General features: G+C 71.8%; 50 protein-coding genes, 1 tRNA gene and 3 pseudogenes (2 of these 54 running past the window's edge). 24 read left to right on the top strand and 30 right to left on the bottom strand.

Annotated features, from left to right (window positions below):
- Together ACFPP6_RS11580 and ACFPP6_RS11575 are read right to left on the bottom strand one after the other, a co-directional pair.
- Window positions 1–1,179, bottom strand: partial view of an SDR family oxidoreductase gene (locus ACFPP6_RS11580; RefSeq protein ID WP_382039921.1) — the 5' portion only. 603 nt of this gene lie to the left of the window's left edge; the window shows 1,179 of its 1,782 coding nt (coding positions 1–1,179); it begins with the start codon at window positions 1,177–1,179; its stop codon lies off the left edge, out of view.
- Window positions 1,176–2,024, bottom strand: coding sequence for a M24 family metallopeptidase (locus ACFPP6_RS11575; protein ID WP_382039918.1), 849 nt, complete (start codon window positions 2,022–2,024; stop codon window positions 1,176–1,178). Before ACFPP6_RS11575 ends, ACFPP6_RS11580 begins: the two co-directional genes overlap by 4 nt.
- A gap of 249 nt (window positions 2,025–2,273) precedes the next feature.
- Between ACFPP6_RS11575 and ACFPP6_RS11570 the strand changes: the two genes are divergently transcribed.
- The 4 genes from ACFPP6_RS11570 to ACFPP6_RS11555 are packed head-to-tail and all read left to right on the top strand — an operon-like array spanning window position 2,274 to window position 5,807.
- Window positions 2,274–3,275, top strand: a complete 1,002-nt coding sequence (locus ACFPP6_RS11570; RefSeq protein ID WP_382039916.1) for an ABC transporter ATP-binding protein — start codon at window positions 2,274–2,276, stop codon at window positions 3,273–3,275.
- Complete coding sequence (locus ACFPP6_RS11565; protein ID WP_382039913.1) at window positions 3,265–4,164, top strand: ABC transporter permease subunit; 900 nt, start codon at window positions 3,265–3,267, stop codon at window positions 4,162–4,164. The genes ACFPP6_RS11570 and ACFPP6_RS11565 overlap by 11 nt, the downstream gene beginning before the upstream one ends.
- Complete coding sequence (locus ACFPP6_RS11560) at window positions 4,161–5,072, top strand: ABC transporter ATP-binding protein (protein ID WP_382039911.1); 912 nt, start codon at window positions 4,161–4,163, stop codon at window positions 5,070–5,072. Before ACFPP6_RS11565 ends, ACFPP6_RS11560 begins: the two co-directional genes overlap by 4 nt.
- 15 nt (window positions 5,073–5,087) lie before the next feature.
- The gene (locus ACFPP6_RS11555; RefSeq protein ID WP_382039908.1) at window positions 5,088–5,807 is read left to right on the top strand and encodes an ABC transporter permease; all 720 of its coding nucleotides are present in this window, start codon (window positions 5,088–5,090) and stop codon (window positions 5,805–5,807) included.
- Between the two features lie 40 nt (window positions 5,808–5,847).
- Here ACFPP6_RS11555 and ACFPP6_RS11550 read toward each other — a convergent pair whose 3' ends face one another.
- The 3 genes from ACFPP6_RS11550 to ACFPP6_RS11540 all read right to left on the bottom strand — a co-directional run bounded on the left by ACFPP6_RS11550 (window position 5,848) and on the right by ACFPP6_RS11540 (window position 8,894).
- Window positions 5,848–6,795, bottom strand: a complete 948-nt coding sequence (locus ACFPP6_RS11550) for an aminoglycoside phosphotransferase family protein (protein ID WP_382039905.1) — start codon at window positions 6,793–6,795, stop codon at window positions 5,848–5,850.
- 62 nt (window positions 6,796–6,857) lie between these two features.
- Window positions 6,858–8,132: a CynX/NimT family MFS transporter gene (locus ACFPP6_RS11545; protein ID WP_382039903.1), complete on the bottom strand. Its 1,275-nt coding sequence runs from the start codon at window positions 8,130–8,132 to the stop codon at window positions 6,858–6,860.
- 51 nt (window positions 8,133–8,183) lie between these two features.
- Complete coding sequence (locus ACFPP6_RS11540; protein ID WP_382039901.1) at window positions 8,184–8,894, bottom strand: FadR/GntR family transcriptional regulator; 711 nt, start codon at window positions 8,892–8,894, stop codon at window positions 8,184–8,186.
- A 107-nt stretch (window positions 8,895–9,001) separates the two neighbouring features.
- Here ACFPP6_RS11540 and ACFPP6_RS11535 point away from each other — a divergent pair, with 107 nt between their 5' ends.
- Entirely contained in the window at window positions 9,002–9,772 is a 771-nt protein-coding gene (locus ACFPP6_RS11535; RefSeq protein WP_382039898.1) for a rhomboid-like protein, read from the top strand.
- Here the strand turns inward: ACFPP6_RS11535 and ACFPP6_RS11530 are convergent.
- From ACFPP6_RS11530 to ACFPP6_RS11490, 9 genes are all read right to left on the bottom strand, one after another.
- Complete coding sequence (locus ACFPP6_RS11530) at window positions 9,744–10,562, bottom strand: HAD family hydrolase (RefSeq protein WP_382039895.1); 819 nt, start codon at window positions 10,560–10,562, stop codon at window positions 9,744–9,746. The genes ACFPP6_RS11535 and ACFPP6_RS11530 overlap by 29 nt on opposite strands.
- Before the next feature lie 88 nt (window positions 10,563–10,650).
- A complete protein-coding gene (serS, locus tag ACFPP6_RS11525; protein WP_382039892.1) occupies window positions 10,651–11,928 on the bottom strand; it encodes a serine--tRNA ligase in 1,278 nt (425 codons plus the stop codon).
- Window positions 11,929–12,597: 669 nt separating this feature from the next.
- Window positions 12,598–13,533, bottom strand: a complete 936-nt coding sequence (pheA, locus tag ACFPP6_RS11520; protein ID WP_382039889.1) for a prephenate dehydratase — start codon at window positions 13,531–13,533, stop codon at window positions 12,598–12,600.
- Between the two features lie 159 nt (window positions 13,534–13,692).
- The gene (efeB, locus tag ACFPP6_RS11515; protein WP_382039886.1) at window positions 13,693–15,183 is read right to left on the bottom strand and encodes an iron uptake transporter deferrochelatase/peroxidase subunit; all 1,491 of its coding nucleotides are present in this window, start codon (window positions 15,181–15,183) and stop codon (window positions 13,693–13,695) included.
- On the bottom strand, window positions 15,183–17,111 hold the full coding sequence (locus tag ACFPP6_RS11510) for a copper resistance CopC/CopD family protein (RefSeq protein ID WP_382039884.1): 1,929 nt from the start codon (window positions 17,109–17,111) through the stop codon (window positions 15,183–15,185). Before ACFPP6_RS11510 ends, efeB begins: the two co-directional genes overlap by 1 nt.
- A 6-nt stretch (window positions 17,112–17,117) precedes the next feature.
- Entirely contained in the window at window positions 17,118–17,594 is a 477-nt protein-coding gene (locus ACFPP6_RS11505; protein WP_058045389.1) for a copper chaperone PCu(A)C, read from the bottom strand.
- Window positions 17,594–18,247, bottom strand: coding sequence for an SCO family protein (locus tag ACFPP6_RS11500; RefSeq protein WP_382039882.1), 654 nt, complete (start codon window positions 18,245–18,247; stop codon window positions 17,594–17,596). The genes ACFPP6_RS11505 and ACFPP6_RS11500 overlap by 1 nt, the downstream gene beginning before the upstream one ends.
- A gap of 85 nt (window positions 18,248–18,332) precedes the next feature.
- Window positions 18,333–19,082 (bottom strand): YcnI family copper-binding membrane protein, encoded by a 750-nt coding sequence (locus ACFPP6_RS11495; RefSeq protein ID WP_382039880.1) that lies wholly within the window; start codon window positions 19,080–19,082, stop codon window positions 18,333–18,335.
- Window positions 19,083–19,280: 198 nt separating this feature from the next.
- A complete protein-coding gene (locus ACFPP6_RS11490) occupies window positions 19,281–20,114 on the bottom strand; it encodes a hypothetical protein (protein WP_382039877.1) in 834 nt (277 codons plus the stop codon).
- 222 nt (window positions 20,115–20,336) lie between these two features.
- On the opposite strand from ACFPP6_RS11490, the gene ACFPP6_RS11485 reads away from it, so the two are divergent.
- Window positions 20,337–20,807 (top strand): ATP-binding protein, encoded by a 471-nt coding sequence (locus ACFPP6_RS11485; protein ID WP_382039874.1) that lies wholly within the window; start codon window positions 20,337–20,339, stop codon window positions 20,805–20,807.
- Window positions 20,808–20,912: 105 nt separating this feature from the next.
- On the opposite strand, the gene ACFPP6_RS11480 is transcribed toward ACFPP6_RS11485, so the two are convergent.
- The 3 genes from ACFPP6_RS11480 to ACFPP6_RS11470 form a co-directional block, all read right to left on the bottom strand.
- Window positions 20,913–21,164 (bottom strand): SCO4226 family nickel-binding protein, encoded by a 252-nt coding sequence (locus tag ACFPP6_RS11480; RefSeq protein WP_382039871.1) that lies wholly within the window; start codon window positions 21,162–21,164, stop codon window positions 20,913–20,915.
- 95 nt (window positions 21,165–21,259) lie between these two features.
- Window positions 21,260–22,720, bottom strand: coding sequence for an aminopeptidase P family protein (locus ACFPP6_RS11475; RefSeq protein WP_382039868.1), 1,461 nt, complete (start codon window positions 22,718–22,720; stop codon window positions 21,260–21,262).
- Window positions 22,721–22,851: 131 nt separating this feature from the next.
- Window positions 22,852–24,588, bottom strand: a complete 1,737-nt coding sequence (locus ACFPP6_RS11470; RefSeq protein WP_382039866.1) for a PP2C family protein-serine/threonine phosphatase — start codon at window positions 24,586–24,588, stop codon at window positions 22,852–22,854.
- Window positions 24,589–25,647: 1,059 nt separating this feature from the next.
- Between ACFPP6_RS11470 and ACFPP6_RS11465 the strand changes: the two genes are divergently transcribed.
- A complete protein-coding gene (locus ACFPP6_RS11465) occupies window positions 25,648–26,430 on the top strand; it encodes a bifunctional DNA primase/polymerase (RefSeq protein WP_382039863.1) in 783 nt (260 codons plus the stop codon).
- A 497-nt stretch (window positions 26,431–26,927) separates the two neighbouring features.
- Window positions 26,928–27,737, top strand: coding sequence for a hypothetical protein (locus tag ACFPP6_RS11460; protein ID WP_382039860.1), 810 nt, complete (start codon window positions 26,928–26,930; stop codon window positions 27,735–27,737).
- Between the two features lie 480 nt (window positions 27,738–28,217).
- Here the strand turns inward: ACFPP6_RS11460 and ACFPP6_RS11455 are convergent, their stop codons facing one another.
- From ACFPP6_RS11455 to ACFPP6_RS11445, 3 genes are all read right to left on the bottom strand, one after another.
- On the bottom strand, window positions 28,218–29,201 hold the full coding sequence (locus ACFPP6_RS11455) for a DUF5926 family protein (protein WP_382039858.1): 984 nt from the start codon (window positions 29,199–29,201) through the stop codon (window positions 28,218–28,220).
- Window positions 29,202–29,643: 442 nt separating this feature from the next.
- On the bottom strand, window positions 29,644–30,129 hold the full coding sequence (locus ACFPP6_RS11450) for an ATP-binding protein (RefSeq protein ID WP_382040142.1): 486 nt from the start codon (window positions 30,127–30,129) through the stop codon (window positions 29,644–29,646).
- Window positions 30,130–30,386: 257 nt separating this feature from the next.
- Window positions 30,387–31,214, bottom strand: coding sequence for a glycerophosphodiester phosphodiesterase (locus tag ACFPP6_RS11445; protein WP_382039855.1), 828 nt, complete (start codon window positions 31,212–31,214; stop codon window positions 30,387–30,389).
- A gap of 262 nt (window positions 31,215–31,476) precedes the next feature.
- Here ACFPP6_RS11445 and ACFPP6_RS11440 point away from each other — a divergent pair, with 262 nt between their 5' ends.
- Both ACFPP6_RS11440 and ACFPP6_RS11435 read left to right on the top strand, forming a co-directional pair.
- The gene (locus ACFPP6_RS11440) at window positions 31,477–33,177 is read left to right on the top strand and encodes a S1C family serine protease (RefSeq protein WP_382039853.1); all 1,701 of its coding nucleotides are present in this window, start codon (window positions 31,477–31,479) and stop codon (window positions 33,175–33,177) included.
- Between the two features lie 41 nt (window positions 33,178–33,218).
- Window positions 33,219–33,308: transfer RNA gene (locus ACFPP6_RS11435), tRNA-Ser, on the top strand.
- A gap of 198 nt (window positions 33,309–33,506) precedes the next feature.
- On the opposite strand, the gene ACFPP6_RS11430 is transcribed toward ACFPP6_RS11435, so the two are convergent.
- A complete protein-coding gene (locus ACFPP6_RS11430) occupies window positions 33,507–35,039 on the bottom strand; it encodes an MFS transporter (RefSeq protein ID WP_382039850.1) in 1,533 nt (510 codons plus the stop codon).
- A gap of 148 nt (window positions 35,040–35,187) precedes the next feature.
- On the opposite strand from ACFPP6_RS11430, the gene ACFPP6_RS11425 reads away from it, so the two are divergent.
- A complete protein-coding gene (locus ACFPP6_RS11425; protein WP_382039847.1) occupies window positions 35,188–35,937 on the top strand; it encodes a TetR/AcrR family transcriptional regulator C-terminal domain-containing protein in 750 nt (249 codons plus the stop codon).
- Between the two features lie 135 nt (window positions 35,938–36,072).
- On the opposite strand, the gene ACFPP6_RS11420 is transcribed toward ACFPP6_RS11425, so the two are convergent.
- The 4 genes from ACFPP6_RS11420 to ACFPP6_RS11405 form a co-directional block, all read right to left on the bottom strand.
- Window positions 36,073–37,314, bottom strand: coding sequence for a glycosyltransferase (locus ACFPP6_RS11420; protein WP_382039844.1), 1,242 nt, complete (start codon window positions 37,312–37,314; stop codon window positions 36,073–36,075).
- A gap of 182 nt (window positions 37,315–37,496) precedes the next feature.
- The gene (locus ACFPP6_RS11415) at window positions 37,497–38,003 is read right to left on the bottom strand and encodes a carboxymuconolactone decarboxylase family protein (RefSeq protein WP_382039841.1); all 507 of its coding nucleotides are present in this window, start codon (window positions 38,001–38,003) and stop codon (window positions 37,497–37,499) included.
- An 84-nt stretch (window positions 38,004–38,087) separates the two neighbouring features.
- Complete coding sequence (locus tag ACFPP6_RS11410; RefSeq protein ID WP_382039840.1) at window positions 38,088–38,255, bottom strand: hypothetical protein; 168 nt, start codon at window positions 38,253–38,255, stop codon at window positions 38,088–38,090.
- A gap of 172 nt (window positions 38,256–38,427) precedes the next feature.
- Complete coding sequence (locus ACFPP6_RS11405) at window positions 38,428–39,738, bottom strand: LmeA family phospholipid-binding protein (RefSeq protein WP_382039837.1); 1,311 nt, start codon at window positions 39,736–39,738, stop codon at window positions 38,428–38,430.
- 289 nt (window positions 39,739–40,027) lie between these two features.
- Between ACFPP6_RS11405 and ACFPP6_RS11400 the strand changes: the two are divergent.
- Window positions 40,028–40,843: pseudogene (locus ACFPP6_RS11400) on the top strand (putative protein N(5)-glutamine methyltransferase); the annotation flags it as partial.
- Between the two features lie 284 nt (window positions 40,844–41,127).
- Here ACFPP6_RS11400 and ACFPP6_RS11395 read toward each other — a convergent pair.
- Window positions 41,128–41,997 carry a pyridoxamine 5'-phosphate oxidase family protein gene (locus ACFPP6_RS11395; protein ID WP_382039834.1) on the bottom strand — a complete coding sequence of 290 codons (870 nt, stop codon included), beginning with the start codon at window positions 41,995–41,997 and terminating at the stop codon, window positions 41,128–41,130.
- A 103-nt stretch (window positions 41,998–42,100) separates the two neighbouring features.
- Between ACFPP6_RS11395 and ACFPP6_RS11390 the strand changes: the two genes are divergently transcribed.
- The 8 genes and pseudogenes from ACFPP6_RS11390 to ACFPP6_RS11355 form a co-directional block, all read left to right on the top strand.
- The gene (locus ACFPP6_RS11390) at window positions 42,101–42,715 is read left to right on the top strand and encodes a TetR/AcrR family transcriptional regulator (protein ID WP_382039831.1); all 615 of its coding nucleotides are present in this window, start codon (window positions 42,101–42,103) and stop codon (window positions 42,713–42,715) included.
- A gap of 434 nt (window positions 42,716–43,149) precedes the next feature.
- Window positions 43,150–43,467 carry a hypothetical protein gene (locus tag ACFPP6_RS11385; RefSeq protein WP_382039828.1) on the top strand — a complete coding sequence of 106 codons (318 nt, stop codon included), beginning with the start codon at window positions 43,150–43,152 and terminating at the stop codon, window positions 43,465–43,467.
- Between the two features lie 267 nt (window positions 43,468–43,734).
- Window positions 43,735–44,661, top strand: coding sequence for a bifunctional MaoC family dehydratase N-terminal/OB-fold nucleic acid binding domain-containing protein (locus ACFPP6_RS11380; RefSeq protein ID WP_382039826.1), 927 nt, complete (start codon window positions 43,735–43,737; stop codon window positions 44,659–44,661).
- Entirely contained in the window at window positions 44,658–45,059 is a 402-nt protein-coding gene (locus tag ACFPP6_RS11375) for a hotdog family protein (RefSeq protein WP_382039824.1), read from the top strand. Before ACFPP6_RS11380 ends, ACFPP6_RS11375 begins: the two co-directional genes overlap by 4 nt.
- Window positions 45,056–46,201 carry a lipid-transfer protein gene (locus ACFPP6_RS11370; protein WP_382039821.1) on the top strand — a complete coding sequence of 382 codons (1,146 nt, stop codon included), beginning with the start codon at window positions 45,056–45,058 and terminating at the stop codon, window positions 46,199–46,201. Before ACFPP6_RS11375 ends, ACFPP6_RS11370 begins: the two co-directional genes overlap by 4 nt.
- Before the next feature lie 53 nt (window positions 46,202–46,254).
- Window positions 46,255–47,088: a DUF1906 domain-containing protein gene (locus ACFPP6_RS11365; protein WP_382039818.1), complete on the top strand. Its 834-nt coding sequence runs from the start codon at window positions 46,255–46,257 to the stop codon at window positions 47,086–47,088.
- 220 nt (window positions 47,089–47,308) lie between these two features.
- Window positions 47,309–47,848 (top strand): SigE family RNA polymerase sigma factor, encoded by a 540-nt coding sequence (locus tag ACFPP6_RS11360; protein WP_382039815.1) that lies wholly within the window; start codon window positions 47,309–47,311, stop codon window positions 47,846–47,848.
- Between the two features lie 150 nt (window positions 47,849–47,998).
- Window positions 47,999–48,706, top strand: a pseudogene (locus ACFPP6_RS11355) (AMP-binding protein); the annotation flags it as partial.
- A gap of 107 nt (window positions 48,707–48,813) precedes the next feature.
- On the opposite strand, the gene ACFPP6_RS11350 reads toward ACFPP6_RS11355, so the two are convergent.
- The 4 genes from ACFPP6_RS11350 to ACFPP6_RS11335 all read right to left on the bottom strand — a co-directional run bounded on the left by ACFPP6_RS11350 (window position 48,814) and on the right by ACFPP6_RS11335 (window position 51,587).
- Window positions 48,814–49,122 (bottom strand): hypothetical protein, encoded by a 309-nt coding sequence (locus tag ACFPP6_RS11350; protein ID WP_382039812.1) that lies wholly within the window; start codon window positions 49,120–49,122, stop codon window positions 48,814–48,816.
- A 105-nt stretch (window positions 49,123–49,227) separates the two neighbouring features.
- Entirely contained in the window at window positions 49,228–50,337 is a 1,110-nt protein-coding gene (locus tag ACFPP6_RS11345) for a methyltransferase domain-containing protein (RefSeq protein WP_382039809.1), read from the bottom strand.
- The gene (locus ACFPP6_RS11340; protein ID WP_382039806.1) at window positions 50,334–51,335 is read right to left on the bottom strand and encodes an MvdC/MvdD family ATP grasp protein; all 1,002 of its coding nucleotides are present in this window, start codon (window positions 51,333–51,335) and stop codon (window positions 50,334–50,336) included. The genes ACFPP6_RS11345 and ACFPP6_RS11340 overlap by 4 nt, the downstream gene beginning before the upstream one ends.
- 6 nt (window positions 51,336–51,341) lie before the next feature.
- Window positions 51,342–51,587 carry a hypothetical protein gene (locus tag ACFPP6_RS11335; RefSeq protein WP_382039803.1) on the bottom strand — a complete coding sequence of 82 codons (246 nt, stop codon included), beginning with the start codon at window positions 51,585–51,587 and terminating at the stop codon, window positions 51,342–51,344.
- A gap of 1,048 nt (window positions 51,588–52,635) precedes the next feature.
- On the opposite strand from ACFPP6_RS11335, the pseudogene ACFPP6_RS11330 reads away from it, so the two are divergent.
- The 4 genes and pseudogenes from ACFPP6_RS11330 to ACFPP6_RS11315 form a co-directional block, all read left to right on the top strand.
- Window positions 52,636–52,848: pseudogene (locus ACFPP6_RS11330) on the top strand (helix-turn-helix domain-containing protein); the annotation flags it as partial.
- A 369-nt stretch (window positions 52,849–53,217) separates the two neighbouring features.
- A complete protein-coding gene (locus ACFPP6_RS11325; protein WP_382040156.1) occupies window positions 53,218–53,901 on the top strand; it encodes a DNA-binding protein in 684 nt (227 codons plus the stop codon).
- Between the two features lie 14 nt (window positions 53,902–53,915).
- Window positions 53,916–54,392, top strand: a complete 477-nt coding sequence (locus ACFPP6_RS11320; protein WP_382039800.1) for a hypothetical protein — start codon at window positions 53,916–53,918, stop codon at window positions 54,390–54,392.
- Between the two features lie 176 nt (window positions 54,393–54,568).
- On the top strand, window positions 54,569–55,179 hold the start of the coding sequence (locus ACFPP6_RS11315; RefSeq protein WP_382039797.1) for a recombinase family protein. 796 nt of this gene lie beyond the right edge of the window; the window shows 611 of its 1,407 coding nt (coding positions 1–611); its start codon is at window positions 54,569–54,571; its stop codon lies off the right edge, out of view.

Genomic DNA, 55,179 nt, shown 5'->3' with positions numbered 1-55,179 from the left:
CAGCTTCTCCATCGCCGCCTCGTCCGAGACGTCGGTGCACTCGCCCCAGGCGCCGGGGGCGCCGATCAGCCGGGCCATGTCGGCCGTACGCACCGCGCCCTCCGGGTCCCGGTCCACGGCGACGACCCGGGCGCCCGCCTCGGCGAACGCGAACGCGGTGGCCCGGCCGATGCCGCTGGCCGCCCCCGTGACCAGCACCAGCCGTCCGGCGAACCAGCGCGCGTACGGGCCGGCGGGCGCGGACTCCGCCGCCCGCCCGCTCCCCTGCCGGGACAGCGCGAACTCGGCGATCCACGCCGCCACTTGGTCGGGGCGGGTGCGCGGCACCCAGTGCTTGGCGGCCAGGTTGCGCCGCACCAGGCCGGGCGCCCACTGTTCCAGGTCGTCGTAGAGCCGCTCGGAGAGGTAGGCGTCACCGGTGGGGGTGATCAGCTGCACGGGCGCGTGGGCGTAGGCATCGGTGCGCGGGCGGCGCAGCCGGGCGCGGATGTTGTCGCGGTAGAGCCAGGCGCCGTGGGAGGCGTCCGACGGCAGGGAGGGCGTCGGATAGCCCGACACCGGGAGCTTCTCCAGGCGCGCCATCAGCTTGGGCCACTGCTTGCCCAGCGGGCCGCGCCAGGCGGCCTCCGGCAGCCCGGGGGTGTGCAGCGCGTACACATACCAGGACCGGGCGCTCTGGCCGAGCATCTGGGCCACCCGCCGCGGGGTGGGCCGCGCCGCGCGCTTGCGGAACCACATCGCGAGGTGGTCGAGGGAGGGGCCGGAGATGGAGGTGAAGGAGGCGATGCGCCCCTCGGTGCGGGCGACGGTGGCGAACTCCCACGCCTGCACCGACCCCCAGTCGTGCCCGACCAGGTGCACCGGGGCGTCGGGGCTCACCGCATCCGCGACGGCCAGGAAGTCGTCCGTGAGCTTCTCCAGGGTGAAGCCCCCGCGCAGCGGCTTCGGCGCCGTGGAGCGGCCGTGGCCGCGCACGTCGTACAGCACGACGTGGAAGCGGTCGCGCAGCCGCTCGGCGACCTCGGACCAGACCTCCTTGCTGTCCGGATAGCCGTGCACGAGCACCATCGTGGGCAGCGAGGCATCGCCCAGCTCCGCCACGCACAGCTCGACCCCGCCCGTACGGATCCGGCGCTCCCGCGCGCCTTCGAGCCCCGCGCTGCCGGCGTTCTCGCTCATGCGGCCCTCTCCTCCTGTGTGCGCCGCACGTGCGGCAGATCGTCGTCCAGCCAGAACGCGCCCTCCTCGGGATCCCGGGAGTCGGTGACCACCAGGAGCTCCTCGAACTTCGCGCCCGTCCCCCGGAAGCCGAGGTGGGGCTCGACCGCCCACAGGCCCGGCCGGGGCGGGTGGTCGGAGAAGCGGTGCGGGCTCCACAGCGGGGACCAGCCCTCCCGGTGCCCGCGGAGGGCGTCGGAGGCGAGCCCCTTGAGCGCCTGGGTGCCGAACCCGAACACATGCGGCGACCAGCGGCGCTCCCTGACCCGGCCCACCTTGTGCGCGATCACCCCGAACGGATAGGCGCGGTGCCGGTTGGCGTAGCCCTGGCGGACCATGAGCCGGTCCACGTCCTCGTATATCTCGCGCAGGGGGCGGCGCTCGCGCACCTCGCGCAGGACGAGCTCCCGGTGCTCCGCGAGATCGGCCATCAGGCGGTCGTGCAGCGGATTCGGACCCAGGCAGCCGGAGTAGCCGATGTCGGCCGTGAAGCCGCGGTGCACCGGGGCCATGTCGAGGATGAAGGGCATCCCCGCCTCCAGCCGCCGGTCGGTCGGGAAGAACTGCAAGGGGACCCGGAAGCCCGCGAACGCCGTGCGGTCCCCGAACCAGGCGAACGGCAGGTGGAACCAGTCCCGCACGCCGTGGCGCCGCAGCCACTCCCGCTGCATCCGGGCCGCCTCGCGCTCGGTGACGCCCGGCCCGAGCTGTGCGGCCACCGCCTCCGCGCAGTCGTAGGCCAGCCGCTGGACTTCCCTGAAGCCCCGTAACCCGCCGGTGAGTTCCCGGGGCACTGCTGAGGTCATGGCCATTCGTCCGTCCCGTGAGTCGACTCCGGTACGCGTCCGTAACGTGACACTGACGAATGTGACAATGACCGGCGGCTGCGTCAAGAGTCGTGCACGGCCTGTGGAAAACCTCTTTCCCGCCCCGCCCCCTCCGCCGCCCCGGCACCGGGCCCCGCACCCGGCACACCCCTCCCTCCGGACCGTTCCCCTACGGGCACGTCAGACCCGAGGACTACACGGAACCAGCCGTCTGGTCTGACGCCTGGTGTGGTACGCGCCACTACCTTCGAAGGTGTGACTGTGATCGCTACCGAAAGCCTCAGCAAGCGGTTCCCCCGGGTGACCGCTCTTGACCGGCTGTCCGTCGACATCACGCCGGGCGTGACCGGCCTGGTGGGCGCCAACGGAGCCGGCAAGTCCACGCTGATCAAGATCCTGCTCGGGCTGTCCCCCGCCACCGAGGGCCGCGCCAGCGTGCTCGGGCTCGACATCGCGACCGAGGGCGCCGCCATCCGCGAGCGGGTCGGGTACATGCCCGAGCACGACTGCCTGCCGCCCGACGTGTCGGCCACCGAGTTCGTCGTCCACATGGCGCGGATGTCGGGCCTGCCCGTCACCGCGGCCCGCGAGCGCACCGCCGACACGCTGCGCCACGTGGGCCTCTACGAGGAGCGCTACCGCCCCATGGGCGGCTACTCGACGGGCATGAAGCAGCGGGTCAAGCTGGCCCAGGCCCTCGTCCACGACCCCCAGCTGGTCTTCCTGGACGAGCCCACCAACGGCCTGGACCCCGTGGGCCGCGACGAGATGCTCGGCCTGATCCGCCGCATCCACACCGACTTCGGCATTTCGGTGCTGGTCACCTCACACCTGCTCGGCGAGCTGGAGCGCACCTGCGACCACGTCGTCGTCATCGACGGCGGCAAGCTGCTGCGCTCCTCCTCCACCAGCGACTTCACCCAGGCCACGGCCTCCCTCGCGGTCGAGGTCACCGACTCCGACACCCACCCGGACGGCACGGCGGCCCTCGCCGCCGCGCTCGCCGCGGCCGGCCTTGCCGTCCAGCCCGTCGGCCAGGCCGGGGAGTTCGCGGCGGCCGGGTCCGGCCACGTCCTCCTCGTGGACGTCACCGGCGACGACACCTACGACACCGTGCGCGACGCGGTCGCCGGTCTCGGCCTCGGCCTCATCCGCATGGAGCAGCGCCGCCACCGCATCGCGGAGGTCTTCCAGAGCGCACACGAAAGGGGCAGCACCGATGCCGCCTGAGACCGCCTCCGCACCCGCGCAGGACGTCATCCACAACATCGGCTACCGCAACTACTCCGGTGCCCGCCTCGGCCGCTCGTACGCCCGCCGCTCGCTCTTCTCGCAGAGCCTGCGCGGCGCGTACGGCCTGGGCCGGTCGGCGAAGTCCAAGGTGCTGCCGATGATCCTGTTCGGCGTGATGTGCCTGCCCGCCGCCATCATGGTGGCCGTCACGGTCGCCACCAAGCTCAACAAGCTGCCGGTGGAGTACACGCGCTACGCGATCATCATGCAGGTCGTCATCGGCCTCTACGTCGCGTCACAGGCCCCGCAGTCCGTCTCGCGCGACCTGCGCTTCCGGACCGTGCCCCTGTACTTCTCGCGTCCCATCGAACGCGTCGACTACGTGACCGCGAAGTTCGCCGCGATGTTCTCCGCCCTGTTCATCCTCACCGCGACGCCCCTGCTGATCCTCTACGTCGGTGCCCTGCTCGCCAAGCTCGACTTCGCGGACCAGACGAAGGGGTTCGCCCAAGGACTGGTCTCCGTGGCACTGCTCTCCCTGCTCTTCGCCGGCATCGGCCTGGTGGTCGCCGCGCTCACCCCGCGCCGCGGCTTCGGCGTCGCCGCCGTCATCGCCGTCCTGACCATCTCCTACGGGGTGGTGAGCACCGTCCAGGGCATCGCCCTGCAGCGCGACAACACCGAAGCGATCGGCTGGATGGGCCTGTTCTCGCCCATCACCCTCATCGACGGCGTGCAGACGGCGTTCCTCTCCGCGACCTCCGCCTTCCCCGACGGCCACGGGCCGAGCACCGCGGCGGGCTTCGTCTACCTGCTCGTGCTCGCCGCCCTGATCGCCGGCTCCTACGGGGTGCTGATGGGCCGCTACCGAAAGGTCGGGCTGTGACCTCGATCCGCATCGACAACGTCTCCCGCTGGTTCGGCAACGTCGTCGCCGTCAACGACGTCTCCATGACCGTCGGCCCCGGCGTCACCGGCCTCCTCGGCCCCAACGGCGCCGGAAAGTCCACCCTCATCAACATGATGGGCGGCTTCCTCGCCCCCTCCACCGGCACCGTCACTCTCGACGGCGCACCCATCTGGCGCAACGAGCAGATCTACCGCCACATCGGCATCGTCCCCGAGCGCGAGGCGATGTACGACTTCCTCACCGGCCTGGAGTTCGTCCGCGCCAACGCCGAACTGCACGGACTGGGCGACTCCGAGGCACAGCGGGCGCTCGCCACCGTCGAGATGGAGTACGCCCAGGACCGCGCGATCAGCACGTACAGCAAGGGCATGCGGCAGCGCGTGAAGATGGCCTCCGCGCTCGTCCACGACCCCTCCGTACTGCTGCTGGACGAGCCCTTCAACGGCATGGACCCGCGCCAGCGCATGCAGCTGATGGAGCTCCTGCGCAGCATGGGCGCCGAGGGCCGCACCGTGCTCTTCTCCTCGCACATCCTGGAGGAGGTCGAGCAGCTGGCCACCCACATCGAGGTCGTCGTCGCGGGACGGCACGCCGCCTCCGGCGACTTCCGCAAGATCCGCCGGCTGATGACCGACCGCCCGCACCGCTACCTCGTGCGCTCCAGCGACGACCGCGCGCTTGCCGCCGCCCTGATCGCCGACCCGTCGACGGCGGGCATCGAAGTGGACGTCCAGGAGGGCGCCCTGCGCATCCAGGCCGTCGACTTCGGGCGCTTCACCACGCTGCTGCCCCGGGTCGCCCGGGAGCACGGCATCCGGCTCCTGACGGTCTCGCCCTCGGACGAGTCCCTGGAATCGGTCTTCTCGTACCTCGTCGCGGCCTGAAAGGAGCCCAGCGCCATGTACAACGCCACCGTCGCACGGCTCACCTACCGGGGCCTCCTGGGCCGCCGCCGTGCCTTCATCCTCTTCGGGCTGCCCGCCCTCCTGATCGGCGTCTCCGTCGTGGTCCGGATCCTCGTCGGCGCCGACGACGGCACCGCGGGCAGCGTGCTGGGCGGCCTCGCGCTGGCCACCATGGTCCCGCTCATCGGCGTCGTCGCCGGGACCGGCGCGATCGGCCCGGAGATCGACGACGGCTCCGTGGTCTACCTGCTGTCCAAGCCGGTCAAGCGCCCCACGATCATCTTCACCAAGCTGATCGTCGCGATCGCCGTCACCGCCGTCTTCTCGGCCGTCCCCACGCTCATCGCCGGCTTCGTGCTCAACGGCAACAGCCAGCAGATCGCGGTCGCCTACGCCGTCGCCGCGGTCGTCGCCTCCATCGCCTACAGCGCGATGTTCCTGCTGCTGGGCACCCTCACCCGGCACGCCGTCGTGGCCGGCCTGGTCTACGCCCTGGTGTGGGAGTCGCTCTTCGGCAGCCTCGTCCCCGGCGCGCGCACCCTGAGCGTCCAGCAGTGGTCGCTCGCCCTCGCCCAGCGCATCGGTGCGGAGGGTGCCGTCTCCTCGGACGTGGGCCTGCCGCTGGCCCTGTCCCTGCTCGCCGGCGTGACGGTGGCGGCGACGTGGTTCGCGGGGCAGAAGCTGCGCTCCCTGACCCTCGCCGGGGAGGAGTGAGCCTCATCCCCCCGAGGCTCACACCCCCAGCGCCCGAGCCTCAATCCCGTACGACATAACGCTGTAGCGCCCGGGCGATCTCCACCTGCTCGGGCGCGAGCGCGTCGTCGCCGTCCTCGACGTCCCACAGGGCGTTCTGCAGCACCCTGCCCAGCGTCCAGCGGGCCGCCCGCCGCCGGTCCAGCCCCAGGACATCGGTCATCAGGTCGAAGCGGCGCAGGACCGCCCGCTGTACGTCACCGGTCGCGGTGATGTCGTCCCACCGGTCGTGCAGGGCGGGCAGCAGTTCGAATCCGGCGTCGCCCACGAGCGGCTTGGGGTCGATGGCGAGCCACGGCTCGCGCGCGGAGCCCGGCACGGGGGCGAGGACGTTGGCGTAGTGGAGGTCCCAGTGCAGCAGCAGGCCGCCCGGCTCGCCGACGACCTCCCGGACGGCCTCGGCGCACGTCTCGACCAGCCGGCGCTCCGAGGGGTCGCGCAGCTCCGGCAGCGCCGTGGGGACGTCCTTCAGCATCGCCCCGGCGACGTCCCCGAGGGAGCGCAGCCCGGCGGGCGCGGGAGCCTTCAGGAGCCGCTCCAGCAGCTCGGCGAGCGTCTGCAGTGAGGCTTCGGCATCCGGTATGGACAAGAGTGAACGGTTGGCGTCCAACCGTTCCAGCAGCATCGTGCCGGTCGCGGCGTCGTGGTCGAGGAGCGCGACCGCCGCGTCACCGTTCCAGGCACCCAGGGCGGCCGGCTCCCCGGCGCTCTCGTCGGTGACCGGCTGGAGCTTGAGCGCCGCCGGGGTGCCGTCCTCCCGCAGCACGGGCAGGACGAGGGCGACCATGCCGTGCGAGGCGGGCCCGTCGATCCGCAGGCCCCAGCGGTCGAGGAAGCGGGCCGCGAGCTCCGGCAGCGCGGCGACCCAGGAGCGGCCGGCCTCCCCGTCGAAATCCTCGTGGAACCCGGCGAGTTCCGCCGGGACGGTGATGCGGTGAGCGGCGTGCATGGGCGACGGTCTCCTCACGACGGGTGGGGAGGCCCCGGAGGGCCTCCTGTCCACCCAACGTCTCAGATCTTCCGATCGCGCCCGGCGCCCATGGCGAGAAGCAGCAGTGCCGCGCAGGCGACGAGCAGCAGGGCGACGGGAAGCGTCCAGCTGTCGGTCGCCTGGTGGACCGCACCGATCGCGAACGGGCCGACGGAGGCGAGCAGGTAGCCCCACGTCTGCGCCATGCCCGACAGGCGGGACGCGGTGTGGGCGTCGCGCGTACGCAGCACCATCAGCGTCAGGGCGAGGCCGAGCAGACCGCCCTGCGCGACGCCCATCAGCGTCGCCCAGACCCACGCGCCCGCCACGGGAGCGGTCAGCAGGCCGGTGACCCCGGCGGCCATGAGGACGACGACCCCCGCGCCGAGCAGGCGCTGGTCGCGCATCCGGCCGGCGACCATGGGCACGACGAACGAACCGGCCATCTGCACCAGCGTGTAGAAGGCGTAGACCATGCCGGCCTCGTTCTTGCTCATGCCCCCGTCGGTGAACACGGTCGGCATCCAGGCGATGCACACGTAGGCGATCAGCGACTGGGTGCCCATCATCAGCGTGACCTGCCAGGCGATTGGCGACCGGGTCAGCTTCGGCCCGCTCTGCGCCGTCCGCACGGGCGTGGCGGCCGCAGCGCCGTGCCGGGCGCCGCGCCGCGCGAGGACGGCCTGCGGGATCCACACGACGGCCGCCACGGCGGCGAGCAGAGCCCAGGAGGCCAGGGAGCCCTGCCAGCCGCCCAGGGCGTTCTCCAGGGGCACGGACAGGGCGGCGGAACCGGTGGCGCCGAGAATCAGCGTGGTCGAGTACAGGGCGGTCATGCTCGCGGCGCGGTCGGGGAAGTCCCGCTTCACCAGGCCGGGCATCAGCACGTTCAGCAGGGCGATCGCCGTGCCGACGAGCGCGCAGCCGACGAAGAGGGCGACGACCGGGGGCGCGATGCGCAGCAGGATGCCGCCGCACAGCAGCAGGAGGGCACCGCACAGGACGGTCTCCGTGCCCCAGCGGCGGGCGAGCTTCGGGGCGACGATCGAGCCCAGGCCCATGAAGAGCAGCGGGATGGTGGTGACGAGGCTGCTCGCCGCGGCCGCCAGGTGGAAGTGGTCACCGATCTCGCCGATGAGGGGCGAGACGCCCGCGAGTGCGGCCCGCATGTTGAGCGAGGCGAGGACGATGCCGGTCATGACGAGCGCGGGGTGGGCGCGCGCGGTGCGGCGCGCGGCGGCCACCGCGGGCCTGGGGGCCGGGTCCTCTTCCGCGTCTATCAGGGGGTCGAGCGTGTCCGGCCTCGTTTCCGACATGGGGGTGCCTTTCCAGGGACGTGCGGTGAGGGGAATGAGGGGCGCTGCGGGTCAGCCCTCGGCGAGGAGGCTCTCCACGGCCTGCTTCGGGCGCTCCAGGAGGGCCCGGGCGGCCCGCGCGGCGGCCTCGGGGTCGCCGGAGGCGATGGCGTCCATGAGGGCGTGGTGGTCGCCGTGGAGGATGCGCGGCATGTCGCGGTCGCCGAGCGCGGTGACCAGCGCCTCGCGGACGGAGCTGCTGAACCAGGCGTAGGTCGCGGTCAGCGCGCTGTTGTGCGCGGCCTCCACAACGGCGCGGTGGAACTCGACGTCGTGGTCGGCGTAGAGCTCCAGGTTGCCGGAGTCGGGCTGGCCCTCGGGGTCCTCGAACGCCGTCTGGGCGTCCAGGGCGGCCTTCATCCGGGCGAGGTCCGCGGGCTCGTGGCGCAGGGCCGCGAGGCGGGCTGCCTCGGCCTCCAGCGCGATGCGCAGCTCCAGCACGTCGCGCACCCCGGCGCGCTGCACGCCGCGCATGATCTCGGCCGGGTCGGCCATGGAGACCACGAACGTGCCCTCGCCCTGCCGCGAGCGCAGCATTCCGGCGTGCACGAGGACGCGGACGGCCTCGCGGACGGTGTTGCGGCCGACCTGGAGCTGCTCGGCGAGCGCGTGCTCGGTCGGGATGCGGCTGCCGATCTTCCACTCGCCGGCCGCGACCTGGGCGCGCAACTGATCCACGACGGTGTCCACGAGGGACTGCCGTCCCGCTGCCCGCAGTGCCATTCGTCCTCCGGTCCCGGCCTCGGCCGCGCATGATTCACCCGATTGCCCAGTCATCCTACAACTCGGCGCGCGGGGCGGCGAGGACGCCGGACGGCTACCGTCGAATGGTGCGTGGACGGGAAGGGCCCCGCGGCTCCGGCACGCCCGGCCGGGGGCCGGCCGTCGCCGCCCGCGCCGCTTCCCTGGCCCGCTCCGGGATCCGTTCCTGGATCCGATCCTCGCCGGGGACGCACATATGGCTGCTCGTCATCGGCATCACCAGCCTCGTCATCGCCGCGGCCGGCCAGGACCTGGCGACGGCCCTGCTGCACCGCACCAGCAGCAACATCCACCAGCTCACCAAGCACCCGCTGCAGTCACTGCTGATCAGCGGGTTCTGGATCGAGAACCCCTCGTCGTTCCTGATCTACGCCGCGCTCTTCGAGGCGCTGCACGCGAACGTGGAGCGCTGGATCGGCACCGCCCGGTGGCTCTTCACCGTCGGCTTCGCGCACATCGCGGCGACGCTCATCAGCCAGGAGATCGTGCTGATGTCGATAGAGGACCACGAGCTGCCGCGGTCGATGAAGAGAGTCGTCGACATAGGCGTCTCGTACGGGCTCGCGGCCGCAGCCGGGATCCTCACCTACCGGATGCCGCGGCCGTGGCGGTGGCTCTACCTCGCCGGAGTGGTGCTCTTCTTCGGCCTGCCGCTGGCCACGGGCGGCACCTTCACCGACGTGGGGCACGCGATAGCCGTGGCCATCGGCCTGGGCTTCCGGCAGTTCACGCACGGCCGCCCGGCATGGGACTTCGCGCGCGTGCCCGAAGCCCTGCGACAGGCGGCCGCAGCCGTGACGTCGGGGACGGTCAGCCGAAGAGACGCTCCAGGACCGTAGCGATCCCGTCGTCCTCGTTCGACCCGGTGACCTCGTCGGCGACGGCCAGCAGCTCCGGATGGGCGTTGGCCATGGCCACGCCGTGGGCCGCCCAGCCGAACATCGGTATGTCGTTGGGCATGTCACCGAAGGCGATCGTGTCGGCGGGCTTCATCCCGAGCCGGCGCGCGGCCAGGGACAGGCCGGTGGCCTTGCTCAGCCCCAGCGGCAGCAGCTCGACGATGCCCGCACCCGCCATCGTCACGCCGACCATGTCACCCGCGGCCGCCCGCGCGGCCTCGGCCAGGGCGTCGTCGTCGAGCTCCGGGTGCTGAAGGTAGAGCTTGTTCAGCGGCTCGGCCAGGAGCTCGTCCCGGTCGTGGGCCGGGACGGCCGGCAGGGGGCCCTCCTGGATGCGGTAGCCGGGGGTGACGAGCACCTCGCCGTCGAGGCCGTCGCGGCCCGCGGCGAGGTGCAGCGGACCGGTCTCGGCCTCGATCTTGGCGATGGCCAGCCCGGCGAGCCGCCGGTCCAGCGTCACCGACGTCAGCAGCCGGTGCTCGCCCGCGTGGTAGACCTGCGCGCCCTGCGCGCACACCGCCAGGCCCTGGTAGTCCAGCTCCTGGAGGATGTGGCGCGTCCACGGGACGGCCCGCCCGGTCACGACGATGTGCGCGGCACCCGCCTCCGTGGCCAGCTTCAGGGCGGACCTGGTGCGCTCCGAGACGGTCTCGTCGGAGCGCAGCAGGGTGCCGTCGAGGTCGGTCGCGACGAGACGGTAGGGCAGCGGAGAGGCAGGGCCGTCGGTCACTGTGTTGTTCCGTTCGCTTCTCCGCCTGCGCGGCGCAGAGGTGCGGGTTTCGTTGCCGGGCGCGCCCCGGCGGCCGCGCATGCGCCGCTCACCGTGCGACGGGCTCCAGCACCTCGCGCCCGCCCAGGTACGGACGGAGCACCTCGGGCACGCGCACCGAGCCGTCGGCCTGCTGGTGGTTCTCCAGCAGCGCCACGATCGTGCGCGGCACCGCGCACAGCGTGCCGTTGAGGGTGGCCAGCGGCTTGACGGTCTTGCCGTCGCGCAGGCGGACGGACAGCCGCCGCGACTGGAACTCGTCGCAGTTGGAAGTCGAGGTCAGCTCGCGGTACTTGCCCTGGGTCGGGATCCACGCCTCGCAGTCGAACTTGCGCGAGGCGGACGCGCCCAGGTCACCCGTGGCGACGTCGATCACCTGGTAGGGCAGCTCGAGGCTGTTCAGCCACTGCTTCTCCCACTCCAGCAGGCGCGCGTGCTCGGCCTCGGCGTCCTCCGGCGCGACGTACGAGAACATCTCGACCTTGTCGAACTGGTGGACGCGGAAGATGCCGCGGGTGTCCTTGCCGTACGTACCCGCCTCGCGGCGGAAGCACGGCGAGAAGCCGGCGTAGCGCAGCGGGAGCTGCGAGGCCTCGAGGATCTCGTCCATGTGGTACGCCGCGAGCGGCACCTCGGACGTGCCCACCAGGTAGAAGTCGTCCTTCTCCAGGTGGTAGACGTCCTGCGCGGCCTGGCCGAGGAAGCCCGTGCCCTCCATGGCGCGCGGCTTGACCAGGGCGGGCGTCAGCATCGGGGTGAAGCCGGCGGCCGTGGCCTGGGCGATGGCGGCGTTGACGAGCGCGAGCTCCAGCAGGGCGCCGACGCCCGTCAGGTAGTAGAAGCGCGAGCCGGAGACCTTGGCGCCGCGCTCGACGTCGATCGCGCCGAGCAGCTGGCCGAGCTCCAGGTGGTCCTTGGGCTCGAAGCCCTCGGCGGCGAAGTCGCGCGGGGTGCCGATGGTGTCCAGGACGACGAAGTCGTCCTCGCCGCCGCGCGGCACGTCGGGGTGGACCAGATTGCCGATCTGCAGCAGCAGGCGCTGCGCCTCGGCGGCGGCCTCGTCCTGCTCGGCGTCGGCGGCCTTGACGGCGGCGGACAGCTCGCCGGCCTTCTTCAGCAGCGCGGCCTTCTCGTCGCCGGCGGCCTTGGGGATGAGCTTGCCGAGCGCCTTCTGCTCGGAGCGGAGTTCGTCGAAGCGGACGCTGGACGACCTGCGCCGTTCGTCGGCGGAGAGCAGTGCGTCGACGACGTCGACATCCTCTCCACGGGCGCGCTGGGAGGCGCGCACACGGTCGGGGTCCTCACGAAGCAGGCGAAGGTCAATCACCCCTCCAGGCTACCGTTGCGGACGCGATCACTCGACGGCATATTCCTCTTGATGGTGTTTTGCCCCATTTTGGGCGTTCGGAAAAGGCTGTGAATAATCAGAGCCGCCGGTGATCGGGAAGGTGCTGAAAAGCCGTCGGAGCGGACGGCCGGGGAATGGCTGCGCTTTTGCCGAAAAGGGGGCATAGCGGTGGCGTGGGGGTCTGATCCGCTTGCGCGCGGCGGGAGTTGGCCCGCTCCTTGTCCACAGGAGGGCGCCCCTCCGCTTTCTTTGTCCACAGGCTGTGCGTGAAATCTGTGGACGCCGGAATCGAACGTTCCGTCCGCTTCTGTCCTGCGCCGTGTATTCCTTGGTCAAACCTCGCTCGGCCACTCATTCGGGTGGTATCGCCTCGCTCTAAAGGGTTATTCACCGACATTCCGCTGACGGGTGCGCTGTGGGCAGCCCGATCGGGCGAACCTAGGTGCTGTGGATGACGGCCCTATGGCTAGAGCGATTTGTCGACCTTGACCGATTCGCAGGGCGGTGCAGGTGCCTCGTTCTGTCGACTTATCCCCAGGTCGAGAACCCCCTGTGGATAACTCTGGGGATGTCCGCGCCGACGGCTACCGTCGAGACGTGGACACCAACGACTCCCGCTTACGCGCGGCCGGCCCGGGTGCGGCCTGCTCAGGCCCGGCCGTCCTGGCAGCGCACCAGCCAGTCCGCCGCCGTCACGAACTCCTCGTCCGACGTGCCGTAGCGCGCCGGGCCGACCTCCGCCGGATCCACGCCCGCCCGGGGATACGAGCCGAGGAACCGCACCTGCGGGCAGATCCGCTTCAGCCCCATCAGCGCCTCGCCCACACGCCGGTCGGTGATGTGCCCCTCCGCGTCGATCGCGAAGCAGTAGTTGCCGATGCCCTCGCCCGTCGGGCGGGACTGGATGAGCATCAGGTTCACCCCACGCGTCGCGAACTCCTGCAGCAGCTCCAGCAGGGCGCCGGGGTGGTCGTCGCGCAGCCACACCACGACGGAGGTCTTGTCCGCGCCCGTCCGCGCCGCGGGCCGCGCCGGACGGCCCACCAGCACGAACCGGGTCTGCGCGTTCTGCGCGTCGTGGATGTCGGTGACCAGCGGCTCCAGCCCGTACGTGGCCGCCGCGAACTCCCCGGCGAACGCGGCGTCGAAGCGCCCCTCCTGCACCAGGCGCGCGCCGTCCGCGTTGGAGGCCGCCGACTCCCAGAGCGCGTCCGGCAGATGCGTGGCGAGCCACTTGCGCACCTGCGGCTGCGCCACGGGGTGGCCGGTCACCGTCTTGATGTCCGCCAGCCCGGTCCCCGGGCGCACGAGCAGCGCGAAGGTGATCTGCAGCAGCACCTCGCGATAGATCATCAGCGGGGCGCCCGTGGCGAGCTGGTCGAGCGTCGCGGTGACGCCGCCCTCCACCGAGTTCTCGATGGGCACGAGCGCGCCCGCCGCCTCGCCGTTCCGCACGGCGTCCAGCGCCGCCGGCACGGACACCATCGGCACCAGCTCCCGCGTCGCCGCCTCCGGCAGCGTCCGCAGCGCGGCCTCGGTGAACGTGCCCTCGGGGCCGAGATAGGTGTAGCGGCTGGCCGACATCACGCTGGCTCCTCGATCGTCTGGGGGCTCGCCACGATACCGAGCGCCCTGGCGGCGGGCCCCGCGCGCTGAGCAGCGGCCCGGTCCGTCCCCGCGGGGCGAGGAGCACGGCCGGGCCCGGCGACCCTCGGTCCCCGGGCCGCCCTCAGCCCTCCAGCCCTAGCCCTCCAGCAGCCGCTGCCCCACGTACTCGCCCGGCGCGCAGCCGCCCGGCACCGCGTAGAGGCCGCTCGACTCGTGCCGCAGGAAGCGGGAGAGGCCGTCACCGCGGTCCAGCTTCCGCTGCACCGGCACGAAACCCTTCAGCGGGTCCGCCTGCCAGGCGACGAACAGCAGGCCCGCGTCCGGAGCCCCGTCATCGAGGAAGCCGTCATGGTAGGAGAACGCCCGCCGCAGCATCGTCGCGCCCCGGTTGGACGCCGGCGACGCGACGCGGATGTGCGCGTCACCCGCGATCGCCAGCGACCCGTCCTCGCGGAACTTGTTGAGGTCCACCGGCGTCGTCTCCGTGCCGCCGGACAGCGGCGCCCCGTCCGACTTGCGGCGGCCGATCACCTTCTCCTGGCGCTCCAGGGAGAGGTTGTCCCAGCTGTCGAGCAGCATGCGGATGCGCCGCACCACCGCGTACGACCCGCCCGCCATCCAGGCGTCCGCGCCGCTGCGGTCCTCCGGCACGTAGACGTGGCCCGTGAAGCGGGGGTCCGACGGCTTGGGGTTGTTGGTGCCGTCGACCTGGCCCATCAGGTTCCGGGCGGTCATCGGCTGCGCCGTGGCCCCAGGCGTCCGGTTGAAGCCGTTCATCTGCCAGCGCAGCCGTGCCGCGCTCCCGGCCTGCTGCTGGAGCAGCCGCAGCGCGTGGAAGGCGACGAGGGCGTCGTCGGCGCCGATCTGCACCCACAGGTCGCCCTCGCTGCGCTTGGGGTCGAGCGCGTCGGCGGTGAATGCGGGCAGCGGCTCCAGGGCGGCGGGCCGCTTCGAGGCGAGCCCGGTCCGGTCGAAGAACGTCCGGCCGAAGCCGAAGGTGACGGTCAGGGAGCAGGGGCCCGCGTCGAGCGCGACCCCGGAGTCGTCGCCCTTGGGCGTCCGCCCGGCCATGAGGTCGGCAGCGGTCGCCGACCACCGCCGCAGCAGCGCGGCCGCGGCCTTGCGGTCGGCGCCCGGCGCGAGGTCGAAGGCGGCCAAATGGCCGCACGTCTGCGCGGGATCGGCGATCCCGGCCTGGTGCACGCCGTGGAAGGGTCTGCTCCCGGAGCCGACGCCGTTCAGCGGGGCCGGGTCCTTCCGTACGGTCTCGGTGGCGAACGCCCCGGCCGCACCGCCCGCGACGAGCCCGGCCGCGCCCGCGGCGCCGGCCGTGCCGAGCAGCCGGCGGCGGCTGACGCCCTTCGCGGCGCGGGCCTGCGCGGGCCGGCCGGGCTGCTCGCCCCGGCCGGGGCCCGTCTTCGCGGCCCCGGCACCTCCCGCCGGCTTGGTGGCCGCGGCGGTTCCCGCCGCCGTGGAGGTCTTGGCTTCCTTCGCGGCCTTGCCGGGCTTGCCGGCCTTCGTGGCCTTCGTGCCCTTCACTGCCCGTGCAGGCTCCTCGGCCTGCGGGGCCTTCCCGGCCTGCGGGCCCTGGGAGGTCTTCTCTTCGTCCTGGGATCGTTCAGTCATCAGTTGATCTTCACGTTCCTGATCTCCGTGATCTGGTCGATGTCGGAGGTCCGTACGGTCAGGGTGAGCTGCCACTCGCCGGCCATGGGCAGCTGGAAGCCGGAGGCCTGCCAGCGGCCGGCCGGGCCGCGCTTGAGGGACGTGCGCAGCGGGCCGATGTTCTTCCGCGTCTCGGTGAAGGACACCTCCAGCTCCGGTACGTCGACGGCCTTGCCGGCCGGGTCGGTCACGGAGACGTCGAGGGAGTTGTTGCCCGAGCGCGCCGGGTCGATACGTACGACGGCCGTGCCTCGCCCGTTCGTGCCACCCGTGTCGTACGGGATCTTCACCTCGGCCGGGCCGGAGGCATCCGGCGCGGCGGTCCGGGCGCCGCCGGAAGAGGCGGCCTGCCGCTGTTCGGTCTCGGCCCGCCCGGGCTGGGTGCCGGTGAGGAGGGTGGTGACGGCGAGCACGGCGACGGCGACCCCGGCCTCGGCCAGGACGGAGCGCCGCAGCCCGCTGCGGCCTTCGTCCGCGTCGCGCCGCCGCTGCCCGGCGGCCTTCTCCAGGGCCTCCCGCTGGCGCGCGAGCTGGGCGGCCCGCTCGGGAGAGGTGTCCTTGTCCTCCCGGGAGGGGCCCGCCGCCTTGGCGGCACGGGCCTGGCCGGCCGCCTTGGCCTGGACCGGCTTGGCGGACGGCGCCGGCTTCTTCGCCGCCGGGCGGCGGTCCGTGAGCCGGCCCGTCCAGCGCCGCGAGAAGTACGCGAGGCCGAGCATGCCCGTCACGAGCGCGACCTTGAGGAGGAGCCAGCGGCCGTACTCCGTGCCGGTGAGCGCGCCCCACGAGCCGACCTGGCGCCAGGACTGGTAGAGGCCGGTCGCCACCAGCACGCACACCGAGGTGAAGGCGAGCCGGGAGAAACGCTGCACGTCCGCCCGCCGGACCGGCTCTCCCGTCCACAGCACGGCCAGGAGGGAGGCCAGGCCGCCCAGCCACACCGCGACGCCCAGCAGGTGCAGGACGTCGAACGGCATCGCGAGCCAGGGCTGCAGGCCCGCCGAGGCGTGCTCGGCCATGGCCCAGGTCGCCGCGAGCCCGACGGCGACCACCGCGCCGCCGATCGCGAGCCCGTAGGCGACGTCGCGGCGCTCCATGCCGCTGCGGTCGCCGTCCTCGCGGGCGTACGAGCCGAACAGGACGGCGAGGAAGACCGCGGCGGCGCTCAGCAGCAGCAGGCGGGACAGCAGTGCCGCGCCCGGCTTGGTGGCCAGGACGTCACCGAGGAGGGACAGGTCGAAGGCGGCGCCGATGCCCTTGCCGCCCGTGTACGGGCCGCGCAGCAGCAGGAGCGCCGAGGTCGCGGCGAAGAGGGTGATCCAGCCGCCGACCGCGATGCGCTGCACCGGCCGCGAGGAGCGGCAGACGCCTGCGAACACGCAGCCGCCGACGAGGAGGAGGTAACCGGCATAGGCCGCATAGCGACCTGTGGTGTAGAGAGCGTCGACGACCGGGTCGGCCTCGGCCGTCGTCACTTTCGCCGCCGTCTTCGACGGCGCGCCTATGGAGAAGGTGAAGGCCCCGGCCACCGGGTGGCTGTCCGCGGAGACGGCCTGCCAGGCCACCGTGTAGGTGCCGTCGGCGATTCCGCCGGCGAGCCCGACGGACGCCGTGTTCGACTTGCCGTCCACGTGCGCCGGCTTGCCCTCGTCGACGCGCTTGCCCTGCGGGTCGAGGATCCGCACGGAGTCCGCGCTGAGCAGGACGCCCTCGGAGAAGGTGAGCTTCACCTTCTCGGGCGCGACGGGCACCACCGACCCGGAGGCCGGGTCGGTGGAGGTCAGCGCGGCGTGCGCCGAGGCGCTGCCCGCCCCGGGCCCGAGCGCGCAGAGCAGCGCGGCGAGCAGCGTGCCGAGGACCGGCAGCAGCCGCCCGGCGGTCAGGGTCTTCATCGCACGTCAGTCCTTGGGACGGAACGTCGTGGACTCCACCGGCACCTTGACCTTGACCGGTCCGGCGGTGGCGAAGTGCAGCGTGAACTCGATCTTCTCGCCGACCTTCGGCTTGTGGCCGAGCTTGCCGAGCATCAGGTGCGTGCCGCCGCGCGCGAGCTTCAGCTCGCCCTTGGCCGGCACGTCGAGCGCGGCCGCGTGCTTCATCTGCGAGCCCTCGGTGGTGTGCATGGTGATGTCACCGGAGAGCGGGCTGGTGACCTTGGTGAGCCGGTCGGCCTTGCCGCCGTCGTTGCTGACGGTGAGGTAGGCGGCGGCCATGTCGGTCATCGCGGGCTGCGGCAGGTAGGCGCCGCTGACCGAGAGCTTCGGCTTGTCGGACGCCAGGGCGTCCTTCTCGGACTGGCAGCCCGTGAGCAGCAGGAGCCCTCCGGCGAGGACGAGCGGCAGGGTGGCGGCGGTGGCGGCGGTGGTCTTGCGCATTACGGGTTCTCCCCCTTGATGATCTTCGGGAGATCCTTGGAGTACTGGTCCTTGCTGGTTTCGGTGGTGTATATCCAGTGCCCGCCGTTGTCCTTCGGCGAGAAGCCGACCACCTCGGCTCCGTGGCTGACGGTGATGGAGCCGTCCTTCTCCTTCTTCGGCTTCTCCACGAAGATGCCGACGCTCTTCGCCGCCGCCTGGATGGTGGCGAAGTCACCGGTGAGGCCGACGATGTCCTTGCCGCCCTGGGCGTCCAGCCACTCGCGCATGCGCTTGGGCGTGTCGCGCTCCGGGTCGGTGGTGACGAAGACGACCTGGAGCTTCTCCTGGTCCTCCTCGGACAGCGTCTTCTCGGCCGCGGCGATGTCGGCGACGACCGTGGAGCACACGTCGGGGCAGTAGGTGTAGCCGAAGTAGAGGAGGAGCGGGCGCCCCTTGGTCGCGTTGACCAGCTCGTACTTCTTGTCGTCCGTGTCGGTGAGGACCAGGTCGGGCTTGGTCTTCGGGGTGTCGAGGGTGATCGCGGCCTTCTTCGGCGCCGCGGAGACGTCGGCCAGGGGCTTGTCGCCGCCGTCGTCCGAGCCGCCGCCGCAGGCGGTCAGCGTGAGCGCGGCGGCCGTGGCCAGGGCCGCGCCCAGTATGCGGGTGCGCATGGAGCTCTTCTCCAGAGAGGGGTCGGTGGTGCGGGGGCGGGGCGCCGGCCCCGGTGAGGGGCCCGGCGCCCGGCCGGTCCGTGCGTCAGGCAGTCGGGCGGCGGCGCCCGGCGAGCACGCCGAAGGCGACGCCCGCCGCGCCCACGACGATGCCGACGATGCCGAGCGTGCGGGCGGTGGTGTCGGAACCGCCGTCGCCCTCGCCGGTCTTCCCGGACGCGTTCTCGGTCTTGTCGTCGCCCTTGGCGGCGTCCTTGACGCCGTCCTTGGCGTCCGCCTTCTTGCCGTCGGCGGCGGCCTTGGCGACGAGCTTCAGGGTGGGCGCGGGGTGCTCGGCCTCGGCGCCGCCCGGCTTCGACAGGTCGATCCAGCGGACGACGTCGTCGTCGGAGTACGTCTGGAGCGCCTTGAAGACCAGCTCGTCGGCGTCCTCGGGCAGCTTGCCGACGGACAGCGGGAACTGCTGGAACTGGCCCGGCTCGATCTTGCCGCCGGTCCAGGTGATCTTGCTGACGGCTTCCTCGATCGTCTTGCCGTGCGTCTGCAGCGGCTTCTCCAGCTTGGTCTTCTCGACCTTCACCTCCCAGCCGGGGACCGGCTGGGGCATCACCGACGAGAGCGGGTGCTTCGGGTCGAGGGTGACCTCGAGCTTCACGGTCGAGGCGTTGTCCTTCTCGTTCGGCACCTTGAAGGCGATCGTGCTGTAGCCGCCCTTCTCGGCGGTGCCGGGCTGGACGCTCACGTGCGCGGCGGCGGGGCCGGCGAGGAGCAGGACGGTGCCGGCGGCGACGGCGCCGATGACGGGGAGGCGGCGGCGAGCGGTCTTGGCGTTCATGGGGACGCTCCGGGGGCAGGAGGAATCGGTGAAGGGGGGTGGCACGCGTGCGGCGACGACGACAGTGCGACCCGCCCTCCTGCCCGGACGCCCGAATGCCCGGGATGCGCCTTGTGCGCGGGCGTGCGCGAGCGCGCTGCAGAGCGGGAGGCGCCCGGCTGCTCGGGGGAAGCGGAAGGGGAAGGGGGTGTCGCGTCGTCAGGCCGCGAGGGCGAAGGCCGGCGGGCCCCGCCTGATCACGAAGTGCTGGAGCACCGGCTCCGTCGCGGGCCGCTCCTCGTCCGCGGACAGACGCGGGCCCGCGGCCGGCGGCTTCCCGGCGGCCGTCTCCCTCAAGGCGCCCACGAGCGCGAAGGCGGTGCGCAGCGCCCGTACGAGGGAGGCCTCCGCGATCTCGCGCGCGGACCGCTCCGAGAGCGCGACCACTCGCCACAGCGCCACCTCGCCGCGCCGCAGCAGCCAGCCCGCGGCGAGCGCCGCGAGCAGGTGGCCGAGCAGCATCGGCAGCGAGAGGGGGAGTGCGTCGAGCAGCGAGCCGAAGGGCGTTCCGGAGGGCACCGCGGAGTGCATTCCGGAGCCCGCGCCGGTGCCCGCCGCCGCCTCTGCCTGCTGCATGGGGTGCACGGCCGGGTCGAGGCCCGCGTCGGTGATGACGCGGCGGGCGTCGGACGCGGACATGAGGTGCGGCTGGTTGCAGACCAGCTTCGAAGCGAAGGTGATCAGCCGGCCTTCGGTGGCCGTCTGCCGCGCGGCCACCCCGGCGGCCTGCTGGCCGATGCCGAAGAGCGTGTGCAGTGCGAGCTGCCCGGCCGCCAGACCCGCGGCGATCGACGGCAGCGAACGCTCCCGCCCCGCCAGCGGCACGGCCACGGCGAACACCGCCACGAAGCCGGCCGCGAGGGTCCACAGCGGCACCTTCGCGCACGACGCCAGCACGTGCCCGCCCGCGGACAGCAGAACGCAGACCGCGGTGAACACCGCGGCCCGGATCAGTCGCAGATCGGCGCCGACACGCCCGACGGGGTGAGACATGGCTGCGCCATCATCCCACCGGGCTTACCCCTCCCCTACAGCAGGGGGCGCTCGATCTCCACCCGGCAGGGGCGCACCGGCGCACTCCCGTCTACTTCCATACACCGATGCACCCGCCGGGCGCGTCGTCCGAATGAGCGGTCTCACACGCTCCGGAGGCTTACGGGGCGTCAGGGCTGGCTATACGTATCGGTATGTCGAGCCGCGGCCAGGAGGCTGAGCATGAGCATTTGGTGGTCACTCCATCTGCGGCGGGAGGCCGCGAGCGTTCCGCTCGCGCGGCGGTTGCTGATCGGCGCGATGGAGACGGCCGGCGTCGACCCCGATATTTCCTATGATCTTTCGCTCGCCCTGAGCGAGGCGTGTGCGAACGCCGTCGAGCACGGAGGCGATTCCTCCACGGGCTATCTCGTGACGGCGTTCATCGACGGCGACACCTGCCGGATCGAGGTCACCGATTCCGGCCCGGGCTTCCCGGAGCAGCCCCGTCCGCACGAACGCCGCCGGCAGCGTCCGCAGCCGCCGCGGCCCCTGGCCCCCGCCGAGGACGAGCACGGCAGGGGCCTCTTCCTTATCGAGTCGCTCACCGACCACGTCCGCGTGCGCAACCGCCCGGGCCGCCAGGGGGCCGTGGTCACCTTCGACAAGATCCTCAAGTGGAGAGAGGACGCGGCACTGCTCCGCGCGTCGTGATCTCCGCGGCGTGATCGCTGTTCCGTAATCCTGGATCCTGGTGTCGTGATCTCCGCGTCGCGACCCCCGCGGCGCGGCGCCCGTGATCCCCGAGTCCCCCGGCCCTCACTCGATCGTCAGCGGTACCGGGTGGACCTCCGTGACCGGGTGCCCGGCCTGGGCGTGGACACGCTTGACCGCATCCGCCGAGGGCGCCTCGGACAGGCAGTAGACGGTGCCCGAATTCGGGTCCGCCCAGGCCCGCTCGAAGTGCACGCCCTCCTCCGCCTCGATGGCCAGGTCCCTGCGGTGAGCTTCCTGGAGCTGGTCGGCGGTGATGCCCTTCATCCCGTGATGGACGTCCATGTACTTGCTCATGGCTCCCACACCTCCCTGGGTGCGCCCTATGTGGCCATGATGCGCTCAGGGGCCCCCGCGGACCACCGCAGGGACCCCCGAGCGGCCGGAGCGCCTCAGCCCTTCAGGGACGCCATCCACGCCTCGACGTCCGCGGACGTACGGGGCAGCGCCGCCGACAGGTTCCGGTTGCCGTCCTCGGTCACCAGGATGTCGTCCTCGATGCGGACGCCGATGCCCCGGTACTCCTCGGGCACGGTGGTGTCGTCCGCCTGGAAGTACAGGCCGGGCTCGACGGTCAGGACCATGCCGGGCTCCAGGACGCCGTCCACGTACGTCTCGGTACGGGCGACCGCGCAGTCGTGCACGTCCAGGCCGAGCATGTGGCCGGTGCCGTGCAGGGTCCAGCGGCGCTGCAGCCCGAGCTCCAGGACGCGCTCCACCGGGCCCTCGATCAGACCCCACTCCACCAGCTTCTCGGCCAGCACGCGCTGCGCCGCGTCGTGGAAGTCGCGGTACTTCGCGCCCGGCCTGACCGCCGCGATGCCGGCCTCCTGCGCCTCGTACACCGCGTCGTAGATCTTGCGCTGGAGGTCGTTGTACGCGCCATTGATCGGCAGCGTGCGGGTGACGTCGGCGGTGTAGAGGCTGTGCGTCTCCACGCCCGCGTCCAGCAGGAGCAGCTCGCCGGAGCGGACCGCGCCGTCGTTGCGCACCCAGTGCAGGGTCGTGGCGTGCGGGCCGGCGGCGCAGATGGAGCCGTAGCCGATGTCGTTGCCCTCGACGCGGGCGCGCAGGAAGAACGTGCCCTCGATGTAGCGCTCCGAGGTGGCCTCGGCCTTGTCGAGCACCTTCACGACGTCCTCGAAGCCGCGCACGGTGGAGTCGACGGCCTTCTGCAGCTCGCCGATCTCGAAGGCGTCCTTCACGAGCCGCTGCTCGCTGATGAAGACGCGCAGCTCCTCGTCGCGCTCGGCGGTGACCTTGTCGGCCAGGGCCTCCTCGATGCCGGCGTCGTGGCCGCGGACGGCGCGGACCGGGCCGGTGGCCGCGCGCAGGGCGTCGGCGAGCTCGCGGACGTCCTTCGCCGGCAGGCCCAGCAGCTGCTCGGCCTCGGTGAGGCTGTGGCGGCGGCCGACCCACAGCTCGCCCTGGCCGTCGAGCCAGAACTCGCCGTTCTCGCGGTTGGAGCGGGGCAGCAGGTAGATCGTCGCCCGGTGGCCCTCGGCGCCGGTGGGCTCCAGGACGAGCACGCCGTCCTCGGTCTGGTCACCGGTGAGGTACACGTACTCCGTGGAGGCACGGAAGCTGTACTCGGTGTCGTTCGAGCGGGTCTTGAGGTTCCCCGCCGGGATCACCAGGCGCTCCCCGGGGAAGCGTGCGGAAAGCTCGGCGCGGCGGCGGGCCGTGTGCGGCGCCTGCTCGACGGGCTGCAGGTCGCGCAGCTCGGTATCGGCCCAGCCGGACTTCATGTTTGCGGCCAGCTCGTCGGAGACGGCGGGGTAGAGGCCGTTCTTCCGCTGCTTGATCGGCTCGTCGCCTTCGGGGTTCTCGGGCGCGGGCTGCTGCTCGGTCACTGCTTTCCTCCTCGGACGGGGCGCTTTCCATCGTATGTGCGACCGAAATACGAGGAAACTATGAGGAAAATCCGAGGAAGGGGAAGAGGAAGAAGGAGAAGAAGGAGGGGGCGGGGCCGGAGGCGCGCCGGTCACTCGAAGTGGGCCGCCAGCAGGACGACGTCCTCGCTCCCGTCCCAGGCGCTGCGGCCCTCCTGCGGCAGCATTGTGCGCAGCACGTGCTCCACCAGGGCCTCCGGGTCCCGGCGAGCGGCCTTCGGCACACCGGCCGCCGCGGTGCGCAGCCGCGCGAAGGCCCGGTCCATCGGCCGGCCGGTCCGGTGCAGCAGACCGTCGCTGTAGAAGAGGAGCGTTTCTCCGGGGGCGGGCTCGATCTCGACGCTGGGCGCTTCCCAGCAGGCGAGCATCCCGAGCGGAGCGGACAGCGACGTCTCGACGAACTCGACGCGGTGGTCGCCGATGATCAGCGGCGGGCAGTGGCCCGCCCCCGCCAGGAGGACCTTGCGCTCGGCCGGCTCGCAGTACGCGAAGAGCGCCGTCGCGGCGCGGGCCGGCTCGGTGAGCCGCAGCAGGAGCTCGAGATCGGAGAGGACCGCGACCGGATCCTCCCCTTCCATGACGGCGTACGCCCGCAGAGAGGCCCGCAGCCGGCCCATGGCCGCCACGGCGCTGGGGCCGGAGCCGGTCACTCCACCCACGGCCAGGCCGAGCGCGCCCTCGGGCAGCGGCAGCGCGTCGTACCAGTCGCCGCCGCCGAGCGGGCCGGTGCGGTGCCGGACGGCCAGCCGGACGCCCGGCGTCCGGGGCAGCCTGCTCGGCAGGAGCTCCTCGCGGAGCGTCGCCACGGCCTCCCGGGCCTCGGCCAGTTCGAGCTGGCGGGCGAGGTGTTCGGTGGCGTGGTCGCGGTAGAGGCCGACGAGGTGGCGCTGCCGCTCGGTGGGCTCGGCCGGTTCGTCGTACAGCCAGACGGCCGCGCCGATCCGGCCCGCGTTGTCGGTCTCCAGGGGGACGGCGTAGCTCGCGCCGTAGCCGAGGCGGGCGGCGACCTCGCGGTGACGGGGGTCGAGGCCCTCGTCGGAGGCGACGTCGGGGTGGGCGGTGCCCGTACGGGAGCCCGTCGGGGGCAGATCGTCGAACAGCCGGCCGTAGGGACCGGGGACGGCCTCCTGCGCGGCATCCGCTCCGGAGGATTCGGGGGCACCGGGGGCTCCGGAGACACCGGAGGCTTCGGGGACATCGGAGGCCTCAGGGGCGTCGGAGGCTCCGAAGTCTCCAGAGACCGCAGAGGTCCCGGCGGTCCCGGAGATCCCGGAGATCCCGGAGGCTCCGGATGCCGCGGGCTTCGCCCCGGCCTGCGGAATGGTCTCGATGTGGCCGAGGTCCGCGTGGTCCAGCCCGAAGCCGACGGTGACGGGGTGGTCGCGGCCGGGGCCCGTGGCCGGGTGCAGCGTGACCAGGCCGCGGCGGGCGCCCACGAGCGTCGCGCCCGCCCGCAGGGCCTCGTGGAGGGCGGCGTCGAGGGAGGTGGTGCGGGTGAGCCGCTCGGTGAGCTCCTGGAGCGTGGTGAGGTCGGAGATCCAGCCCGCGAGGCGGTCCTGGACGAGGGCGTTGGGCGCGGGGAGGGAGGGACCGGGCAGAAGTGCCGGGCCGGAGGAACCCGAGGAGTCCGGGGAGCCTGAGGAGGCGGCAGCGGCGGACAGGTCCGTGGAGTCGCCGGTGTCTGCTGATGCATCTGCTCCGGGCGCTCCGGGAGCAGCGGGGGAGAGGGGATCTGCGGAGGAGGCGGCAGATGCGGAGGCGGGAGTCTGCGCGGGAGCGGGGAGCGGAGGATTGATTCCGGCCACTTTCGGCAGGTGGGGCGTGGTCATGGCCGGCTACCCGGACCGGGTGGGCCCGCGACGCTCCGGGCGCTCGTGTGCACCAGGGCCCGCGGCACTTCGCCGCTCCCTCTTGACCACCGTCTTGACCTGTGTTTTCTCATGAATAGCATCGCAAACCCCCTGTCGCGTTGCGCGCTATCGGTGCTCCACATGTACACGCCCGGGCAAGGAGATGTCCAGCATTGAACCGGTGGGATTGGTGGTGTCTATGGGGTTTCAAAGTTGGCCGGAAAATGGTCCAGAGGCCATGGATTTGCGGTCGACTGACGTTGCTCGACAGCGCGTCATATCCACACCGGTGGGTACGTACACGAAGAAGGGCAGGGGCAGTTGGGGCCGCCCCGGAACCCGGCGGCGGGCCCGAGCGTCTTAACCGGCGACGGCCGCGCCCGCACCCGAGGGCGATGGGGAAACCCATGCCGCAGGCGAGGGGCGACAGGCTCGGCACGAAGCGCCATACGCGCGCCACCCCCCGCCATGTTTCACGCTCGGCCCGTGGCGTGATGCGCTGCGTTGTACAAGCAGTGGCTAGTGATCCACGTGGTGTGCCGGCTTGGAAAGAGCCCCGGCGTGTTGAGCGGCGCGCCATGTCGGGCCGTAGTGCCATGGAGTTCGGACGCGGCCCGAGTGCAGTTCAGGTGCAGTTCCAGTAGGCAGTCCCGCAGTGCCGTGCAATGACCATGCAGGGCTGCGCAGGGTCGTGCAGGACCCTGTGGCGCCCTACGGGTTTCCGCGGCGCGCCGGTGCGCAGTCCGGCTGCTCCGGCGCGCCGGTGGACCCGTTCGGCGCAGCAGTGCAGCGAGTTCCATCCGTACCACCCGTACGGCCGCGCAAAACCGCTAGGCATGCAGTAGTCAGGCAGCCGCTGAGCAGTCGCCAGGCAGTCACAAGGCAGTTGTGAGGTAGTCACAAGGCGGTCGTCAGGCAGTCGCAAGGCAGTTCAGAAGTGCGTGCATGCACTGCATGCACGCAGTCCATCAGCGTGATCCGGCCCCTGTCACCGGCAGGGGTCCCGACTTCGGCGTTTACGGAAAGGAACGAGCGCTCATGCGCGAGATCCTCGGAAGGCGACGCAAGCTCTCGCTCAGGCGAGGCGACCGGTCCGCGGTCCTCACCGCGGCCCTGGCCTATGCCACCGAATGGCAGTGGCCCGTGCTGCCCGGCGTGGGCCTGCGGCCCGACGGCGGGCGCGTGCGCCGGTGCGGCTGCCCGCAGCCCGACTGCGCGGCCCCCGGCGCCCACCCCTTCGACCCGGGGCTGCTGGCGGCCACCACGGACGCCCGTATGGTCCGCTGGTGGTGGACCAACCGGCCCGACGCACCCGTCGTGCTCGCCACGGGCGGCCGTGCGCCCTGCGCGGTGAGCCTGCCCGCGGTCGCCGGCGCACGCGCCCTGGCGGCCTTCGACCGCGCGGGCATCCGCCTGGGCCCCGTGGTCGCCACCCCCACCCGCTGGGCCCTGCTCGTGGCCCCCTACTCCCTGGAGGTCCTGGGCGAGCTGCTCCACCGCCAGGACTGGGTGCCCGGTTCGCTGCTCTTCCACGGGGAGGGCGGTTTCGTGGCCCTGCCGCCGTCGCCCACGGGAGCGGGCAGGGTGCGCTGGGAGCGGGCGCCGCTGCCCGGTGGCCGGGGTGGCCCGGCCGGATCTGTCAACGGCGCCTCGGGTGGCGGGATCCGTACGTTCCGCGGGGATCGAACGGAGCGCGCGGAGCGTAGGGAAGGTACGACCCGGTCCACCGCGCCGTGGCTGCCGGACGTGTCCGCTCTGGTCGACGTCCTCGTCGAGGAGAGCGCGGGCACGCCGGGCGGCGGCAGCCGGCTGGCCTACTGACCGCAGGGATGCGGCAGGGCGCACTCGAGAAGCCTTCGGGAGCCTTCAGGAGCCTTCAGAAGGCCATGAGGAGCTCGGTGAGCTCGCGATGAGCTCGCGAGAGCCCGATGAGCCGGACGGGATCTTGAAGAAGCCCCAAGGGGCTTTGAAGGGCCTTGAGAAGCGCCGGTACGAGCACACGGAGAGCGCGTACGGACGGGAGACGCACGCGCTCTCACTCGTACGGGTGTAAGCCCGTCCGAGTTCTGCGGGATTCCACCGCGCGGCCCCGGGGCGAGCCCTGTCCTGACCGCTATGTTCAGGGGTGAGGGCCTGTGCCGGGCGATGCCGGCCGGGCCCGGTCGAACCGAGGCCGGGGTGTCCCGAGCCCGTCCCAGCCGTCCCCGCGATCCATTCAGCGTCCGCGCGGCGAGTCTCAGGTGGTCCCCATGGAGCGTGCGTCTGCATCCGGTGTGCCCGAAGTGTCCGGCACATCCGGTATGTCCGGTGGGTCGAAGGTGCCCGCGGAGCCCGACGGATTCCGCGAGGAGACCGGCCGGGGCGGTGAGCCGCGGGGCGCCAACCTCCGCATGGTCGCGCTGGCGAGCGCCGTGGCGCTGGCCGTCGTGCTGCCCCTGGCCGCCGCCACCGCCGGCCCGCTGGGCCTGCCGGGCCCTGAGTCGGCGCGGGGTGACCGTCCCGGGAAGCACCCGGGGGCCGGTGACGGGCCGCGCGGCGAGTCGGCGGGGCTGGGCGGCCCGGGTAAAAACTTCGGCAAGGACCTCGGCAGGGGTCTCGGCCCGGACCTCGGAGAGGACCTGGGCGAAGGGCTCGGCGTGGGAGGGCGTACGGGCCCGGGCGCGGGCCGGGACGCGGCCCGGGGCGGGCGCGGCGCGGACGGCGGCTGGCCCGCGGCCTCGCCGCCGCTGATGGGCCCTGCGGGGTCGTCGGTCTCGGCGTCCGCCCGCTGCGGCCCCGAACTCACCTCGCCCGAAGGCGTGGAGGCCCAGACGTGCGTCCTGGAACAGAGGAACGAGACCTGGGCCCGTACGTACTACCGCAACGCGACAGGCGCCCCCCTGCGGGCCGTTCTGACCCTCATGGGCCCCGACGGCCGGACCGTCCAGGTGCACTGCCGTACGACGGCCTCCGACGACCCCGGCGGGTGCGAGACGCCTCGCGCGCGGACGGTCCGGACGGGGAGCGGGGAGGCGACCGGGGACGGGGTCGGCGGGGAACCGTACGAGGCGGTCGCGGAGATCGCTTCGGCGGACGGGAAGCTTCTGCTGCGCTCGGGGAGCAACTCGGCGGAGGACCGAGGGGATTAGCCGGGCCGAGCGGCCGGGCGAGCGGGGCCTGGTTCCGGGACCGGGTCGTGCGGGCGCCCGGCGAGGGCCGTGCCGGCGCCCTGCGCGGATCGTGCGGGCGGCGTGCGCCCCGGCGGCTGTATCGACGTCCGCGTCGGCGTCCGTGTCGACGTCCGCGTCTGCCTCGGCGTTGGTCCCGGCGTTGGTTCCGGCGTTGGCCTGGGTGTCGGCCTCGGCGTTTCCGGGCATGGAAACGCCCGGTCGCTGGCGACGGGGGATGCACCAGCGACCGGGCTCCTAGAACGGTAACAAGAGATCGGCCGTTCGCAAATTCGATCGTGGATTTCCGGACGCGTATTTCCGGGCTGACAGCGGGAGTTGTGACAGGAGTCACGTGAATGGCGCCCGTTCAGCCGCCGGAATCAACTACTCCGCTGCTTGGAATCCAACAGTCCGCCCCCGGGACCCGTTACGCGCGGCCGCCCCGGAGGCGGACCCTCCTCAGTTCAGGGTGATCTGACGACTGGTGAGGCCGCTGCGCGCCCGCCGCTCGTCGGGCGTCAGGGGAGAGGCGTCGGCGAGTGCCGTGGCCAGCCGCTCCGCGAAGGCCGCGGCCGGCTTCTCGGTGTCCTCCGCGCGCATGTCGCTCGGCAGGTCCCAGACGGGCACGGTGAGGCCGTGCGCCCGGAACGACCCGACCAGACGGGTGCCTTCGCCCAGCGAGGAGGTGCCCGCGGCGTGCAGCCGGGCCAGAGCGTCCAGAAGCTGCTCCTCGGGGTGGGTCATGACCCAGCGGAGGTGATTCTTCTCGGGGGTCTCGCACCAGTACGCGGCCTCGACGCCGGAGAGGCGGGCCGTGGGGATGGCGGCGGCGTTGGCCCGGTCCAGGGAGGCGGCGACCTCGCCGGTCGCGTTCTCGGCGTTCTCGACCCAGAACTCGAAGCCCGTGTGGACGTCCGGCTCGAACGAAGCCTTCGGGTCCAGCAGGTCCTGCAGGCGCGGGCCGTCGGCGTCGGCGCGGCCGGCGGTCACCGGGGTGCCCGGGGTGGCCTCCAGCGCGCGCCGCAGGGTGTCGGCGAGGTCGCGGCTGAGGTCGCCGGAGGCGGTGTCGTTCTGCAGGCCCAGCAGCACGGCGCCGTTGTCGCGGCGCAGGGCGGGCCAGGCCATCGGCAGCACGGTGGCCAGCGTCACCGACGGCACGCCCTCCGGCAGTCCGTCCTTGAGGGTGAGCTCGACCGTCGCCGCGGGCACCAGCTCGCGCAGCGCGACCCAGTCCGCCTCGCCGGGCAGGCCCTCGAAGGGCCGCTGGACGAGCTCGGTGGCCGCCTGCACGGCCGCGCGGCCGTGGCAGGCCTTGTAACGCCGGCCCGAGCCGCAGGGGCAGGACTCGCGGGCGCCGACGACGGGGATCGGACCGTCGACGGCCTGAGGCGATGAGGCCTTCGTCTGGGGCCCCTTGGTCTGGGGGCGGCGCTTCTTGGCCATGGCGTGCGTGTCTCCCGATCGGTGCAGGTGCGTGCGTACGGCGCGGCGGGCACGGTGGCGTGCGTACGGCTCTGCGTACGACACGGTCCGTACGACGGACGCGGTGCGTACGGCTCGTACGGGCGCGAGCCTAGCGCTCACCACGGCGGCCGGAACGGGCACGCGCGCGGGGCGTCGGGAGGAGAGGACGGCGGGAGGGCAGCCGGGAAGCGTGCGGGGAGGCGGTCGGTCGGCGGGTCGGCGGCCGGTGGCGGGGTGCCGCTCTCCGCGGAGCCTTCCCTGGCGGGCGCTCCGGGCGCGGGGCCCACCGGCCGTGCACGGGCGTGCTTGCTCTCAGCCTGCTCTCGGTTCTCTTGGTACGTACGGGATCTCGAGCTTTTGGCTCGACGGGATCTCGCGGCGTCGGCGTCTCGCGGCGGGATCTACGCGCGTCACGCCACCGTCATGTCAGTTCGTCGATGTCTGCGAATGCGGGTCTGGGGCCTGCGGCGACGCGCGTAGCGAAGCTGTCGTGCACCGAGAGCGCGGCCCAGACGGTCACCTCGCCCGATGCGTCACGGACGCCCCAGTCCTGGGAGAGGGCGCTGATGATGTTCAGCCCGCGGCCTCCGCGGGCGGTCACCGAAGGTGTGGCCGGAACCGGGCGGGTCGGGCCTCCGCCGTCCGTCACCTCGACCGTGAGCCGGCCGTGGGCGTCCACTCTCCACGCGGCACGTATCCCCCCGTCCTTGTCCCCCTCGTCTCCGTCTCTGCGACCGTCGCCCTCCGGGCTCAGCGGGCGTCCGTGCCGGTACGCATTGCTGAGCAGCTCCGAAAGGATCAGTACGGCGTCGTCGATGACCGAATCCGGTACCCCGATGATGCGCAGATCCTTGCGCATCCGGTGTCTTGCCTGGCCCACACCGGTTGGACCATGGGGTACGGCCATGATCGACGACGTGGGCACCTCCTGTGCCACCACCAACGCCACCCCCGAGACCTCCTTTGCCCCACGTCAGGGGATGGATGCCCCAATGGACTGGACCGGAAACCGGCCATCCGAGACCCGGCGGGGGCACTCGACGGGCTCGAACACGCACCGAACGCGCCGGTGCACTCCTTGTAATGGGGCTGCGGCGTGGGTATCGGACGGCGCGGGTATGGGACGCAGCGGAGCCGGGGGTGCCGGACGCGGACGCAGGGGAGCTACGAGCGGCCGAGCTGGGTGAGAACCCGCCTGGGCCGGTTCGTGATCAGCGCGTCCACGCCGAGGCGCGCGCAGAGCTCGACGTCCTCGGGCTCGTTCACCGTCCAGACGTGCACCTCGTTGCCCGCGTCGTGCAGCCGGGCCACGTAGCCGGGGTCCTTGCGGATGATGCGGATGCTCGGGCCGGCGATGCGGACGCCCGCGGGCAGCCGCCCGTCGCGGTGGCGGGGCGAGACGAACTGCATCAGGTAGACGGTCGGCAGCGCGGGCGCGGCCAGCTGGACGCGGTGCAGGGAGCGGGCGGAGAAGCTCATGACCCGTACCGGCGAGGGGCCGTCGTCCGAGGGCGGCCCGGCGAGTCCGAAGCGGCCCAGGAGTTCGAGCAGCTTCTGCTCCACCTGGCCCGCCCAGCGGGTCGGGTGCTTGGTCTCGATGGCGAGCTCCACGCGCCGCCCCGCGTCGGCCACGAGCTCCAGCAGCCGCTCCAGGGTGAGCACGGACGTCGCGTCGAGGTCCGGGGCCTCCCTGTCGGAGACGTCGGCCTTCCAGGAGCCGAAGTCGAGGGTGGCGAGGTCGGCGAGCTCCAGGGAGGAGACGGCGCCGCGGCCGTTGGAGGTGCGGTTGACGCGGCGGTCGTGCACGCAGACGAGGTGGCCGTCGGCGGTGAGCCGGACATCGCACTCGAGCGCGTCGGCGCCGTCCTCGATCGCCTTGCGGTACGCGGCCAGGGTGTGTTCCGGGGCGTCCTCGGAGGCCCCGCGGTGGGCGACGACGGAGAGCGGGTGCCGCTCGGGGCGGAGGTCCCGGGCCGGGTGCGCATAGGTCACCGCGTTATCGTGCCATCGCCCGGCACCGTCGTGCATGCGGTCCCATTTGTTATGGAGCGCCCGGAGCGCAGCGTTGCCGCCGTGGGGGCACAGGGTCCGCTTACGGTGGTCTGACGTGCGGTGGGAAAAGCTTGTCCCGGGCTGGTCGTGTGCGGCGGGAAGAACGTCGGCGGCGTGGATCCTGCGGATGACGTGGACACCACACCGCGCATGGCGTAGGCACCATGTAGGAACTGATGTGGCACCTGATGAGGAGAGAGCTGTGAGCACCGAGAACGAGGGCGCCGCCGTCGCGCCTGCGGAGGGCGTTCCGGATGTTCCGGGCGGCTCGTCGGGCATTTCGATGCAGAAGGGCGCCGGTGCGGAGGCGGCCGGGGCGGAGGTGACGGGTGCGGACGCGGCCGGGACGCAGGCCCGTACGGAGACGCCCGCGGCGCCTGCTGCCCCCGTTGCCCCCGCGGCGCCTGCTGCCCCTGTCGACCCTGCTCCCCCTGTCGACCCTGCTTCCGGTGCCGCTCCGGCTGCACCGGTCGCACCGGCCGCTCCGCCCCAGGCTCCGGTGCCGCCCGCGGCCCCGCCCCAGCCGGGGTACGGGCAGCAGCCGGGTGCGCAGGGTCAGGGCGCGGGCGGCTGGTACGACGCGCAGGCCCAGCAGGCCCAGCACGCTCACCAGCAGCACCAGCAGCACCAGCAGCACCAGCAGCCGCCGCAGGGGCAGCCCCAGGCGGGGCCCCAGGCGGGGCCGTACCCGTACGGTGCGCCGGCGGGCGGCGGCCCGATGGGCCCGACCGGGGTGTGGGCCGGCGGCCCCGACGCGTACCCGCCCGCTCGCAAGCGCGGCGGCGGGCTCGTCGCGATGGCGCTGGCGGCGACCCTCGTCGCGGGCGGCGTCGGCGGCGGGATCGGCTACTGGGCGGCCAGCCGTGACGACGGCGGCAGCTCGACGACCATCTCGTCGTCCGGCGACCCGAAGACCGAGAGCCGCGCCCCCGGTTCCGTCTCGGACATCGCCAGCAAGGCGCTGCCGAGCGTCGTCACGATCGAGGCGCAGAGCGGCGGCGGCGAGGGCGGCACGGGCACCGGCTTCGTCTACGACACCGAGGGCCACATCCTCACCAACAACCACGTCGTCGCTTCGGCCGCGCAGGGCGGCGGCAAGCTCATGGCCACGTTCTCGGACGGCAAGCAGTACGACGCCGAGGTCGTGGGCCGGGCGCAGGGTTACGACGTCGCCGTCATCAAGCTGAAGAACCCTTCCGGCGCGAAGCTCAACCCGCTCCCGCTGGGGAACTCCGACAGGACGGCGGTGGGTGACGCCACGATCGCGATCGGCGCGCCCTTCGGGCTGTCCGGCACGGTCACCACGGGCATCGTCAGCGCCAAGAAGCGCCCGGTGGCCTCCAGCGACGGCGGCGGCATGGGCAAGGCCTCGTACATGAGCGCCCTGCAGACGGACGCGTCGATCAACCCGGGCAACTCCGGCGGCCCGCTCCTCAGCGCCCAGGGCGCGGTCATCGGCATCAACTCCGCCATCCAGTCCGCGAACAACGGCGGCGGCTTCGGCGGCGGCCAGCAGCAGGCCGGCAGCATCGGCCTCGGCTTCGCCATCCCGATCAACCAGGCCAAGAACGTCGCCGACCAGCTCATCAGGACCGGCAAGCCGGTCTACCCGGTCATCTCGGCCTCGGTGAACATGAAGGACGCCGGCGCGGGCGCCAAGATCGCCCCCACCGGCGACAACAACAGCCCGGCCGTGACCCCGGGCGGCCCGGCCGACAAGGCCGGCCTCAAGCCGGGCGACGTCATCACCAAGCTCGACGACACTGCCATCGACAGCGGCCCCACCCTCATCAGCGAGATCTGGACCCACAAGCCGGGCGACAAGGTGAAGGTGACCTACACCCGCGACGGCAAGCAGTCCACGGCAGAGATCACATTGGGCGAACGCAAGGGCGACAACTGAAGCGATAGGCTGGCCCCCGCGCCGCCGCACAGGCGGTGCGGGGAGGCTTGCCCGAGCGGCCTAAGGGAACGGTCTTGAAAACCGTCGTGGCAGCGATGTCACCGAGGGTTCAAATCCCTCAGCCTCCGCCAGCCCTGCGTCAGCGCAGGCCAGAAGGGGTGTCCCGGTTCGGGGCGCCCCTTTCGTGTTGGGGTCTGCCTCCAGGCGGTGCCTGACGGCTGCTCAACTGCGGTGTCGGTCCGGTCGGAGACGGCTCCGGCCGGCGCCCGTTGCGGGTGCCGGCCTTGTGGCGCGGAGCGGTGTGCGGGGATGTGGGGGAGGCGGGGCGGTCAGGCGGCCGGTGCGGGGGTCTTTTCCGGGGCCGCGGCATCCTCGGCCGGGGTCTCGGCCTTGTTGTCGCGCATGACCACCACGGCGAGCAGTGCGGCGGCCAGGACGCCGATCGCGCTGAAGGTGAGGGTGGTGGACATCGAGGCGGTGAAGGCGTCCTTGGCGGCCTGGACCAGGCCCGCGTCGCCCTGGGCGACGGACAGCGCACCGTTGATCGACTGCTTGGCCTCTTCCGGGGTGCCGGCCGGCATCTCCGCGGAGAAGGTGCTGGTGAGCAGCGAGCCGAGGATGGCGATGCCGAGGGCGGTGCCGGCCTGCTGGATGGTGTCGTTCAGGGCGGAGCCGACGCCCGCCTTGTCGGCCGGGATGGTCGCCATCAGGGCGCCCACGGCAGCGGGCATGGCCATGCCGGCGCCGAGGCCGAGCAGACCGAGGGCGACCGACGGGACGGTGAAGCCGCTGTCGGTGGTGACGGTGGTCAGCAGGCCGAAGGAGCCCGCCATCAGGAGCATGCCGGCCAGGATCAGCCAGCGGTAGCCGACCTTGGTGGCGAGCTTGGCGCCGACGCCGTTGCCGATCAGCGCGGCCACGGCCAGCGGGGTGAACGCCAGACCGGCCTTGACCGGGGAGTAGCCGAGGACCGACTGGAGGTACTGGGTGAGGACCAGGAGCAGACCGCCGTTGCCGATCTGGACCAGGGCCAGCGAGATCGAACCGCCGGTGAAGTTGCGGTGTTTGAAGAGGACCATCGGGACCATCGGCGAGGCGGTGGTGTTCTCCCAGACCACGAAGCCGGCCAGGGAGACGACGGCGACGGCGAGGGTGACCAGCCCGCGACCCTCGAAGGCGCCGTGCTGCGGGATCTCGACGATCCACCAGACCAGGGCGGTCATGCCGACGGCGGAGAGGACGGCGCCCAGCGGGTCGGGCTTCTGCCAGGGGGCCTTGGACTCGGGCATCAGGAGCAGACCGGCGGCCACGGCCAGGACGACGACCGGGACGTTGATGAAGAAGATCGAGTGCCACGAGAAGCGGTCGATCAGCACGCCGCCGAGGACCGGGCTGCCGACCAGGCCGAGCATCGACACCGAGCCCCAGGCCGCCATCGCCTTCGGGCGCTCCTCCTCGTCGAAGACCGTGATCAGGATCGACAGCGTGGACGGCATGATCAGCGCACCGCCGATGCCCATGGCCACGCGGACGGCTATGACCTCGCCCGGGGTGGTGCAGAACACCGCGGCCAGTGATGCCGCCCCGAAGAGCAGCAGGCCGATGATCATCACCTTCCGGCGGCCGAACCGGTCGCCGAGGCTTCCCGAGGTCAGCAGCAGACCGGCGAAGACCAGCACGTAGGAGTCGAGGATCCACTGGATCTGCTGGGGGCTCGCCCCGATGTCCTCGGTCATGGCCGGTACGGCGACGGTCAGCGCCATGCTGTCGACCACCAGGACCAGCGTGCTGAGGCACAGCACGATCAGGATCCACCAGCGATGCGGACTGCGGGTCTCCGACCCTGCGACTGCTGCTGCCATCGGGCTTTCCTTTCGGGTTGCGCACGCCGTTCCGGCAGTGCGCACACTGTTCCGTGCGATGCGCACACCGTACGCTGATGCGTACACTGTTCGCAACCCATGAACCCTGTACGCTGAATGCGCACAACGTACGCAAAGGAGCGAGCCGATGGCCGCCGACAAGAAGCCGCAGCCCATCCCCTCCGTCTGGACCCGCCGTCCGCGCACCGCGGAACAGCCCGGGCTGTCCCAGGACGCGATCGTCCGGGAGGCGATCGTGATGCTGGACGCCGACGGCATCGAGGCCCTGAGCATGCGGAAGCTGGCCGCCCGGCTGAACGCCGGGGCCACCTCCCTGTACCGCCATGTCGCCACCAAGGACGAGCTGATGGAGCTCGCCGTGGACGAGGTCTTCGGCGAGATGGTCGTACCGCCCGCCGACTCCGCGGACTGGCGGACGGCCGCCACCCGGGCAGCCGCGTCCTTCCGCGCCACGGCCCTGCGCCACCCGTGGCTGTCCTCGGTGCTGGGCCAGGCCGGCCTGGCCTACCTGGGCCCCAACCTGATGGCCTTCTCCAACCGGCTGGCGGCCCTGTTCATCAAGGCGGGCTTCCCCGATCCCACCCGAGCGATCGACTCCCTCATCGCGTTCGTGATGGGCATGAGCAGCGCCGAGGCGGCCTGGCTGACCACGGTGGCCCGGTCCGGCGAGACGGAGGCCGGCCTGATCGCCCGCCTCATGCCCGACGCCCAGCAGGCCGCCGAGAGTCACGAGAACCTGACCGAGGCGTACGCCCGGGCTGCGACCGACGCGCTCGACCCTGTCGGGTTGCGTGACTCCAAGTTCGCCTACGGCCTGGAGGTCATGCTCGACGGCCTGGCGCTGCGCCTGCCTGCCGGGCCGCCGCCCGCGGAGTGACCTGGGCGCCGTTCGGCGCGGGGCGGCCAATGCCAACTATTTCCAGGTCTCCGGGCCCTCAAGTCCCCAAGTCGGCGGGTTCTCAAGTCGGCGGGTTCTCAAGTCGGCGGGTTCTCAAGTCTGCGGGTTCTCAAGTCACCGGGTCAGTGCTTCGACGGCTTTGAGGACGGGGGCCGCGCCGTCCTCGGCAACCAGTGCCGTGCGGAGCGCGGCGGCCCGTGTGCGCCAGGCCGGTTCGCGCACCGCGCGGGTGATGAGGGACGCGAGGCGGTCCGCCGTCAGGTCCGCCATCGGCAGGACTCCGGGCGCGACCCCGAGGGAGCGGAGCCGGGCGGACCAGAAGGGCTGGTCGTAGAAGACGGGCACCGGGACCGCCGGTACGCCGGCGCGCAGCCCGGCCGCCGTGGTGCCGCCACCGCCGTGGTGCACCACGGCCGCGGTGCGGGGGAAGAGCCACCGGTGGGACACCTCGCCGACGGTCAGGATGTCGTCGCTCTCGGCCTCCAGCCCTGACCATCCGGCCTGTACCACGCCCCGGACGCCGGCCCTGCGCAGTGCCTCGGTGCACACGGCGGACAGGCGCTCGCCGCGCGGTGACGGCATGCTGCCGAAGCCGATGAAGACCGGCGGCGGCCCGGCGGCGAGGAAGTCGGCCAGGCGCGGCTCCGGCTGCCAGACGCTCGTCTCTTCGGGCCACCAGTAGCCCGCCAGCCGGTGCTCGGGGGGCCAGTCGCCCGGGCGCGGGACGACGTGCGGGCTGAATCCGTACCAGATCGGCCAGCCCCCGGCCTGGCGCCTGCGCGCGGCCCGGCCCAGCGGCGGCAGCCCGAGCTCCGCCCGCACCCAGCGGACTGTCGACGCGGCTTGACGGTGGAACGCCCGCCAGAGAGCACCGGAGACGAGGCGGTTGCCCGTGCGTCCGGCGGAGCGGCGTCCGAGCGCCATCGGTGCGAAGTCGCCGGTCGGGGCGACGGGTTGCAGCAGCGCACCCGTGCTGGGCACGCCCAGGCCGTCGGCAACCGCCTTGGCCGGCAGCGCCGCCTGCCCGGAGGCGACGACGACGTCCGCGCCCTGCCGCACCGCCTGGAGGACGCCGTGCGCGAGCTCGGCCGTGTAGGCGGCACCCTGTCTGGCGATCGTGAGCGTCCCCAGGGGGCCGTCCGCGCGGCCGGAGAGTCTTTGCGCGCACGCTTCGTGCATGTCCCTGGGGTCCAGGGGGAGGCGGCGGAAGCCCAGTCCGCAGGCGCGGATCAGGCCGGCGAAGCGCTCGTGGGTGGCCACGGTCACGGCGTGGCCCGCCTGCCGCAGGCGGACCCCGAGGCCGGTGAACGGCGCGACGTCACCCGTGGAGCCGCTGGTGACGAGCAGGACGTGCATGACGCCGACTCCCTCGCGGGGAAGGAATGGAATGAAACGGGACAAACTATAGGGGTGGTGGGGCGTGGTCCTGGGGAAGCGACCACGCGCAGCCACGCCTACTCGGCCCGTCTCAGTGCCACGGCGGCTTCAGTGCCGTGCCCGCCTCGGTGTCACGGCCTGCCTCGGTTCCACGGCTCGTCTCAGTTCCACGGCGCGTTGAACGACCGACCGGGGACGGGCTTGGCGATGAGGGCGATCGGGACGAAGAAGTTGACCTGGCCGATCGCGATCATCAAGGTGGCGAGCGCCTTGGGCTCGTAGTGCTCGGCCACCTGGGCGTAGAGCTCGTCGGAGACCCGCTCGCCGTGTGCGGAGGGCTGGAGGACGGCCTCCACCAGCGCGAGCGCGGCGCGCTCGGCAGCGGTGAAGCAGGGCGCGTCCTGCCAGGACGCCACCGCGGTGATCCGCTCCTCCGACTCCCCGGCCTTACGGAGGAAACCCGTGTGCAGGACGGTCAGGTACGTGTTGCCGACGATCTGGCCGGCGCGCAGCTGGAGCAGGCTGATCGTCGTCCGCGGCACCGAGCGGTTGCCGGTGGCCTTGAACAGCGCCGCCGAGACCTCGGCCAGCTCGGGAACGAGCTCCAGGGGGTCCACGGCCATCCGAGGGGCCGCCGGAACCTCAGCAGTGATCGCACGCGCTTCCATCATTGTCTCCCTCAGGGCTTCATCATCGCTGTCACTGCACTGACGGATGGCGCCGGGGAAGTGTGACGGACGGGCGAAACTTTTTTATTTGCGGTGGCAGACGAACGTCTTGGTGCCGTCGTCACCGGTCTGGATCACGGCGCTGGCACAGCCCTCCGGGCAGCGGGGCGGCGCGGCGTGGGCACTCCGCTGCCGGTCCGCGGGGTAGGTGCACACGGAGCAGTACCACGCGGGCTTGTACGGGTAAGTCACGTCCCACCACATGGGGTTGCGGCAATGAGGGCACCTGACCAGAGGAGGGCCGTTCCGACCAGCGTTCATGGCGGCATGCTGCTCCAACGGGCGGGGCTACGAGCCCGGCCCGCAGCCTGTTCACCCGTTCGAGGAGGGGACGGCGCGGTACGGGCCCCGTTCCCGCGCGCCCCTACGGCTTTTTGCCGACCGGTAGTTCCATGCCCCTCAGCGTGGCCCGGATTCCGTCCTTCTCGACCCGCACGTCGCGCAGTTGAAGGTCGCGCGCTTCCTTGGGGAGGGCGAACGAGAAGGTCAGCCGGTCGGAGAGCTCCGGCGGCTTCATGCGGATCAGGCCGCCGATCAATTTCGGGTCGATGCCGAGCTTCTTCAGCAGCCACGGGTTGTCCATCGCCGCATCGATGAGGTTGACGTGCGTCAGCCTTTCGACGAAGCGGGGAGCGCCCGTCAGGCGGTGCAGCTTCTCCTCGCTCCGGAGGGCCGCCTCGGCGTCCTGCTGCGACACGCCCAGCCGTTCCGCCAGCGCCGGGACCGAGAACAGAGCCTTCGCCCGTGCGGCGTCGCGGCTGATGCGCTCGGCCGTCTCGCGGTGCAGGGTCAGCCCTCTGCCCTTGCCGGGGCGGTACGTGGCGATGCCCGGCACGTCGAGGCTCATGTCGTCCACCTCTGTGGACAGGCCGCGGCTCCCGTTCAGCTGCAGCTGCGCCTGGGCCCGTACGCGCAGTTCCTGACCGCCCACGGTCAGCTTTCCGTCGGCCCCGATCGTATGGTCGGTGCGGCGGGTGAAGGCGATCTGTGAGGCGGCGAGCTCGCGGTTCATGTCCGCGAAGGACAGCAGGACTTCGCCCTCCAGGTCGCCGATGACGGCGCCGCGTACATCGCTCGGCAGATTTCCGGTCAGCTGGATGTCGCGGCCGCTGGCATGGACCTTCGCGAGCGACACGCGGTCGGCGGCCACGTGCGGAACGGTGACGTCCACGCGCTGCAGGCGCTTCTCCAGGATCTGGGTGAGGAACGGGAACCCGTGGATGTCCACCTGGGGAGCGGTCGCCAGGTGGAGCTCCTGCTGGAGCTTCTGCTGCGCCTTCTTCTCGGCGTACATCTGTGCGCAGCGGTCCGCCAGCACCAGGATCCCGGTGCAGAGGGAGAGGGCGATCAGCAGCTTGACGGTGCGGGGCGCGGCGGAGAGGGGGCTCCGGCGGCGGCGGTGGCCGCGCTTTCCGCGGCGGTGGTTCGGCGGGGACCAGGGCTCCTCCTCGTCGGGGTCCCCGTGGAGGAGCTGGAGGGGGAGGACCGTGAGCGGCTGCGTGTCCGTCAGCGAGGGCTCCTGGCCGGGCTCCTGGCCGGGCTCCTGGCCGGGCCCCTGGACAGGCCCCTGGACGGGGTCCTGACCCGGCTCCTGACCTGGCTCCGGGTCCGCAAGTGACGCCAGTTCGTCATAGGGGTTGGGGGGACGGGAAGGTATGCGTGTGGGGGTTCGCATCGCCATATCCCACCACGCGCGATCCCCTGGAACGCAAGCGCTACCGGCAGTACGTCCGAAAACGGAGCCATTGCCCCCGCAGCAGCCCGACGGCGCCCGCGCCGATGTCCAGGACCGCCCGGCCGCCTGCGGATCATGTACTGTGGCGCGAGTTGGCAGGAATACGTCCTAGGAGGTGAGACCCATTACCGCTGTTGCAGGCTGGGTGCTCTCTTCTCCTGGTTGTACGGTCGCTTCCTCTCTTTAGCCGACCGCGAGAGCGCCCTTCGGTGATCCGGAAGGCTTCTCCATGTTCGACCCCTCTTTCTCTGCTTCTTCTGCTTCCTCCTCTTCTTCTCTCTCCGCCGCTTTCCCCCTCGTTGTTTCCCGGCTCCGGGCCGCCGGCTGCGTCTTCGCCGAGGACGAGGCCGGGCTGATTCTGTCCGCGGCGCGTACGCCCGACGAGCTCGATGGCATGGTGGCCCGGCGCGCATCCGGCCTGCCCCTCGAACACGTCGTCGGCTGGGCGGAGTTCTACGGCCTGCGGATAGCCGTGGACGCTGGTGTCTTCGTCCCGCGGCGGCGTACGGAGTTCCTCGTCGGGCAGGCCCTCGCGCTCAGCTCTCCGAGCGCCGTCGTCGTCGACCTGTGCTGCGGCTCCGGGGCGGTGGGCGCCGCGCTGGCGTCCGCCGTGGAGGACATCGAGCTCTATGCGGCCGACATCGACCCCGCGGCCGTGGAGTGCGCCCGCCGCAACATCGGCGCGAGCGGCGTCGTCTACGAGGGGGACCTCTACGAACCCCTGCCCGGTGCGCTGCGCGGACGCATAGACGTGCTCGTCGCCAACGCGCCCTACGTGCCCACCGAGGCCATCGCCCTGCTGCCCGCCGAGGCCCGGGACCACGAGGCGCGGGTCGCGCTGGACGGCGGGTCGGACGGGCTCGACGTACAGCGGCGGGTCGCCGCAGCGGCGTCGTCCTGGCTCGCGCCGGGCGGCCACCTGCTGGTCGAGACGAGTGAGCGGCAGGCCTCGCGGACGGTCGAGACGTTCGTGGGCAGCGGGCTGGTGACGCGGGTCGTCGAGTGCGACGAGCTGGATGCGACCGTCGTCGTCGGCACCAGGCCGGGAGGCGGCCGCCGGGCGCGGAGCGCGCATGCCGGGGCCGCGCATGCCGGGGCCGCGCGCGATGGGGCCGCGTACGCCGAGGCCGACCAGTCCGAGTCCGCGCATGTCGAGGCCGCATACGAGCGGGTCGGCGGCGTACCCAGCCGGTAACGCCGTTACGCAGCCTGCAAGCCTGCAAGCCTGCAAGCCTGCAAGCCTGCAAGCCTGCAAGCCTGCAAGCCTGCAAGCCTGCAAGCCTGCAAGCCTGCAAGCCTGCAAGCCTGCAAGCCGGCCGCCGAGCCCGCTCAACCCAGGTGGTCCGTCGTCGTACGGACCACCCGCTCCACGTCGATCTCCACCACCCTCTCGACCTCCGGCCCCCACCGCTCCGGCGGTGGCCGGTGGTCGACGGCCGCGCGGCCGCTGATCTGTACGGTCTGCCCGGTCGCGAAGTCGGGCAGCACGAGCCCGACCCGGGGGTGGCTCCACAGGTTGCCGAGCGTGTTGAACAGGGCGTTGCCCGAGTAGTCCGGCAGCTCGACCCGCCCCGGGCCGGTCACCCGGAGGAAGCCCGCCGGCCCGCCGCGGTGGGAGACGTCGGCCCCGGCCTCGGGGTGCCGGGTCGCGATGAACAGGGTGTCCCTGCGGGCGATGAACCGGCGCTCCCAGTCGGTCAGCCGGCCGAGCGCGGTGGTCCTCGGGCCCTGGGCGAACGGTGCGGGGTCCACCAGGCGCTGCCGGATGTGGCGCGGGCAGTTCCCGTACGCCTCCTCCACGTCCATCTCGATCACGGACGGATCCCAGCGGCGGACGCGGCCGTTGACCCTGAACCTGCGGCGCCGGATGAAGTCCATGGCGATGAGGGCGACCTGGTCGGAAGGGCCTGCCGGCACGCAGGGGTCGCCTTCGGCGCGTGCGGCGCAGATGCGTACGGCCTTCGGCCCCGTCCGTACGAACCCGGCCTCGCCGGTCAGGACCGTGGCCCACATCCGGCCCTCCTCGTCGGCCGTGCCCAGGGCCACGCACGACACGGTGGAGAGGAACAGCCCGGCGACGGGGGAGAGCTGCTCGCCCAGGGTCCTCGCGACCAGGGCCGCCCTGTCGTCGGCCCCGGCGGCCTGCTGCACGGCCCGTTCGCCCTCGTGGAACGTACGGATGCGCGGTGCGGTCGTCATGCCGGGGACCCTAACCGTGGAACGGGGAAGCGGAGTTGAGGCGTCATGAGCGAGACGGTACCGTACGGTACCGTCTCCTGGCGGCCGCCCCTAGACTGGCGGCATGCCAGTGAAGCCGGGAGCGACCATCGATCCGCTTGCGACCCGGGCCCGCGTGCTGTCCAGCGCCGTCCAGCTGTTCTACGAGCGCGGGGTGCACACCGTGGGGGTGGATGAGATCGCCCACCACGCGGGCGCCTCGAAGCTGACGATCTACCGCAACTTCGGCTCCAAGGAAGGCCTCGTCGAGGCCGTGCTGGAGTACCGCAGCGAGCACATCCACCGGTGGCTGGTCACCCACCTGGAGGGCGTGCCCGCCGGCCGCGAGCGCGTGCTCGCCCTCTTCGACCTGCTCATCCGCTGGTACGAGCGGGACGGCTACTGCGGCTGCGCCGTGATCAACGCCGCCGTGGAGACGCGCCACCTCGACGGCCCGGTGCGGCAGCTGCCCCGCGCCCACCTGACGCGCTACCGCGAGCTGCTCGAAGAGCTGCTCGCCGGGGCGGGGGCCGGGCGGCCGGCGGTCCTCGCCCGGCACCTGCTGATCCTGATCGAGGGCGCCACGACGATCACGGCGATCGACGGGGACCCCGCCGCCGGTCACGATGCGCGGGCAGCGGCGGAAGTCCTCCTCGACGCGGCCTGCGCCGCTCCGGCCGACTCGCGCTCCCTTCACTGACCTTCGCTGACCTTCACTGGCCGTAGCTGACCTGCGTTGACCTGCATTGACCTGCGTTGACCTGTGCTGGCCTGCGCTGCGCTGCCTGAACGTTCACGCCCTCAGCGGTGTTCACTTCTTGGCCATGTTTACGGAATTGGCCGAAATCTCGCCGGAACGGTTCTGCCCTTGTGGTGCATGGGTCCCCAGGGTTCCCTGAGGGGCGCGGGCCGGGGGCTGTCAGGCGTGGCGGGGGTTTATTCGGGAGTGGTCATGCTTGCGAGGGAATGGGGAGGGACGGGTGGTTCGCCGGGGATTCGGTGGGCAAACCTCGGATCGCGACGTCGAAAACCTCGCCGGGCGGTCGGCCAACTGCTCGGCACCGCACAGTAGTTCCGTGCACTCGGTCTACTCGTGGCAGTTCCGCTCAGCGTTCTCGTTCTGGAGGAATAGAAATGGCAAGCACCCGCACTGCTCGCGTCCTCACCACTGCTGCCGCTCTGCCTGTGGCGGCGGTCCTCCTCTCCGGCGTCGCCCACGCCGATGACGACGGCAACGGCAACCAGGTGGCCAACCGCGGTTCCAACGCGGCTGCCGCTGCGGTCGTGGGGAGCGGCGTCGGGGGTTCCAACCACGGGAACTCCACGACGGGCCAGCAGCAGGCCACGGGTACCGGTGCCTCGAACCAGAGCAACACCGCGAGCGTGAGCGGGCCGGCCCGCACGGCCATCCGCCAGGACAACGTCTCGGTGGTCTTCACCAACCTGTGGTAGCTCCTGGGGCCCCGGGGGCGGGGCCGCACAGGTGGTCGAGCTGACGTGGTCGAGCTGACCTGGCCAAGCTGACGTGGCCAGTGGTGTGACCGGCTGATGTGATCGGCTTTTCGTGAACTGGGTCTGGTGATGGTGGCGCGACGGCACTCGGGTGCCGTCGCGCAGCCATGTGCGGGGGCCGCCGCCGTGCCCCGCCGGTCGCCGCGGCCCTTGACACCTCCCGCAAATCTGACGGACAGTCAGAAAAACTCGCGAGGAGGGGTCCGCGTGCCCGTACCCGTGCCCAGCGACGTGCACCACCTGCTCAAGCCCTTCGAGGGCAGGCCCGCAGCCGTCTCCGCACGCGCCGCGGACCCCGTCAACGCCCCGATGATCAGGCACTGGTGCGAGGCCCTGGGCGACACCAACCCCGCCTACGCCGGGGACGACCCGATCGCTCCGCCCACCATGCTCCAGGCGTGGACCCTGCCCGGCCTCTCCACGGCCCGCGCCGGGCGCGCCCCCGCTCACGACGAGCTCTTCGCCCTGCTCGACGGCGCCGGATACACCGCGGTCGTCGCCACCGACTGCGAGCAGGAGTACGTACGCCCGCTGCGGCCCGGGGACGAGATCACGTTCGATTCGGTCATCGAGACCGTCTCCCCCCGCAAGACCACCCGGCTCGGGGCGGGCTACTTCATCACCACGGCGATGCGGCTGCGGGTGGGCGGCGAGCCGGTGGGCACCCACCGCTTCCGGATCCTCAAGTACGCCCCTGCGGGATCAGGTCCGACGCACCCCCGCCCCCGCCCCGTGATCAACCGCGACAACGCCCCCTTCTGGGAGGGCGTCGCCGCGCACAAGCTGCTCATCCAGCGCTGCGCCGCCTGCGGCACGCTCCGCTTCCCCTGGCTGCCGGGCTGCGGCCGCTGCGGCTCTCCCGAGTGGGGGACGACCGAGGCCTCCGGCTCCGGCACGGTCCATTCGTACGTGGTCGTGCACCACCCGCCGTTCCCCGCCTTCGATCCGCCCTACGCCGTCGCGCTCGTCGAACTGGCCGAGGGCGTACGGATGATCAGCAGCATCACCGGGGTGCCGCACGACCGCGTGCGCATCGGCATGCCCGTCGAGCTGGAATTCATACGAGTGGACGCGGAGTGGGAACTTCCGGTGTTTCGCGCTCGCGCGGACCGGGCGGCGGGAGCGGACGCATGACGCCCGGCGACGAACTCCCGCCCCTCACCGTTCCCATCACCCGTACGCTCGTCATCGCGGGTGCCATCGCCTCCCGTGACTACCAGGACGTGCACCACGACGCCGAGGCGGCCCGCGCAAAGGGCTCTCCTGACATCTTCATGAACATCCTCACCACCAATGGTCTGGTGGGCCGTTACGTCACCGACCGTCTCGGCCCGGAGGCCGTCCTCCGCAAGGTTTCGATCCGGCTCGGGGTGCCCAGTTATCCGGGCGACGTTCTGGTGCTGACCGGAAGGATCCTTTCCGTGAGCGAGCGCACCATCGAGATCTCCGTGGTCGGGACGAATCGCCTCGGCCGCCATGTCACCGGCCGGGTCGTGGCCGACCGCCCTTCCCGCGCCCGGGCCGGCGGATGATCGGCGGCACCGCGGCCGTCGTCGGCATCGGCGCCACCGCCTTCACCAAGGACTCCGGCCGCAGCGAGCTCGCCCTGGCTGCGGAGGCCGTGCGCGCGGCGCTCGACGACGCCGGGCTCGGCCCCGGCGACGTGGACGGCATGGTCACCTTCACCATGGACACCAGCCCCGAGATCACCGTCGCCCAGGCGGCCGGCATCGGCGAGCTGACGTTCTTCTCCCGCGTCCACTACGGCGGCGGCGCCGCCTGCGCCACCGTCCAGCAGGCCGCCCTCGCCGTCACGGCCGGCATCGCCGGCGTCGTCGTCTGCTACCGCGCCTTCAACGAGCGCTCCGGCCGTCGCTTCGGCGCCGGGGTGCAGGGGCGCGAGCCCTCGGCGGAGGGCGTGGCGCTCGGCTGGGGGCTGCCGTACGGGCTGCTCACGCCGGCGTCCTGGGCAGCCATGAGCGCCCGCCGCTACCTGCACGAGTACGGCCTGGAGCCGGAGGTCTTCGGGCACGTCGCCGTCACCGACCGGCGCCACGCCGCGACCAACCCGGCCGCGTACTTCCACGGCCGCCCGATCACCCTCGCCGACCACGCCGCCTCCCGCTGGATCGCCGAGCCGCTGCGGCTGCTCGACTGCTGCCAGGAGACGGACGGCGGCCAGGCCCTGGTCGTCACCTCCCTCGAGCGGGCCCGCACGCTGCGGCACCCGCCCGCCGTGGTCGTTGCCGCGGCCCAGGGCGCCGGCCGCGCGCAGGAGCAGATGACCAGCTACTACCGGGACGACATCGACGGCCTCCCCGAAATGGGCGTCGTCGCCCGGCAACTGTGGGGGAGCAGCGGACTGGGCCCCGCGGACGTGGACGTTGCCGTCCTCTACGACCACTTCACGCCGTACGTGCTGATGCAGCTGGAGGAGTTCGGCTTCTGCGGGCCCGGCGAAGGGGCCGCGTTCGTGGCGGCGGACGCGCTGCCGCTGAACACCCACGGCGGGCAGCTGGGCGAGGCGTACCTGCACGGCATGAACGGGATCGCCGAGGCGGTGCGGCAGCTGCGCGGCACCGCCGTGAACCAGGTGCCGGACGCCTCCCGGGCGCTGGTCACCGCCGGTACCGGAGTTCCCACGTCCGGGCTGCTTCTCGGGGCAGACGGATGAACGGAGGGCGTGTCACGGAAGGGGGCCGGTCGGTGGCGCCTTTGACTCCGGGTATGGACCGACGAAGGAAGATCATCGGATATCTCCTCGCCCTGATGGCGGTGGTGGCCCAGCTGGCCGGCGCCGAGCCCGCGGGCGCCGGTGACCGGGGCGACCCGAGGGACGAGGGGGCTTCCGTCTTCAGGGGCTGGGGCCTGGACACCTGCCAGGCGCCGGCGCTGACCACGCTGAGCGCGTGGAAGTCGTCCGACTACCGGGCCGTCGGCGTCTACTTCGCCGGCCGCGCCCGCGCCTGCCCGCACCAGACCTACCTCAGCGAGCGCTGGCTGGAGGGCGCCGACGACCTGGGCTGGCGCGTCCTGCCGATCTACGTCGGCTCGCAGTCCCCGTGCGTGCGGGCGAGCAACAAGCGGGGCTTCCTGATCGGGTCCTACCCCTACGACCAGGGCCAGTCGGAGGGCGAGGATGCCGTCTCCCGGGCCTCCGCGCTCGGCATCGTCTCCCGCAGCGCCCTCTACCTCGACATGGAGGCCTACGACGACAAGGACGGCGACTGCGCCCGCACGACGCTGTCCTACATCCGCGGCTGGAACGCGGCCGTGCGCGGCGGCGGCTACCTGCCGGGCTTCTACAGCAGCGCCGAGTCGGGGGTGCGGCACATGGACCGGGCGCGACGCTCGGGCACGACCGGGCTGCCCGACGTGCTCTGGTTCGCCCGCTGGCGGGTCGAGCCCACGACGGACCGCGAGCCGCTGATCGGCCGGACGGCCTGGCAGCCGCACCGCCGCATCCACCAGTACCAGGGGAACGTCACCGAGTCGCACGGCGGACGGAAGCTGACCATCGACCGCAACCTGGTGGACGCACCCGTGGCGATCATCGACTGACCCCGGCCGAGGGCCGGTCGAGGACCCGGACGAGGACTCGGCCGAGCGCCCGGTCGAGGACCCGGTCCGGGCCCGGTCCGGGCCCGTACCCGGAGGAGGTCCCCTATTCCTCTCCCCCTCCGGGAGGTGGGGCCAGCCCCACCTGTACGACCTGAGGCGGACCGTCCTTCGGCACCTGCGGCCGATCCGCCGGGTACAGGTGCGCTCCTAGCGTTGAAGCATGACAGCAACCACGACGCCTGTGTGCACCAGCGCATCCACCGCCGTGTACCCGTCGTTCTCCTCCTACGTACGGGCACGCGGTCCGGTGCTGCAGCGCACCGCCCGCTCTCTGACCTCGAACCCGTGCGACGCGGAGGACCTGCTGCAGACCGCGCTGACCAAGACGTACCTGGCGTGGGAGCGCATAGAGGACCACCGGGCCCTGGACGGCTACGTGCGCCGGGCCCTGGTCAACACCCGCACCTCGCAGTGGCGCAAGCGCAAGGTCGACGAGTTCCCCTACGACGAGCTGCCCGAGCGCGAGGCGGCCCCGTCGGCGGACCCCGCCGAGCAGCAGGCGCTGCGCGACGCGATGTGGCGGGCCGTGCTGCGGCTGCCGGTGCGGCAGCGGGCCATGGTCGTCCTCAGGTATTACGAGGACCTGACCGAGGTGCAGACCGCCGAGCTGCTCGGGGTCTCCGTCGGCACGGTCAAGAGCGCCGTCTCCCGGGCGCTCGGCAAGCTCCGCGAGGACCCGGAGCTCTCCTGCGCCGCATGACATGCGTGTGACGGGCGTGTGACCGGCGGCGCGGGGGCGACGTGACGGAAAGTGCTCACCGCGGGGGCCCCGGGGTAGTGACTTACCGAGAGATACCCCAGCACAATCAGCGGACCACCACCCGCCGTACAGGTCTTCGGGAGGACCCCGGTGCTGAGCACGATGCAGGACGTACCGCTCACCGTCACACGCATCCTCGCCCATGGGGCGCGGGTGCACGGGGGCGCCACGGTGACCACCTGGACCGGGGACGGCGAGCCGCTGCGGCGCAGTTTCCGGGAGGTCGCCGAGCGGTCCGTGCAGCTGGCCCACGCGCTCCGCGACGAGCTCGGGGTGGTCGGCGACCAGCGCGTGGCCACGCTCATGTGGAACAACAGCGACCACCTGGAGGCGTACCTCGCGATCCCCTCCATGGGCGCCGTCCTGCACACGCTCAACCTGCGGCTGCCCGTCGAGCAGCTCGCCTGGATCGTCAACCACGCCGCCGACCGCGTGGTCATCGTCAACGGCTCGCTGCTGCCGCTGCTCGCCCCGCTCCTGCCGCACCTCGGCTGCGTCGAGCACGTGATCGTCTCGGGCCCGGGCGACCGCTCCGCGCTGGAGGGCTGCCGCCCGCGCGTGCACGAGTACGAGGAACTGCTCGCGGGCCGCCCCGTGGCCGGCTTCGACTGGCCGGAGCTCGACGAGCGGCAGGCCGCCGCCCTCTGCTACACGTCCGGCACCACCGGCGAGCCCAAGGGCGTCCTCTACAGCCACCGCTCGGTCTACCTCCACGCCATGGAGGTCAACGCCGCCTCGGCCTTCGGCCTGACCCCCGCCGACACCTGCCTGCCCGTCGTGCCGATGTTCCACGTCAGTGGGTCTAAAGGGGCACAACGGCAAAGGCGCAGGTCAGGGCCTCATCAGCCCGGCGTGAAGCGGCCCCGGTACTCCACTGAGTACCGGGGCCGCTTCATTTCAGGGGGTCAGCCGGCGCGCCGCTGTCGCTGCTGCTCCTCCAGATAGACCCGCTCCCTGTTCCGTGCAAGCTGCGCCTTGGCCAGTTGGAAAGGCATGTCTCGGCGGATGCCGGCGAGGAGCGGCCCCCGGGTTTCCCACTCCTCTTCGAAGGGGGCAGGCCCCGACCCGGCCGGTTCGGTGACGACGTAGGGCTCGCCGCTCCCGGGGCAGTCTCCCCACGCGCCGTCGTAGTACCGCGTGTGCGGGTGCAGCGTCCTGGTGACCCTGTTGACGTGGCCGGGGACGCGGCAGGTGGGGCAGCAGGGCATAGGCACGGGGGGTGCTCCTCTGTTGGCCGGCGGCGGTTTCACGGTATCGCTGCGGGTCAACGTCTGGCCCCGGAATCAGCGGAGTACCGGAGCCGTGGCGTCCTGGTCGGTTCAGGGGGTGAGGGTCCACCCCTGGCCGTCGGGGGCGTCGAGCCAGACGCGCTGTGCCTCCTCGTTGATCGTGACGCCGTAGCGATCAGGGCCGGGCTCGCCTGTGGTGAGGAATGTTTCGTACTCCTCTTCGAGGGCGGCCCAGAGGTGGCGGGGGCCAGCCTCGGTCACGGTGCCATCGGCCGTGAGGCTGGCGATGGAACCGTCGGGCGTCCAGACGCGGGCTCCCGTGGGCTTCCTGTCGTCGTCGAGGTCGTACTGCCATGTGAGGTCCGGGACAGCGATGCTCAGGAGGAAGCGGAAGTCGTTGTTGGCGATGGCGGCGGCGGGCAGGCGGGTAGGTCGGCCGGCGGCGTCGGGCAGGGTGGGCCGGCGGGTGGGCTGCCCGTCGCCGACACCACGCCGCAGCGGCATGAAGAACGCGCCGCCGGGGAGGAAGGCGCCTTCGGCTGTGCGCTCGCCGGTGCGGTGGATGCGGGCGAGGGCGTTGCCGAGCGGGGCGAGGATGAACCCTCCCTCGGCGAGTTGTCGCACGAGCGCGGGGGGGATGGTCCTGAGTTGGCAGGTGGCCGTGATGCGGTCGTACGGGGCCTTGTCCGGCCATCCGAAGCTTCCGTCGCCGGTGACGACGAGCGGGTGATGCCCGGTGGCGGCGAGGCGTTCACGGGCGGGGCCGGTGATGTCGGGCGAGACGTCGATGGTCACGACGTTGTCGTCGCCGAGCCGGTGCGCGAGCAGGGCGGCGTTGTAGCCGGTGCCGGCGCCCAGTTCGAGGACGCGCATGCTGTCCTTGACCTGCAACGCTTCGAGCATGGTTGCCATGATGGAGGGCTGTGAGCTGCTCGACGTGGCGGCGCCGTCGGTGCGGTGCGTGACGAGAGGCCGGTTTTCGTGAACGGTGGTGAGCCACTGCTCGCGGGTCTCGGGGTCGTCGCCGGTGATCTTGCGGCCGGTGTGGTCGTAGAAGTAGGGCACGCACTTGTGGCGGGGGATCTTCTCGAAGGCGTCCCGCCATGCGGGGTCGGTCAGGGCGCCGGCGTCGACGAGGGTCTGCGCGAGCTTGGCGCGTAGCTGCGCTGCTTCCTGGTCGAGATCGGTTTCGGTGCTCACGTCGTGCTGCCTTTCTCCAGAAGGTTGGCGAGGGCGTGTGTGATGGCGTCGCGGGTGTGGCCGATCCACGCCCATTGGCCGCCGGGGTTGACGTCGACGAGGTAGTGCGTGCCGTTGCTGTCGACGATGAAGTCGAGGGCGGCGAATGCGAGGTCGAGGCGCCACATCATGGCCTCGATTCCTCGTTGGACGTCCGGGGGCAGCAGGGCGGTGCTGTAGGTGAGGCTGTGGGAGTCGCGGCGCCAGTCGAGGCGGGCGGGGCCGGCCGGGGCGTGGATGGCGACGGGGAAGGTCTGGCCGTTGACGACGGTGACCCGGACCTCGTACGCCTTGTCGGTGATCTCGCGCTGAAAGAGGTGGGCGGTCAGGGCGATGCGGGGGTCGTTCCACTGCTCGGGTGGGACACGGTGGGTGTAGAGCTGTCCCCGGGTGTTGTTCTCGGTGTGGACGATGCCGCCGAGAACCTTCGTGATGATGTGGCCGCCGCATCGCTGGGCGAAGGGCGGGACGTCGGCGGGGTTGTTCGTGATCAGGGTTTCGGGGACGCGCAGGCCGGCCTCGGCCGCGGCGGCGAGTTGCCGGGGCTTGGTGCAGTCGGCGTTGCGCTCGGGGCGGTTGACCCATAGGACTCCGGGGAGGGAGCCGAGCACGCCGGAGACGGCGCGTTTGGCCTGCGAGGTGGCGAACGCCTGCTCGGGCCCGCTCATGGTCTCGGGGAAGGCAAACGGGGTGGGCTTGCGCCACCAGACGGCGCGGACTTCTGAGAGGTCCACGCCCCGCGTGGCGTGGCGCATGGCGCCCTTCCATCGGCCGTCGGCACCGAGCTCGGCGGACAGCGTAGAGCGGGTGGGGAAGTCGGCGAGGTCGGTGCGCCAGAAGGGTATGCCGCGGGTGTTCAGCTCGCGCAGTACGTAGTCGGCGGTCGGGTCCAGGGCGAAGGTGACGACGAGCACGCGCGGCGCCTGGCCGCGCGTGCTCTCACCGGATGGTGTGGTCATTGGGCGTCAGTCGTCGTTCTGGTCCTCGTCCACGCCGCCGATGGCGTCCTGGCCGTCGGACTCCGTGTTGCAGATGGTGTTGTTCATGTGCGCCGGGGTGTCGAGGCACACCTCGCCGTCGATGACGGAGAGCTGCGAGGCGGGGTCGACGGTGAACGTCTGCGACGGGATGCCCACGGGGGCCACGTTGGCCAGTGCGTCGAGGCCGAAGGGCCGGGTCGCGAGCGGGCCGGCCGGTTCGGGGTTGATCACGCGGTTCCGAGTCGGGAGTCGGTCAGTGAGTACAGACACAGGTTCTCCTCGAACTGGTTGTTCCGGTGCGGGGGCCTTCCCTGCACCGCCGTGCGGTGGTGCACCCGTCCGGCCGAAATCCCCAGGATCGGCCGGACGGGCGTTCGTGCCCTACCCCTCCGCCGGGAAGGGGTGTGGGGAGGTACGTCCGGCGGAAGGGTAGGAGTCTTCGGGGAGGGGCGGGCGTGCAGGCGGATCGTGATCGGCAGGGTGGTCTTCACTCCTGGGCATGGGCCTGTCTCTCGTGACGGCCCAAGACTACGTCAAGCGTGCCGACCCTGTCGATGTCGCCCTTGCTCGCAGCGGCGGCCAGCTTGGCTCGGATCCTCGCGCAGTCCTCACAGCCGGCGACGACTGCCGCCTTGACCTTCGGGACACGGGGCCTAGGCACGGTGGGCCTCCTCCCAATGCGTGTGGAACTCCCGCCGAGCCTGCTCCTCAAGAGGCCAGTTCACCGTTGGGGGCGTCCACGCCCGGCGCCTGTCGTCGTTCAGGCGCGAGCAGGTGCAGCACTCGTCTACCTTCTTGCCGATGACGACTCCGCCGGGGCCGGACGAGTGAGGCAGCGAGATTACTTTCGTTTCCGCTTCAGTGGTCACGGGGCCCCCTTGGCACCGACGTACACGGGCGAATCCGGCTGTCCCCGGCCCGCACGGTGGACCTCGCATCGGCAAGCCGGGTAGGCCATGGAACCCGCGGACGGGTCCGGACCATCCGCGGACTCCCCCAAATCACGGCGCAGCATGATGGTCCCGTCCGTGCCGCGCGCCGCAATCAGTCGCGACAAAAGCGCCCGGGTGGCGCTCGGCGCACTGACCGGGGCACCGGTTCCTTGAGGTCTTCCCATGTCGACTGCTCCTCGGTCCCGTTATTGCGTGAGACGAGAGAACCGCTGTTGCACGTGGGTCCGCCAGCGTTCATGCGCACCCTGCATACGGGTATGCAGCAGGCGGGTACGCGAGCTCGCATATCCGTTCTCCCCTACCTACCGTGAGAGGGACAGGCACCAATGAATTGGTCCGACAGCGCCGTACGGGCCGCGTCCTCACAAGGCGACTACGGACGGGTCATTCGTTTGGTCCGTGAGTCCGCGCGGCTGACTCAGGGCCAGCTCGGCGGCGCCTGCGGCTTGTCTCAGTCCGCGATCTCCCGCTTGGAGAAGCGAGGCGCAGGCGAGTACAACATGACCGCCCTCGCTCGGGCTGCTCACCATCTCGGCATCCCGCCCCGGCTGGTCGGCCTTGCCGACAGTGGCGCAGCACCGGGCGCGCTCAGAGATGGAAGCGATGAATTGGATCGGCGCGAATTCCTGGGTGGCGTGGCTGCGGTTGCAGCTACCCCAGCCCTGAAGGCAGCGACGCCCCCGCGCACAGAGTGGGAAGGCGGACAAGCAGCGGTGCTCCGTGTCGCAACGACCGCCTATCGGAGAATGGATGCCACGGCGCCGGCGCGCCAACTGTCTGACACTGTCCAGGGCCACATGCGGCTTGTTCAGACCGTAGCCGCACAGACGAACGATCCGCCAACTCGCACCCGCTTGGCAGCCGTTGGGAGCGAAGTTGCGAGCCTTGTTGGCTGGTTGAGTTGGGATATGGCTGACCAGGGGTCTGCGCGCACGTGGTACGGCGCAGCGATCAAGGCAGCGCGGCGGGCGGGGGACCCGTTGTTGATCGCATACCAGCAGGGGAGCTTGGCGCAGTTTGAGGTCGAGTACGGCAACTGTGCACAGGGGCTTGCCTTGATCCGCTCTGCGAGGCGGCAACTCGGCTCGGAGCGACCACCGATCGCGGCGGCGTGGCTCTCATCGCTCGAAGCAGTTGCGCACGCCACGGCTGGCGACGACCGGGCAGCCGATCGAGCGCTCACGGCCAGCGCTGCTGAAGCGGCCCGAATGACGGCGGACGCGGCACCACCATGGCCATGGGTCTTTACCTTCGACGAGCGCAAGATCGCAGCCGCCCGGGTGACCTGCGGTGCCCGGTTAGCGCGGCCCCGGTGGGTTCATTCCTCCGTCGCCGACGCATCGGCTGCTCTTTCGTCCAGCCACGAGAAGCAGCGAGCACTTCTAACCCTGGATGTCGCTACGGGGCACCTGGCCGCGGGTCATCTAGACGTCGCTTTTGGTCTCGCAACTCAGGCGCTCGACACCGGTCTGCGGCTACGCTCCGGACGGGTGGCCGAGCGCGCCCGGAACTTCCGCCGGGGCTACTCGTCCGCATCGCCGCCGGCGCTTGTCCGCGACTTCGACGGGCGGCTGAACGACGCCTACCTGTGATCGAGAGGGGACAGATGAGGATCGGCATCACTGGCCATCGCGGGCTGCCTGACGGGGTCGAACAGCGCGTGCGGCAGGATCTCGGGGAGGCGGTCAAGGCGTACCCGCCGGGTGAACTCGTCGGTGTCAGCTGCATTGCAGATGGCCCGGACGCCTGGTTTGCTCGGTCGGTGCTTGATCACGGGGGCCGAGTCGAGGTCATCATTCCCGCGGCGGGATACCGGAACAGCCTGCCTGACTGGCACCACGCGACCTATGACGAGCTCCTCGGCCGCGCCTCGGACGTCCATCACACTGGCCTTGACGAGTCCACTTCACAAGCGCACATGGCGGGAAGCGAACTCCTGGTCGGCCTAGTCGATGAAGTGCTCGCAGTGTGGGACGGCCAGCCCGCCCGAGGCTACGGCGGCACCGCGGACGTAGTCGCCTACGCTCGGCGCATAGGCGTGCCCGTGCGTGTGCTCTGGCCGGCCGGGGCGACCAGGGAGTGATAGAACGCAAAAATGCGCCCCCGCCCGGCCATGAAAGGCCGTGCGGGGGCGTTGTTCAGTGGGCGGCGGAGGCTTGCCATACGGAGACGATCACCGCTGCAAGACTGATCAGGGCGGCGAGGGACGGAAGGGGCCACCGGCTGCGCTCGACTGCGTCGAGGCGGGTGTCGAGGTCGGTGAGGTGCAAGATCGGCGGCCAACTCCAGTCCGCCACCGAGGAAATCGACGCCTCAACCGCAGTCGGAAAGTTCAACAGGTCCATCCTGTTCGACCTGGCAGTCTTCGAAAGCGACAGGGCCGGCGAGCAGTGGAAGGAGGCCCACGCACACCGCCGCGCCCTCCAGCTCCCCGCCACCGGCCGATCTCGCTTCGGCTACATCTGGCACCCCCGCCGCATCCCCGACCTCGACCGCCCCGGCGAGTGGAAGCTGCAAGAGGAGTGGTATCAGGTCGACGAACCGCGCGCCCCATACGTCGACAACGCCTACGAGCGGAAGGTCAACGGGACGGGCTTCAACAACCTCGTCCACTGGTACAACGGCCTCGGCTTCCGTACCAGCCGCGGCGGGCTCTGGTACGTCTCCAGCCTCTCCCGCTACATGGACAGCGGTTTCGCCGCCGGCCTCCTGCGCATCCACGACCCCAACTGCAAATGCGCCTTCACCGAGAACAACGGGTGCGTCAACAACAGGTGGGTATACATCCCAGGCGCGCACGAGCCCCTCATCGCGTGGGACCTGTGGGAGGCGTACCTGGAGCACCGGCAAGAGACGAAGAAGACCCCGCC

The organism is Streptomyces aureoversilis, from assembly GCF_042657885.1.
Classification (GTDB): Bacteria; Actinomycetota; Actinomycetes; order Streptomycetales; family Streptomycetaceae; genus Streptomyces; species Streptomyces aureoversilis.
This window is presented reverse-complemented; position numbering and strand designations above follow the sequence as displayed.

What these genes read in the sequence shown, in the direction of transcription:
- ACFPP6_RS11510 (WP_382039884.1), bottom strand. Translation starts at nt 17,111, where the DNA reads ATGAAGACCCTGACCGCCGGGCGGCTGCTGCCGGTCCTCGGCACGCTG.
- ACFPP6_RS11480 (WP_382039871.1), bottom strand. Translation starts at nt 21,164, where the DNA reads ATGAGCAAGTACATGGACGTCCATCACGGGATGAAGGGCATCACCGCC.
- ACFPP6_RS11395 (WP_382039834.1), bottom strand. Translation starts at nt 41,997, where the DNA reads ATGACGACCGCACCGCGCATCCGTACGTTCCACGAGGGCGAACGGGCC.
- ACFPP6_RS11340 (WP_382039806.1), bottom strand. Translation starts at nt 51,335, where the DNA reads ATGACCACACCATCCGGTGAGAGCACGCGCGGCCAGGCGCCGCGCGTG.
- ACFPP6_RS11565 (WP_382039913.1), top strand. Translation starts at nt 3,265, where the DNA reads ATGCCGCCTGAGACCGCCTCCGCACCCGCGCAGGACGTCATCCACAAC.
- ACFPP6_RS11320 (WP_382039800.1), top strand. Translation starts at nt 53,916, where the DNA reads ATGAGGATCGGCATCACTGGCCATCGCGGGCTGCCTGACGGGGTCGAA.
- ACFPP6_RS11360 (WP_382039815.1), top strand. Translation starts at nt 47,309, where the DNA reads ATGACAGCAACCACGACGCCTGTGTGCACCAGCGCATCCACCGCCGTG.
- ACFPP6_RS11365 (WP_382039818.1), top strand. Translation starts at nt 46,255, where the DNA reads ATGGACCGACGAAGGAAGATCATCGGATATCTCCTCGCCCTGATGGCG.
- ACFPP6_RS11545 (WP_382039903.1), bottom strand. Translation starts at nt 8,132, where the DNA reads ATGTCGGAAACGAGGCCGGACACGCTCGACCCCCTGATAGACGCGGAA.
- ACFPP6_RS11405 (WP_382039837.1), bottom strand. Translation starts at nt 39,738, where the DNA reads ATGCGAACCCCCACACGCATACCTTCCCGTCCCCCCAACCCCTATGAC.
- ACFPP6_RS11495 (WP_382039880.1), bottom strand. Translation starts at nt 19,082, where the DNA reads ATGAACGCCAAGACCGCTCGCCGCCGCCTCCCCGTCATCGGCGCCGTC.
- ACFPP6_RS11575 (WP_382039918.1), bottom strand. Translation starts at nt 2,024, where the DNA reads ATGACCTCAGCAGTGCCCCGGGAACTCACCGGCGGGTTACGGGGCTTC.
- ACFPP6_RS11425 (WP_382039847.1), top strand. Translation starts at nt 35,188, where the DNA reads ATGGCCGCCGACAAGAAGCCGCAGCCCATCCCCTCCGTCTGGACCCGC.
- ACFPP6_RS11455 (WP_382039858.1), bottom strand. Translation starts at nt 29,201, where the DNA reads ATGGCCAAGAAGCGCCGCCCCCAGACCAAGGGGCCCCAGACGAAGGCC.
- ACFPP6_RS11555 (WP_382039908.1), top strand. Translation starts at nt 5,088, where the DNA reads ATGTACAACGCCACCGTCGCACGGCTCACCTACCGGGGCCTCCTGGGC.
- ACFPP6_RS11470 (WP_382039866.1), bottom strand. Translation starts at nt 24,588, where the DNA reads ATGACCACGCCCCACCTGCCGAAAGTGGCCGGAATCAATCCTCCGCTC.
- ACFPP6_RS11485 (WP_382039874.1), top strand. Translation starts at nt 20,337, where the DNA reads ATGAGCATTTGGTGGTCACTCCATCTGCGGCGGGAGGCCGCGAGCGTT.
- ACFPP6_RS11385 (WP_382039828.1), top strand. Translation starts at nt 43,150, where the DNA reads ATGGCAAGCACCCGCACTGCTCGCGTCCTCACCACTGCTGCCGCTCTG.
- ACFPP6_RS11370 (WP_382039821.1), top strand. Translation starts at nt 45,056, where the DNA reads ATGATCGGCGGCACCGCGGCCGTCGTCGGCATCGGCGCCACCGCCTTC.
- efeB (WP_382039886.1), bottom strand. Translation starts at nt 15,183, where the DNA reads ATGACTGAACGATCCCAGGACGAAGAGAAGACCTCCCAGGGCCCGCAG.
- ACFPP6_RS11550 (WP_382039905.1), bottom strand. Translation starts at nt 6,795, where the DNA reads ATGCACGCCGCTCACCGCATCACCGTCCCGGCGGAACTCGCCGGGTTC.
- ACFPP6_RS11430 (WP_382039850.1), bottom strand. Translation starts at nt 35,039, where the DNA reads ATGGCAGCAGCAGTCGCAGGGTCGGAGACCCGCAGTCCGCATCGCTGG.
- ACFPP6_RS11490 (WP_382039877.1), bottom strand. Translation starts at nt 20,114, where the DNA reads ATGTCTCACCCCGTCGGGCGTGTCGGCGCCGATCTGCGACTGATCCGG.
- ACFPP6_RS11450 (WP_382040142.1), bottom strand. Translation starts at nt 30,129, where the DNA reads ATGGCCGTACCCCATGGTCCAACCGGTGTGGGCCAGGCAAGACACCGG.
- ACFPP6_RS11420 (WP_382039844.1), bottom strand. Translation starts at nt 37,314, where the DNA reads ATGCACGTCCTGCTCGTCACCAGCGGCTCCACGGGTGACGTCGCGCCG.
- ACFPP6_RS11390 (WP_382039831.1), top strand. Translation starts at nt 42,101, where the DNA reads ATGCCAGTGAAGCCGGGAGCGACCATCGATCCGCTTGCGACCCGGGCC.
- pheA (WP_382039889.1), bottom strand. Translation starts at nt 13,533, where the DNA reads ATGTCGGCCAGCCGCTACACCTATCTCGGCCCCGAGGGCACGTTCACC.
- ACFPP6_RS11540 (WP_382039901.1), bottom strand. Translation starts at nt 8,894, where the DNA reads ATGGCACTGCGGGCAGCGGGACGGCAGTCCCTCGTGGACACCGTCGTG.
- ACFPP6_RS11500 (WP_382039882.1), bottom strand. Translation starts at nt 18,247, where the DNA reads ATGCGCACCCGCATACTGGGCGCGGCCCTGGCCACGGCCGCCGCGCTC.
- ACFPP6_RS11465 (WP_382039863.1), top strand. Translation starts at nt 25,648, where the DNA reads ATGCGCGAGATCCTCGGAAGGCGACGCAAGCTCTCGCTCAGGCGAGGC.
- ACFPP6_RS11505 (WP_058045389.1), bottom strand. Translation starts at nt 17,594, where the DNA reads ATGCGCAAGACCACCGCCGCCACCGCCGCCACCCTGCCGCTCGTCCTC.
- ACFPP6_RS11325 (WP_382040156.1), top strand. Translation starts at nt 53,218, where the DNA reads ATGGCTGACCAGGGGTCTGCGCGCACGTGGTACGGCGCAGCGATCAAG.
- ACFPP6_RS11415 (WP_382039841.1), bottom strand. Translation starts at nt 38,003, where the DNA reads ATGGAAGCGCGTGCGATCACTGCTGAGGTTCCGGCGGCCCCTCGGATG.
- ACFPP6_RS11375 (WP_382039824.1), top strand. Translation starts at nt 44,658, where the DNA reads ATGACGCCCGGCGACGAACTCCCGCCCCTCACCGTTCCCATCACCCGT.